Genomic DNA, 57,671 nt, shown 5'->3' on the forward strand with positions numbered 1-57,671 from the left:
ATCGATATTTCCCGCCTGCAAAAAGGGGAATATGACGTGATGATCCGCAATGGTACCGACATTCAGAACATGGTCAGTCTTTATAAGGAATAGCAGGCTGACCGGTTATCCGGCTCGGGGTACATGACGCCCGCTGGCAGAAGCCTGTCGGGTCAATATTCGCAGAATTTAAAAAATTTTCGCATCCAGGGAACGATGCGCGCCTCCGCTTGTTTAAAGGGTATGGAATATCGCAAAGCCGTCCAAGACATTGCGCACTGCTTCCTTTATCCTAGATAAAGGCCGAGGATTAAGACCACGAGGTTTTCCATCATGCCCGTTTCCGAACCCGCCAAAAGACAGTGATCATCCATAGCAACAAGTTTTCCAACAGGTTGCATGGGATTTTCACTTTTACGGCAGGTGGTAATGGGGATATGTTGCGGAAGCCCTGTGCTGACCGCACAAACCAATAACGAAAGTCGAGGATCTGTATCATGGCTCTTGAACTCCCTGCACTCCCTTATGCCTATGACGCGCTTGCACCGGTCATGTCGGCTGAAACCCTTGAGTTTCACCATGACAAACACCACAACGCCTATGTTGTGAACGGCAACAAGCTGCTCGAAGGTTCCGGCCTTGAAGGCAAGTCGCTCGAAGAAATCGTTGTTGCATCCTATGGCGATGCATCCAAAGCCGGCCTGTTCAACAACGCTGCCCAGCACTGGAACCATATCGAGTTCTGGCAGATGATGAAGAAAAATGGCGGCGGCAACATTCCGGGCGAACTGGAAAAGAAAATCGTTGAAGATTTCGGCTCGGTCGATGCCTTCAAGGAAGCCTTCATTCAGGCTGGCGTAACCCAGTTCGGTTCGGGCTGGTGCTGGCTGGCCCTCGACAAATCCGGCAAGCTGGTCGTGACCAAAACCCCGAACGCGGAAAACCCGCTGGTCCACGGTCAGACCCCGCTGCTCGGTTGCGATGTCTGGGAACACTCCTATTACATCGATTACCGCAATGCGCGCCCGGACTATGTCAAAGCGTTCATCAACGACCTGGTGAACTGGGAATATGTTGCAGAACGTTTCTCCAAAGCTGGCTAATCAAGCCTGGCTTTGACCATGAATTTAAAAAGCGGCTCCTTCGGGGGCCGCTTTTTTTGTTCAGAACTCATCGGGCCATCGCCGCGCAGTATGCAAGACAGCGATTATCGTGACCGTATTTTCATCCAGGCCATAAGCAACAAGGTAAGGCGTACCATTGACGATCATTTCGCGTGCTTGCTCCACACGTCCGACACGACCTATGAACGGATGGGTAACGAGTTGCGACACTGACCCTGATATCAATTGATAGGTTTTGCGGGCCGCCACCGGATTACGTCCGTCAATGTAATCAAGAATGTCACGCAGATCATCGACAGCCCGACTATCCCATTGAATACGCATCCGGATTATTTGTCAGCGAAGCGTTGTTCAAACCCGGCAAGCACATCGTCATGCCCGATCAGTTTCGCACGGCCTTCGGCAATACTGCGTGCACGCTCGGCAATCAGGTTCACCTGCCACTCCTGATGATCGGCATATTGCCGCAAGGCATCATTAATGATGCTTGAGCGCGTCTGACCAAAGGCATCTGCGAGCTTGTCGAGCCGTTGGCGCAAATCGGAATCGACACGAATGGCCACTGTATCCTTGCTCATAACCGGCTTCCTGTTTGCATTGTCATACAACGTATTCTATCGCATTTTCATCCAAACAAAAACACCGCCGGTTTCCCGACGGTGTTTCATGATCAAAACCGATCAAATGCGTGATCAGATATCGAACTTAATCCCCTGTGCGAGGGGCAGCTCGCGGGAATAGTTGATCGTGTTGGTCGCACGGCGCATATAGCCTTTCCATGCGTCCGAACCCGATTCACGACCGCCACCGGTTTCTTTTTCACCGCCAAATGCACCACCGATTTCCGCACCCGACGGGCCGATATTGACGTTGGCGATACCGCAATCCGAACCAACGGCTGACAGGAACAGTTCGGTTTCACGCAGATCGGTCGAGAAGATGCAGGATGACAGGCCCTGTGGCACACCATTCTGAAGCGCAATGGCTTCTTCAAGCGTTTCATAGGTCATGACATACAGGATCGGCGCAAAGGTCTCGTGGCGCACGGTTTCGGTCTGCGACGGCATTTCGACAACCGCCGGGGTGACATAGTAGGCATTCGGATATTGATCGGCCAACACGCGTTCACCGCCATGCACCTTACCGCCATCTTTTCTGGCACTGGCCAAGGCCGTTTGCATGTTGTTGAAGCTGTCCTCGTCAATCAGCGGACCGACAAGCGTGCCATCGGCAAGCGGATCACCAATCTTGACCGATTTATAGGCGGCAACGATTTTCGGCAGCAATTCGTCTTTGACGTCCTTATGGACAATCACGCGACGCAGGGATGTGCAACGCTGACCACAGGTGCCAACCGCCGAAAAGACCACCGCGCGCACGGTCATATCAAGGTCGGCAGACGGGGTCACGATCATGGCGTTGTTGCCACCCAGTTCCAGGATGGTCCGGCCAAAACGTTCCGCCACACGCGGGGCAACTTCGCGGCCCATGCGGGTCGAACCGGTTGCCGAAACAAGTGCCACATCGTGGCTGTCGGTAAGGGCTTCGCCAATGCGGCGATCACCGATCACCACCTGATGCAGGCCTTCCGGCGCATCACCGAATTTCGCCAATGCCTTTTCAAAGATTTTCTGGCAGGCAAGCGCCACCACCGGCGTTTTTTCCGACGGTTTCCAGATCACCGAGTTGCCGCAAACCAGTGCAAGGGCTGTGTTCCATGACCAGACGGCAACCGGGAAGTTAAACGCCGAAATGACGCCGACAACACCCAACGGATGCCAGTTTTCCATCATTTTATGGCCCGGACGTTCGGACGCGATGGTCAGACCGTAAAGCTGACGCGACAGGCCGACGGCGAAATCGCAGATATCGATCATCTCCTGAACTTCACCAAGACCTTCCTGATAGATCTTGCCGCATTCGAGCGACACCAGACGTCCGAGCGGTTCCTTGGCCGCGCGCAGTTCTTCACCCAGAAGACGGGCCAGTTCACCGCGACGCGGGCCGGGCACCTGACGCCACTGGGCAAATGCCTTTTTCGAACGCGCAATGATGTCGTTCATTTCCGACGGATCGGTTTCGGCGACAGCCGCAATTTCAGAACCATCAACCGGGGTCTGAACCTTAAGCGTACCATTGGAAATCTCGGCCTCGGACAGGCCCAGTTCGGTCAGAATGTTTTTGAAACTCACGGTTAAGCTCCCTTCTTTTTGAATTTTACGGCGATCACGACCGGTCATCCGCATTCGACACCGCTGCCAGCTTTGGCAGCAACTTGCCGATGATCGCAAAGGCTTCATCGACCTGTTCGAACGGAATGGTCAGCGGGGCCAGAAGGCGCACCACATTGGCGTGTTCGCCACTTGGCATCAACAATAGCCCGCTCGCACGGGCCAGTTGCAATAATGTTTGCAGTCGTTTCGGCGACGGGGTGCCGTCATCTGCAATCAGTTCAAAGGCGCGCATCGCGCCAATACCACGCATAGCACCGATCACATGCCCACCGGGCAAATCACGCAGCCAGGCAATATGGGTGGCATATTTTTCGCCAAGCTGCTTGGCACGGTTCAAAATACCGTCCTGCTCCAGCACGTCGAACACACCGGTCGCGGCCGCGCACGCCACCGGATTACCGGAATAGGTCCCGCCCAGACCACCGGGCATCAGGGCATTCATCACATCCTCGGCCCCCGTGATCGCAGCCAGCGGGAAGCCACCGCCAATGCCCTTGCCCATCACGATGATGTCGGGGCAGACATTGGCATGCTCGATGGCGAACATCTTACCCGTCCGGCCAAAGCCCGACTGGATTTCATCGGCGATCAGAACCATGCCATTGGCATCACAAAGACGGCGCAGTTCGACAAGAAAGGCCGCGTGGCACGCCCGAAAACCACCTTCGCCCTGCACGGGTTCGATCACCACGGCACCGATGCTTCCGGGGTCAACTGATACGGCAAACAATCTGGCGATGGCATCCATTGCATCGGCCACCGATACACCGGTTTCACGGCAGGGATATGGCAAATGGTAAACCGGCCCCGGAAGCGACCCCAATCCGGTCTTGTAGGGTTTGGTTTTACCCGTCAGCGCAAGGGTCGCAAGCGTTCGGCCATGAAACGCGCCTTCGAAAGCAATAACACCGGTCCGGCCGGTAAAGGCACGGGCAAGTTTCAGGGCATTTTCCATCGCCTCGGCCCCGGAATTGGTCAGCATCGATTTTGCCGGACCTTCAATCGGGCAGTTTTGCGCCAGCCAATCGGTTACCGCGACATAAGGTTCATGAGGCAACGCGTTAAAGCACGAATGGGTAAAGCGTTCGCATTGCTCGGCCACACGGGCCATGACGACCGGATTGCGATGGCCGGTATTCAATACCCCGATCCCGCCGATGAAATCGATATAACGATTGCCGTCGATATCCCAAGCTTCGGCATTAAGCGCCCGGTCGAGATAAATCGGATGCAGAGTACGAATACCATTTGAAACACTGTGTTTCTGGCGTGCCGTGATGGTGGCGGCATCAATCACGGCATCAGGCGTCTGGTTTGTCATATCGTCACGGGGCATGTGGGGTTGCTCCGGCTTTCATCGTTAAGATATTGATTTCGAATATTCGTTTCGAAATCGATTTAAATTACGTTCAGTTCCAGAACGGGGGCGTTGTCGCGGATGCGCTCATACCCGAACACGGACATATCAAGTGTCTGGTAGTGGCCTGCGACAATCAGTTCCGAAAGACCACGGCCAACTGCCGGGCTTTGCTGCAAGCCATGGCCCGAGAAACCGTTGGCAAAGAAGAAGTTCTTTACCTCTGGATGCGGACCGATGATCGCGTTCTGATCAAGCAGGTTATAGGAATAATGACCGGCCCAGGCATTGACCATCTTGATCGCCTCGAACCGTTCGCAACGCTCGTACAGACCCGGCCAGATGATATCGTCAAACAGGCTGTAATCGACTTCGAAGTCCCAGCATTCCGGATCACGATCCGCAGGCGGCGCAATTCCGGTAATGAAAAGATCACCTTCGGGACGGACATAAAGGCCACTTGGATCAATCAGCATCGGGCAGGCCGCGTTAATGTCGGCCGCATCCCGGCAATCAAACACAAAGATGCAACGTTTGCGCGGCTCCACCGGGATTTCAAGCCCCGCCATGCGGGCAACTTTTGATCCACCGGTTCCCGCCGCGTTAATCAGCGCCCCGCAGCCAAACCGCCGTCCGTCTTTCAGGACAACACCGACAACCTGATTGCCATCGCGCAGCACTTCGACGACTTCGCCGTCGATATAATCAGCCCCCTGACGGCGGGCCTGTTTGCGGAAGGATTGCATCAGGGAATAGGCATCAAACCATCCCTCTCCGGTACGGCCCCAGCAGGCCGCCGCCAGATCGGATGTGTTCATCCACGGATATTTGGCCGCCAGTTCATCAGGCTCCATCCAGACGATGTCGGCCCCCAGCTTGGTCTGGGTTGCGTGATTCTGTCGCAGGATATCGCGGCCGGACTCGGTCGCCAGAACCAGATAGCCCTTTTCATGGAAGGAAATATCGACTTCCGGATCAAGGTCCCGTTTCAGGTTGCGCAGGAATTCAATGCCAAAACCCGACATTTCAATATTGATCGGGGTCGAAAACTGCTGGCGGATCGATGCCGCCGACAGGGTTGTCGAACAGAATTCATAATTCGGGTCTTTTTCAATAACCAGAACCCGGCCCTTGAAATCTTCCCGGCCGGTCAAAAACCACGCGGCGGAGCTTCCGATAACCGCCCCGCCAACAATGATGACATCATAATTTTCGTCGACTGAACCCATGATCGCCTGCCACCCGATAGAATGTTTTGAAACCGGAACGGTATAACCCGTTCCGGCATTCCGGTCTTTTTGCTTCCTTATGCCGCCCTGTTTCCGGCGGTCATTTTAAAGATGCCCTGCGCATTGCTGCTGTCAAACCGAAGATCAAGTTTTTGTTCACCGGTCGTCTCGTCACGGACGTGATCACGGCTGATGAATTCATAGAAGGAACCGGGCACATCACGGGTCACCAGATCACCATTGGCATCGCGCATCTGACGCAGGACACGTGTTGCCTTGAATGCGGTCTGACGCACCGATCCGGTGCTGGAAATTTCGACCTTCTCCTTCATCGGGCGGCCTTTGGCGCGCTGTTCGTCGGCGACCGCCTCGATATCGTCAACCCGATCCGTTGCATGGTTGAACGCATTGCCTTCGGTTGAAATCCACGCCATTTCGGCGGATTCAGCCAACAGTATTTCATAATCGGCCTCGGCTACCGGGCCGTGCTGCGCGCCGAAACATTTGACCAGAACCGGCAGAAGCTTTGTGGCATCGGCAAAGCTGATATTGCCGTTAGCGGCCAGTTGATCAAGCAGGACCTTGGCACCGGGCGACAGCGGATCAACCGATTTGCCAACCGTATTGGCAACCGCCTGCTGGAAGGCGGGGCTGAATTCTTCGACGTGAAGCTCGGACACAAAGAACTGCGCGATCAGTTCCGGTTCATCTGCATGACAAAACGCCCGGCCCGTCATTTTCAGACGCGATAGCGGATAAACACCGGCAACATCAAATCCAAGCGGGGCCAAAATACGCGCGATGGCAACATGACCGCGCGGCAAATCCCCGGTCGCCGGGCCATCGACGGTACGAATGGCACCATGATCGAAAATGATCGGCTCGCCCGCGGCCAGTTTATCCTCGGAATAGACTTTGCCTTCGGGGACCGCTGCCAAAAGGCCATCAAACAGGATCATGTTAAGCGCCTGCGCCATCGTCAGGCGGCTGACTTTTCCGGCCTCGTCCGCAGGATCGGCCAGAAGCCGGTCATTCACATCAATCATGCGAAACAGATAATCGGCCTTTGTCTCGCCAATAACGGCCTTAAGCACCGCGCCAAGCTGGCTGTCTAGCGGGGATTTAACTGGCTGGGGCATTTCTGCCTCTCCTTCCGTAATATTATCAATTACCCGATCAATTTTACTGTCCGGAAGGATCATGTGGTGGCACGAGGGGTTCCGAACCATTGAAATGCTAAGACTTGGCAGGAATTCTCACAAACGATATATTCGCACCATATCATTCCATTTGGTAATGAACTTGGGGATCAAAACACATGCGTCGCGTCCTGCCGTCCCTCACTGCCCTGCAATTTTTCGAAAGCTCTGCCCGGCATCTGAGCTTTACCCGTGCGGCCGAGGAACTGAATGTGACGCAAAGCGCGATCAGCCGCCAGATCAGAGCACTCGAGGAATATCTGGGCCGGGATCTATTTCGTCGGGTGAAAAAGCGCCTGAAACTGACGGCGGCGGGCGAAGCCTATGCCGCACAGGTGCGCGACCTTCTCGACCGGGCAGAGGCCGCAACCTTGCAGGTCATGGCTTATTCCGATGCCGGCGGGATGCTGAATGTCGGCACATTGCCGACCTTTGGCGCGCGCTGGCTGGTGCCGCGACTAGGTGATTTCAAAACCACATGGCCCGATATCCAGCTTAACCTGATCACCCAGACCCGCGAATTCAATTTCACCCGCGAAGGCATCGATATCGCCATCCATTTTGGCGAGGACAACATGCCCGGCTGCGTGTTTCACCGCCTGATGGGTGAAACCCTGATTGCGGTTTGCGCGCCCAAAATCCTTAAGGAAAATGACGATCTGCCGATTGCGCGCGAACGGGTCCGCAATTGCACCCTGCTGCAACATTCCACCCGTCCGCGCGCGTGGCAGGACTGGCTGGCCGCAACCGGTGTTGCGGTTGTGGATGAACTGGCCGGTCCCAGGTTCGAACATTTCCACATGGTGATCCAGGCCGCCGTTGCCGGGTTGGGGCTGGCCCTTCTGCCGGAATTCCTGGTGCGCGAAGAACTTGATAACGGGCGACTTGTCGCCCCCTTTGACGTCTCGATCCCCAACCGGCATGCCTATTACGTTGTTTATCCCGAAGAAAAGGAAAACAACTTTGCGGTTCGGGCCTTCCGCGACTGGATCATCGCGACATGCAGGGCGGAATCAGCACAATCAAACGCCGCGTAATGGCATTAATTATATATAGGCCCGGACGATTTAACGTCCGGGCAATCTGATCTGATGAAGTGATACCCTCAAATGCTATCCACCGATTTTTTCAGCCGATCCCGCACGAAGGGCTGCAATCATCTGAATGCACACAATCGCAAACAGGAAGGACAAGGCCGCCTCCCAGTTGCCAAGCAGATCATGCAGGGCCCCGAACAAAACCGGGCCGACCGCCGCCAGCAAGTAACCGACCGACTGACACATCCCCGACAACCGGGCCGAGGTTTGCGGGTCGACCCCGCGCATCCCCACCAGCGTCAATGCAATACTGATCATCGCCCCCTGCCCAAGCCCCATGCAGAACGCCCAAAGATAGGGAAGTTCGGTCGTGGCAAAAACAAACCCCGGAATACCGATCATCAGCGGAACATGCAAAATGACCATCGCCAGTTTCTTGTTGGCGATCTTCGAATAGATCAGGGGGGCTGCAAACGCGGCCGGAATGCCAAACACGTTAAAGATGGTCAGAAGGGTTGCCGCCTCACCCTCGGAAATGCCGCTATCGATGAAGACCTTCGCGACCCAGGCTGTGCCGGTATAAAACATCAGCGACTGGCACCCGAAAAACAGGGCAAGCCACCATGCTTCAACATTTTTCCACAAGGAAACCTGTGTAACAGAAACGGGTGCCGGCCCCTTGTGGCGATAGCGCAACATTGGCAGCCACAATATGAAGGCAAGGGCGGCAAATACCGCCCAGATCCCCAATGAATACCGCCAATCACCATCCGCCGCATTTCGTATCGGTATTGCAACGAATGCCGCAACAGTCGCACCTGTCGACATGGTAAAGGTGTAAAGCGCTGTGATCAGTGCAACACGGGTCGGGAAACTGCGCCGCACCAGCGACGGGGTCAGCACATTTAAAACGGCAATCGCCGACCCAAGAATGATCGTGCCAACAATCATGATGCCATAACTGCCCGTCGCGCGAAGCCCCTGCCCCACCGCAATAAACAGCAACATGGCCAGAAGGGTTGCCTCCAACCCGAACCGCTGCCCAAGACGCGGGGCAAAGATCGATAACACCCCGAAACTGAGAACCGGGATGGTCGTCAGCAGCCCAAGCTGCACGCCCGAAAGCTGCAGATCAACGCCGACAATCTCGGCAAGCGGCCCCATGGCAACGATACTGCCACGCATGTTCGCAGCCAGCAGCAACAAGGCCAGCAAAAAGCCGATATGCGGACCAAGGTGACGAAATCCGCGCGACGCAGGATCGGCGGATCGCGTGTTTCCGTTCTGCTGCGTTGGGGACACAGCGGACGAAGCTTCAGACGGTGCAACACCATCCTGATATTGGGTCATCGGAATACTCCGGCGAATGTGGTGGCGGGGAAAGCCTGAGTAACTTTGTTATTTATGCAGCAGAAAGATCGATCAAACTGGCAGAATGCCAATCAGAACGCGCATCGCAATCACGACAAACAATATCGCGATGATGCGCTCGATCCACCCGGAATGTGCGCGCAACCACGGCAAAACCGCACCATGCGACAAGCCGACAGCAACAAGGCAGTACCAGGCGGCATCAATTCCCGCGGCGGTGAAAGCCAGCAGGAATTTACCACCCCATTCAAATTCCGGGGACACGAACTGGCTGAACAGGGCAAGGAAAAACAGCGCAATCTTCGGGTTTAGAAACGCGATCATGAAACCGTCGCGCGCCGCCTGGGTCATTGTATCGGCGACCTGCCCACTCTGCTGGGCATCGAACCGTGCGCCTGCCCCTGCCGCACGCCAGGCCTTGATCGCCAGATAGATCAGATAAAGCGCGCCAAGGACGCTGACGATATTGCGAAATGCCGGAACCGTTTGGAAAAGTATGCCAAGCCCGGTCATGGTTATGACGGCATAAAATCCGACGCCCAAGCCATGGGCCACCGCACAGGCAAAACCCGCCTGACGTGATTGCCCGACGGAATATCGCAAAACAACGGCCAGACTGGGGCCGGGCGTCATCGCGCCAAGGATGCAGATTGTCGCAACGGACAACCAGGCCGCAAATGTCATGATGTTTCCCTTGGTCTTTCTGGGATTTTGTTATCGCGCCTAAAGCCGCGCCATCAAGCTAGCGGGATGTCTGAACCGTTTCAACGCAAATGATGTTTCAAAATCGCGTCAATCACCGGTGAAAACGCGTTCGGAATCAAGGCATTCCCCGATGCCTTTTTGTTACCTTATCTGCCGCATTCTCCCCTTAAAGCCGCCAAACCCCTTCCTTAATAGCCGATCAAACTGTTTTTATCGGCGGTTTATCCATTTCCCGGAATGCCGCCGCGACAAAACAAAAAGGGAAGGACATGAGAGAGATGCGACACACAGCCATTACATTGGCCGTTGCGAGCACATTGGGATTATCGGCCTGCAGCGGTTTGGGTGACAGAGATCAGAAAATGCTAAGCGGTGCCGCCATTGGTGCCGGTGTGGGCGTTGTCGGAACAGCCGTCACCGGCGGATGTATTTCCTGCGGGGCGGTCATTGGCGGGGTCGTGGGCACCGGTGCCGGTTATATCCTTCACGAGAATGAGGAACGCCGGAAATGACAGCCGCAAAATGGACACGACGGATTATGGCTGTCGCCATTTCAGCCGGAATTATTGCACCGGTTGCAATTCCGACAACCGCCTTTGCCGACCCGCCGCCCTGGGCACCGGCGCACGGTTATCGTGCAAAGCATAATGATAAACACCACCATCACAGGGATTACGACCGAAGGCATCGATCCGACATGTTCGTGTCGGACGGGAATTTCCTGCGATGCAACCGCGATGTGATTGGCGCACTGATCGGTGGCGGTGCGGGAACGGCAATCGGATCAACAATCGGCAAAGGCAGCGGACGTGACGTTGCAATGATTGGCGGTGCGATTCTCGGTCTTCTGGGTGGATACTCTGTCGGGCAAAGCCTTGATCAGGCCGATGCTGCCTGCACGGGATATGCATTGCAACAAATTCCCGACGGGCAGACAGCGCGCTGGATCAACCCGGAGTCGCAACGCCAGTTCGACATGACGCCAACCCGAACATGGCAAAACACGGCCGGTCGCTACTGCCGCGAATATACGGCAACAACTGTCATTGGCGGAAAGCAGCAGCAAAGCTATGGCACGGCCTGCATGCAGCCTGACGGAAGCTGGCAGATTGTATCCTGATATCCCTGTTCCGGATTACGACTTATACGCGTATCCGCATTCTGACATCTCCCAAAAGACCCGGAAATTCCGGGTCTTTTGCCGTTTGCGGAAACAACCCGGCAGTTGATTATTTATCCAAATCAGTGACTTAAACGGATATCAACTATCTATATCGTAATTTGTTTTACGTTAACGTCACTTTGCGCTACAGTGCCGCCATAATCAGAAAAACAACATCAGCTTCAGAGGGAGGCGTTCGTGGAGGATATCCTCGAATCCGTAAAACAGAAACTTCCGCAATTGCGCGGCCTCAATGCCGTGGTTGCCTTTGATTGCGGTGATGACGGACATATTGTCATCGATGCGACCGGCCCCGAGCCGGAAATCAGTGATGACGATATGAGTGACGCGGACTGCATCCTGAAAATCAAGAAAGCCAATCTGGAAAAGCTGATTGCCGGCAAACTTGATCCGATGCTCGCCTTCACAATGGGCAAGCTCAAGATCAAGGGCTCCATGGGAGTCGCGGCAAAACTTTCATCCATGCTGGATTGATTTCTATCGTCAGGGGAACAGGGATGCGGCACGGCTTTATCAAAAGCACCGTTCTTTGCACTTTGGCCGCCGGATTGGCCGGAAGCCTTGGTGCAACTTCATCGGCGCATGCCGACGAAACACTGAATTATCAGGTCTTGAAGGATGGTGAACCGATCGGCTTTGAAACCGTCGAAATCACCGACACGCCGGATGGTTACACAGCCGCCATCACCACACGTACCGATGTAAAAGTCCTTTTTCTTCAATTCCAGTATGGCCATTCACGCCTTGAGAAATGGCGGAACGATCAGCTTGTGTCTGTTGATACCGACACAAATGATGATGGAACCCCCTATGTCTACAAGGCTGAATATGACGGCGACTGCTATGAAGTCGCTGGCAAGAGGATCGCGAAACGCGATGCCTGTGACGGTGCCTGGCCCCTTACGCTTTGGCGCGAGGACGTCACCACGAAAACAAGCCTTTACAGCGTCATCAATGCCGAACCTTACGCTGTAACAACCCGGAAAACCGGGACAGAAACACTTGCCATCAATAACCGGGAAACACCGGCCACACACTATGTCATGTCCGGGGATGTTCAACGCGATCTTTGGTATGGCGATGACGGCAGGCTTCTGAAAACAAGTTTCAAAAGAAAGGGTTACGACATCGACTTTATCCGGGTCGATGCCAAAGACCTGCAAAAATAAAAGCGGGCGCATAAAGCGCATTCTTCAAAACCGTTATGATCCAGGGAGATACCCATGACGTCCAAATTCAAGAAAGGCTGCCTGTGGGGGGCAGCTTCCGGAACAGCACTTATCTGCGCCCTTGCCGCAAGCGGCAGCGCCCATGCATCAGGCTTTCAGGTCCGCGAAACCAGCGGCACGTTACAGGGTTCCAGCTTTGCGGGCATGTCGACTCTCTCCACCGATGCATCGACCATGTTCTATAACCCCGGCACTGTCGGCCAGTATGATGAGACCAGCTATAGTGTTGGCGGCACACTGATTATGCCTGTGGCAAAGGCCAAGAACATTGAAGCATCAGGTGGGGCGGTCACGAACACCCAAACCTTCAATAACGGCAGCTATAAGGATATGGCACAGGACGCGTTTGTGCCTAACGCTCACGCAGTCTGGAAACTGACCGACCAGTTAAACATGGGTGTTTCAATTACGTCACCTTGGGGGCTGGTAACTGACTATGAGCCTGATTTTGCCGGGCGCTTCTATGGCACAACCTCCAAAATCCAGACCATAAATATCAAGCCGGTACTCGCATACAGGTTTGAAAACGGGCTCTCCCTTGGGCTTGGCCCCCAAATTCAGCAGATGGACGCGTCGCTCGCCCGATCAGTTCCAAATCTTGCCGGTGCCGGTGAAGGAAACAGTGAAGTAAGCGGTGACTCGGTCGATGCTGGCTGGGCTGCCGGTATTAACTGGGAAGTGATTGATGGCACAAAACTCGGTCTCTCCTACAACTCTGAAATCAAGCATAAACTTGACGGCAAGATCGACTTTGATACGGCTGCCAACGCTCTTGGCTATACAGACAGGAATGCAGAGGCAGAAGTTATCACACCAGAATCAGTCACCTTCGGCGTCTCCCAGGAGCTGAACAGTCAGTGGACCGTCATGGCTGACGCGCAATGGACCAACTGGAACTCCATCGACACACTCACCTTCAATTATGACGGCGACATTAGTCCGCAGGCCGGAACCCAAAATTCGACATCTGACGAATATAAATGGGGAAGCGCCTGGTTTGCTTCCCTGGGGGCAAGATACCAATATGACGAGAATTGGTCATTTTCCGGCGGTGTGGCGTTCGATGAATCGCCAATAAAAACCGAGTATCGCAATGTCAGACTGCCTGACTCAGACCGGTATTGGGTTTCGCTTGGGGCTGCATACAAGGTTGCAGACTGGGCGGCCGTAAGCCTTGGATATACACACGTCTTCGCAAACTCGGCACGGGTTGACGAAACGGATACATTCCTTGGCAGCTATGCAGCCGACTACGATGCGCACGTAGACATCATCGCTCTACAGGCGAATTTCAAGTTCTGATCGGTTATACTGTTCGATGCGGGATGGCGGTTGACCATTCCGCGTCGGGCGGTTTTTTTTGCCCGCAAAGTGACGTTAACGTAATGGAGTTAACGCGTATGAACCAGATAAACGTCCAAGATGCGCCTGTCCTGCAAAATGGTGTCGATATCAGCTCGCCGGTGCGCATGCGCCCGGTTCACGAGATTTTTGATGATGCCGCAAAACGTTTTGCCAAGCGCCCGTGCCTTGATTTCCTGGGTCGTATTTACGACTACGAGGATATTTCCAGACAAATTGATCGCGTCGCCGAAGGCTTCCATCAGCTTGGCGTGCGCAAAGGTGACAAGGTCGGCCTTTGCCTGCCCAACACGCCTTATTATGTGATCTGCTACTATGCTGTGCTGAAATGCGGCGGTGTCGTTGTCAATTTCAACCCGCTTTATGCCAAGCGCGAGATCGCCTACCAGATCGAGGATTCCGGTTGCCGCCTGATGGTAACGCTTAATCTGAAGCAGATTTATTCCAAGGTTGCCGATTGCCTTGACGCAACCTGTCTGAAACGGATCGTCGTCTGCGAGATGAGCGATATCCTGCCGCCAGTCAAAAGCGTCCTTTTCAGCCTGTTCAAGCGCAGCGAACTTGCCGAAATCCCCAAAGATCTGCGTCATATCCCTTTCTCCCGACTGATCGACTGCAAACCCATCAATTTCGTCGCAGACGTAACAACCGACGATTTGGCCGTGCTGCAATATACCGGTGGCACCACCGGTCGGCCGAAAGGCGCGATGCTGACGCATGGCAATCTCAGCGCCAATGTCGATCAATTGACCCGCTGGATGCCCGATGCAAATCCGGGGCACGAAGTTACGCTTTGCGTACTGCCGTTCTTCCATGTCTTTGCCATGACCGTGGCGCTTAACACGTCGATCAATCTTGGCGCAGAACTGGTCCTGCAGCCACGCTTCGAACTTGATGCCTTGCTTAAGGCACTGGATAAAAAGAACGTCACGATCTTCCCGGGCGTGCCCACAATCTATACCGCAATCAACAACTCGCCCGAGACATTGAAGCATGACCTGTCAACAATTCGGTGCTGCATTTCCGGCGGCGCGCCCCTGCCGGTCGAAGTCAAACACCGGTTCGAGGAAATTACGGGCGCAAAAGTGGTGGAGGGATACGGCCTGACAGAAGCAAGCCCCGTCTGCACATGCAATCCGGTAAAAGGTGCCAACAAGGAAGGATCAATCGGTATCCCGATGCCCGGTACCGAAATCCAGATCAGGTCACTTGACCGGGCGGATCAGGTCATGCCAACCGGCGAAAAGGGCGAGGTTTGCGTGCGCGGTCCGCAAGTGATGCCGGGATATTGGCAAAACGATGCCGCAACCGAGGCGACCTTTGTCGATGGTTGGCTGAAAACCGGTGATGTCGGCTATTCCGATGAGGATGGATATATTTTTCTGGTTGATCGGCTTAAAGACGTCATCCTGTGCAGCGGTTACAATGTTTATCCGCGTGCCATCGAGGAAGCACTTTACCTGCACGAACAGATCGCCGAGGTCACCGTGATCGGTGTGCCCGATCAGTATCGCGGCCAGGCACCAAAGGCCTTTGTAAGGCTGAAGGATGACGCAACCAACGTGACCGCCGAAGATTTGCGGGCATTCCTTGATGATAAAATCTCGAGAATCGAGATGCCGCGCGAAATCGAAATACGCGACGAACTTCCCAAGACCATGGTCGGCAAGCTGTCGAAAAAAGAGTTGGTCGAGGAAGAACGCCTGAAACGTGAAGGAAAGCCGCAATAATTCAATACGTTAACGTCACACCACACAGAATGGAAAAAATCCAAGTGACGTTAACGTAAACTAATTGACGTAAAGATAAAAATATATACCATAAGGGCGATCAAATGACGAAAATTGACGACCGGTTTTATACCGTTCCCGAACTGGCTGAAAATCTGGGGATCACACCACGCACCATCCGGTTTTACGAACAAAAAGGTCTCGTAGCACCGCAACGCGCTGGCACGACAAGGGTCTATACCCGGCAGGACAGGGCAAGAATGCTGATCATCCTGCGGGGCAAGAGGCTGGGTTTCACGCTGAAAGAGATTGCAGATTATCTGGATCTATATGGCGCAGACCCCACCCAGGCAGAGCAGATCAAGATGCTGCTGACCCGGGTTCGGGAACGGATAGAAGCCCTGGAAGATCAACGCCAGGCACTGGACGTCACTTTGGACGAATTGCGCGAAATCGAACAACAATCGATTGATGCGCTGAAAGAAAAAGGACTCGATCCGGTAGCGTAACAATTGCTTTCCGGAATCGCTGACAGCTCAGGAAGGAATACTTCGCCATGACCAATGCCGTTATTGCCGGATATGTCCGGTCGCCTTTCACCCCGGCACGCAAAGGTGCCCTTGCCAAGGTCCGTCCTGACGATCTTGCTGCACAGGTTGTCAAAGGTCTGGTGGATAAAACCGGGATCGATCCCAACACGATCGAGGATCTCGTTCTGGGCTGTGCCTTCCCCGAAGGCGAACAGGGGCTTAACGTCGCCCGTCTGGTCACTTTCCTTGCCGGTCTGCCCCGTTCGGTCGGCGGTGTCACGGTCAACCGTTTCTGCGGATCATCCATGCAATCAATCCATCAGGCAGCAGGTGCAATCGCGATTGGTGCCGGTGATGCCTTCATCTGTGCCGGTATCGAAAGTATGTCGCGCGTGCCGATGATGGGCTTCAACCCGATGCCAAATCCGGCCCTGTATAAGGAAATGCCCGAGGCATATATGGGCATGGGCGACACGGCGGAAAATGTCGCAACCAAATACAATCTTTCGCGCGCCGATCAGGAAGCCTTTGCCGTGGAAAGCCACAAAAAGGCCGCTGCGGCACAATCCGCCGGTAAATTCGTTGACGAAATCATTCCGATAGAAGGCCCCGATGGCACGATTGCCGAAGATGGCTGCATTCGCGGCGACACCACAGCCGAAGGTCTGGCCGATCTGAAACCGGCCTTCAAGGCAGATGGCGTTGTGACCGCCGGAACATCTTCGCCGCTGACCGATGGCGCATCGGCCGTTCTGGTCTGCTCCGAGGAATATGCCAGGAAACACGGCCTGACCCCGCTGGCACGGATCAAATCCGTCGCGGTTGACGGGTGCCTGCCGGAAATTATGGGAATCGGGCCGGTTGGCGCATCGAAAAAGGCGCTGGCACGTGCTGGTATCAAGGCTTCCGACCTGAATGTCGTTGAACTGAACGAAGCCTTTTCATCACAGGCAATCGCCAGCATTTCCGACCTTGGTCTGGATATCAAAACCGTCAATATCGATGGCGGCGCACTGGCTATCGGGCATCCGCTGGGGGCAACGGGGGCGCGTATCGTTGGTAAAGCCGCCGCCCTTCTGAAACGCGAAGGCGGCAAATACGCGCTTGCCTCGCAATGTATTGGCGGGGGTCAGGGGATCGCGACCATTCTGGAGGCGATGTAATGACCCAAGACATCAAACAGGTCGCCGTTATCGGCGCCGGTGTTATGGGCGCTGGGATTGCCGCCCATATCGCCAACTCGGGCACGCCCGTTCTGTTGCTTGATATCGTTCCCGAAGGATCAAAAAACCGCAACGCGATTGCCGAAGGCGCGGTTGCCAAGATGCTGAAAACCGATCCGGCCCCGTTCATGTCCAAACGTGTGGCAAAGCTGATCACGTGTGGCAATATCGAGGACGACCTTGATAAGCTGGCCAAATGTGACTGGATCATCGAGGCCGTCATCGAACGCCTTGATATCAAGCAGGATCTGTACCGCAAAATTGATGCGATTCGCGCCAAGGGCTCCGTTGTCTCGTCAAACACCTCGACCATTCCGCTTGCCACACTGATCAATGGCATGGGTGACGGATTTGCGCAGGATTTCATCATCACGCATTTCTTCAACCCGCCGCGCTATATGCGTTTGCTGGAACTGGTTGGCTCGGACGTCACCCGAAACGGTGTCATCGATATGGTCGCGAAATTCGCCGATCATAAACTGGGCAAGACCTGTGTCATCTGCCATGACAAGCCGGGCTTTATCGCCAACCGCCTTGGTGTCTACTGGATTCAGGCCGCCATGGTCGAAGCCATGGATCGGGGACTTACCGTTGAAGAAGCCGACAGCGTCATCGGTCGCCCGTTCGGTATTCCCAAAACCGGTGTCTTTGGCCTGATGGATCTGGTGGGTCTGGATTTGATGCCCCATGTGCAATCCAGCATGGCCGGTAGCCTTGATAAATCCGATCCGTTCCACGCAATTTACCGCGAAAGCGATCTGGTCGGAAAACTGATCGCGGATGGCTATACCGGTCGCAAGGGCAAGGGCGGCTTTTACCGTCTGAACCGCGAAGGGGGCGAAAAGGTCAAGGAATCCGTCAATCTTCAGACCGGCGAATTCGCCAGATCGGAAAAAGCCCGCCTTGAAAGCGTTCGTTCTGCCGGCAAAGACCCGCGCAAAATGATGGAAGCAAATGACAAGGGTGGCCTTTATGGCCGTGCCGTGATGGCCAAAACCCTTGCCTATGCCGCCTTCATCGCCGAAGAAGCCGCCAATTCGATTGTCGATGTCGATGACGCGATGAAACTTGGCTATGCGTGGAAAACCGGTCCGTTCGAACTGATGGATGCCATCGGGGTTGATACCCTGATTTCAATGCTTGAAACGGATGGTATCGAGGTCCCGGCATTACTCAAAAAGGCCGCCGGGAAATCATTCTACAAGGTCGAAGACGGCACGCTGTTCTTCCTTGGTTTTGATGGCACATACACCAAGGTCGTCCGCCCGGACGGTGTTCTTCTGCTCGAAGACATCAAACGCAAAGCTGAACCGGTCGTCGGCAACCGCGCCGCATCGCTTTGGGATATCGGTGACGGCGTTGCCTGCCTTGAATTCCATACCAAAATGAATGCCCTTGATGCCGACGTTCTTGGCATGATCAAGACATCCATCCGGACTGTGAAAAAGCAGTTCAAGGCAATGGTGATCTATAACGAAGGCAGCAATTTCTCCGCCGGGGCCAACCTTGGTCTGGCGCTGTTTGCCGCCAATATCGCCGCGTGGCCGGAAATTGAAAACCTCGTTGAAACCGGACAGGAAACCTACAAGGCCCTCAAATATTCGCCCTTCCCGGTTGTCGGCGCACCCAGCGGCATGGCATTGGGCGGGGGCTGCGAGGTCCTTCTGCATTGTGATGCCGTGCAGGCCCACGGGGAAACCTATATCGGTCTGGTCGAACCCGGTGTTGGTCTGATCCCGGCCTGGGGCGGGTGCAAGGAAATGATCCGTCGCTGGTCCGAAAACCCGAAATTCCCCAAGGGCCCGATGGCACCCAGTGCCAAGGCGTTTGAGATCATCTCGGTCGCAACCGTTGCCAAATCGGCGATGGAAGCCAAGGAAAACCTGTTCTTCCGCGAGGCTGACGGCATCACCATGAACCGCAACCGCCTGCTGGCCGATGCCAAGGCGCGCGCGCTTTCAATGGTCGAGGATTACGAAGCCCCCGAAGAATTCACCTATCGCCTGCCCGGCGAAAGTGCGCGGGTTGCCTTCGAGATGGCGGTTGATGGTTTCTATCGCCTGGGCAAAGCCACCGATTACGACCGTGTCGTCGCAGGTGAACTTGCCAGGGTTCTCGCCGGTGGTGACACCGATATAACCGAAGAACTTTCCGAAGACGATATTCTGGAACTGGAGCGCGAAGGCTTCATGCGTCTGGTCCGCAACCAAGGCACCATGGCCCGGGTCGAACATATGCTTCTGACCGGCAAGCCGTTGCGAAACTAGGACGAGGAGGACAGAAAAATGGCCCAATATAAAGCACCCCTGCGCGACATGCGCTTCGTCCTGACCGAACTGTTTGACTATAACGACATCAACCAGATGCCCGGATGCGAGGATTTCACCCCGGACGTCGTCGATGCCGTTCTCGAAGAAGCTGCAAAAGTCTGCGAGGAAGTCCTGTTCCCGATCAACCGTTCGGGTGACGAGGAAGGCTGTCATTGGGATGATGGTGTCGTCACCACACCCAAGGGCTTCAGAGAAGCCTATCAGACCTTTGCCGAAGGCGGATGGACCGGTATTGCCTGCGACCCCGTCTATGGGGGTCAGGGCGCACCGAAAACGATCAATGCCCTGGTCGAGGAAATGATCTGTTCGACCAACCTGTCCTTCGGGATGTATCCGGGCCTGTCCTTTGGTGCCTATGCCGCCCTCCACAGCCACGCCTCGGACGAACTGAAGGATAAATATCTTCCGAAAATGGTCGACGGCACGTGGGCTGGCACCATGTGCCTGACCGAACCGCATTGCGGTACCGATCTTGGCATCATCAAAACCAGGGCCGAACCGCGTGAAGACGGGTCCTATGCCATTTCCGGCACCAAGATTTTCATTTCCGCCGGGGAACATGATCTGACGGAAAACATCATCCATCTGGTTCTGGCAAAACTGCCCGATGCGCCAAAGGGGACCAAGGGTATTTCCCTGTTCCTTGTGCCGAAATTCATGGTTGGCGACGACGGAACCCTTGGGGATCGCAACGCGGTTAAATGCGGGTCGATCGAACACAAGATGGGCATCAAGGCATCCGCCACCTGTGTCATGAATTTTGACGGCGCAATCGGCTATCTGGTCGGTGAACCGCATCAGGGCATGCCCGCCATGTTCACCATGATGAACCAGGAACGCCTTTCGGTCGGCATTCAGGGTCTTGGACTGGGCGAAGCCGCCTATCAGGGGGCGGCGGCCTATGCCCGTGACCGCCTGCAAGGCCGGGCATTGACCGGCCCCAAAAGCCCGGACAAACCCGCCGACTCCCTGCTGGTGCATCCCGATGTGCGCCGGATGCTGCTGACCGCACGCGCGACCAACGAAGGATGCCGGGCGATGGGCATATGGGTGGCGCGCGCGCTTGATACCGCCAAACACCACGCCGATCCGGTCAAACGCGAAGAAGCCGACGAATTCGTGCAGCTCATGACGCCAATCGTCAAGGCCCTGTTCACCGACTGGGGCTTTGATAACACCAATCTTGGCGTTCAGGTCTTTGGCGGCCACGGTTACATCCGGGAATGGGGCATGGAACAATATGTTCGTGACGCCCGCATCGCCCAGATTTACGAAGGCACCAACGGCATTCAGGCGCTTGACCTTGTCGGGCGTAAAATGCCGGCAAAGGCAGGACGTTACCTTCGGCGCTTTTTCCACCCGGTGCAGGAATATATCGAAGCCAACGTCGCCAAGGACGGGCTTGGCGATTTTGTTCAGCCACTGGCAAAGGCCTTTATGCGTCTTCAGCAGGCAACCGGTGAACTGGCCCAACGCGGCATGAAAAACCCGAACGAAGCCGGGGCCGCGGCCACCGAATTCCTGCGCCTGTTTGGCCTTGTCGCGGTTGGCTATATGTGGGCCCGCATGGCCGAAGTCGCCCTTGCCAAAAAGGACGACGATCCGGACGGTTTCTATAAGGCGAAACTGATCACCGCCAAATTCTATATGGAACGCATCCTGCCGCAGTCCGGCGCACTTTTCAGCGCGATGATGGCAGGGTCCGGCACCATGATGGAACTGGACGAGGATCTGTTCTGATCATGCAATCGGGCCGCATCCATCACCTGGCAAACATTGGCACAAGGAGCCTGTCGTGAATCTGATTTTCCGACTGATCCGTGTGCTGGTCTTGTCCTGGTTGCGGCCCGGCCTGCATCCGCTTGATTCGTCTGTCTTGTCATTCCGCGCATGGCCACTGGATCTGGATATCAATGTCCATATGACCAATTCGCGGTACTTCGCATTGATGGATCTGGGACGAACCGAACTGATCCTGCGCAACGGCATTGCCAGACAGATGTTCAAACGCAAATGGCAGCCGGTCGTGTCCGGCTCAACCATGCGGTTCAAGCGCGCAATCAAACCGTTTCAGCGCTTCAAACTCGAAACCCGGGCCCTTTATTGGGATGAAAAGGGTTTCTATCTGGAGCAGCGTTTTATCGCGGAAAACAAGACATTGGCGCTTGGCATCGTAAAGGCCGTGTTTGTCGGCCCCAATGGCATTGTCCCGCCCAAACAGATTTGCCGTCTGATTGGTGCAGATGAAACGTCACCGATAATGCCGGAATGGCTTTCGGGTTGGCCGGACATGGAAACAGCCATCGAGGCAAGGCTTGCCGCCTGACAAAACAACCGGGTGCAAACCCGCGGGAGAATTCACATGACTTCAAATGATGCCGTCCTGCTGTCGATCACCGATCAGATCGCGACGATCACCCTGAACCGGCCGGACCGGATGAACGCGCTTGATCAATCCATGATCGAAGGCCTTGGCGACGCGCTTGACCGGATAGAGGCCGACATTGCCCATATCGGTGCGATCATTATCGAAGGATCAGGCGGCACTTTCATGGCCGGCGGCGATGTGAAGTTCTTTTACGGTCTGTCACAAAACCCGGTGGAAGAATCCCGGCCCCAGATCGAAACCATGATCAACCGTGTCCATGACATCATCATCCGCATCACCGCCCTGCCCCGTCCGGTTATTGCAAAGCTTGACGGGGCGGTTGCCGGGTTTGGCATCAGCCTGATGAATGCATGCGACCTTGCGGTTGCCGCCGAAGAAACCGTTTTCACACTGGCCTATATCCATATCGGCACGTCGCCGGACGGCGGATCGACCCATTCGCTGCCCCGTCTTGTCGGCATGAAGAAAGCCAAGGAAATTGCCCTGCTCGGTGACCGGTTCACCGCGACCGATGCCCACGAATGCGGCCTGGTCAACAAGGTCGTGCCCACCGATCAGCTGGCATCAGAGACGGCCAAATATGCCGCCCGCCTTGCCGCGGGCCCGCGCGATGCACTTGCCCGAACCAAGGCATTGCTCAATACCGCGCTTGAACATGATCTGACCGAACAATTGGAACTGGAAGCCAGGGCTTTCACAAATTGCGCCGGAAGCCACGACTTCCGCGAAGGTGTCAGCGCCTTTGTCGAAAAGCGCAGCCCGCAATTTGGCAAATCATAAATAAGAAAATTCAGGGAAGAAAATCATGGCAAGTCTTGCAGGCAAAACACTGTTCATTACCGGCGCATCGCGCGGCATCGGCAAGGCAATCGCATTGCGTGCGGCACGCGACGGGGCAAATGTCGCGATCATCGCCAAAACCGATGAACCCCATCCCAAACTGCCCGGCACCATTCATACTGCCGCCGCCGAAATCGAGGAAGCGGGTGGCAGGGCATTGGCCCTTAAAACCGATATTCGCGAAGAAGACCAGATCGCCGATGCCGTCGCCAGAACCGTTGATGCCTTTGGCGGGATCGACATCCTGATCAACAATGCCAGTGCGATCAATCTGACCCCGACCCTGCAAACACCGATGAAACGGTTTGACCTGATGTATCAGGTCAACACGCGGGCCAGTTTCGCCTGTGCGCAAGCCTGCCTTCCGCACCTGATGAAATCCGATAACCCGCATATCCTGACCATGTCACCCCCGCCCAACCTGTCGGCACAATGGTTTGCCAATCACACGGCCTATACGATTTCAAAATACGGCATGAGCCTTGTGACGCTGGGCCTTGCTGCGGAGTTCGAAGACGAAGGTGTCGCTGTCAACGCGCTTTGGCCCGTCACCGTGATCGAAACCGCCGCCCTTAACATGATCCCCGGCCTTGAACAGGGGCGTGCGCGTTCCCCCGAAATCCTTGCCGATGCCGCGCACGCCATCCTGACATCGCCTGCGCGCGAGGTTACGGGGGGATTCTTCACCGATGAAAGCGTGCTCGAAGCCATCGGGATCACGGGTTTCGAACAATATAACCTGACACCGGGCAAGGCCCCCTATCCGGATTTCTTCCTTGAACTGGACCGGAACGGCAAAAACGACCCAAAGGTCGCCCGGCTTCTTGAAAAACTGTCTGCGGCCCACAAAGCCGCCTGAACCCTTTTTCGTCGGCGTTGGGGAGTGTGTGCCCTGACGTCATCGGGATCTGATTTCAATCGGGATCAGGTCCCACTCGCCCGCTGAACTCGACCCGCCCTTTGGGCGGGTTCTTTTTTGGCCAGATGCACAAACAACAAAGCACCGCCTTTATGGTGGTGCTTTATCGGGAATGCGCGCATGACGTTGAGTGTAAGACAAGTCAGCGCAAATCTTTAAATTCTCAGGATGCGGCGCGGCGATCCAGCGACTGGCGCGGCATCACGCAACTTTTAAGCGCAGGGGTCGGGCACATCATCTGTACCGACAGGGCAAGCGCCAAATCATTGTTGCTGTGCTCGCGATCCAGAAACCTTTCAGACCACGATTTGTCATAGTTTGCAGACAGGAAAGCACAACGCATCATGGCAAAACCCGACGACCCGAAACAATTGTTCTGGCCACTCAGATCGGCAAACCAGCTTGCGATGGCATCGTGGGCCGCCTGATCAAGAATGTCCTGCATGCTTTCTTTTTCCGTTGTCGCAACGGAGTCCTGCTGCAACGCAGTACGCAGCTCGTTCACCAGACGCTGATGGGCCTGCGGATTATCAACGCTAAACGAGCGCAACCATGCACGCGCGGTCTCGTCGATCAGACGAGTCACAGCGGCAGATTCAAAAGCAGCGTAAGAGAACCCCTTGGAGGCGATGGTCAGGTCAGTCATGTTTATGGCCCCTTCGGGCTAAATGGCGACAATCGATGATTAACTCTTTGGTAAGGATTATGATCACCGAAAAACCGCAGCATATTTTGATCAAATCGGGGCGTTTTTGTGGCGCGACCCATGCAAGAAAATCAATGCACTATGACGAATTAGCAGGCACCTTTGCATTTTCGTCCTTTTTCCCCGCCATGATCTGGTCAAGCGGTTTGACCGGCCACGACAGGATCTTGAGCTTCTCGTCGCGTGTCAGGCTTTCGACCCCCAAACGGGCCAGCTTTTCATAGATGATCCCGATCTCGATCTGGGTACGACGATCAGGTTTACGCGCGGGCAAAAGGGCCGAATGCAATGCGTTGGCAAACGGATCCTCGATCAGGCGCAGCAACCCGTCCTTGACATCTTCATCCGGCGCTTCCGCCGTCAGGCGCGCCAATGTCGCAAGTTCTTCCGGTGATTCGGTTTCTTCGGGTGTGACAAAAAGCTTCATCCGACGCGCGGCACGTCCGATGGCAAGGCTGCTTGACCAGTGCGTCAGCCACGGTGCCAGAACAAGACCGGCCAGAATTGGCGACAGCCACCAGAAGAACGCCGTATCAACAAACAGCGCCACCGCCCCCCAGATAAGGCCAATCACGATGATCGTCCGATGGGTTTTAAGTGCCGCCTTAAACGGCACCCCCGTATCATCGCGTTCCTGTGCGTCCCAGCCAACCTGATTGCCGGTCAGCACCGAAAACACGAACTGTGCGTGCAACATCATCATGATCGGTGCCTGCAATGCAGAATACAGCGTTTCAAGAACACCACTCGCCAGCACCATGACCCCACCGTATTTCTTCCGATCACGGCCGAAACAAACCATCAGGATCGAGATGATTTTGGGCACCACCAGCATACCGATGGTAAAGACCAGCAACACCAGCATCTCGAACGACCGGTCAACCGGCCATTGCGGGAACATCGTGAACTGGCTGGGAAAGAAGCTATAGGTCAGTTGCGTGTTCTGCAGGGTTGCAATCGTCGAAGACAGCAACAGCAAAAGCCACAGCGGCGATGAGCCAAAGCTCATGACCCCCATAAAGAAATGCAAACGGCTAAGCGGCTTGAACCCCGGCGCAAACAGAAGCCGCAAATGCTGCATATTGCCCTGGCACCAGCGGCGATCACGGATCGCATAATCAATCAGGTTCGGCGGCAATTCTTCCCAACTGCCTTCAAGCTGCGGGATCAGCCAGCAACGCCATCCTGCCTTGCGCATAAAGGCAGCCTCGACAAAATCGTGGCTCAGGATATGCCCGCCCATCGGCGGCTTGCCCGACAGAACAGGCAACCCGCAGCAATCAATAAAGGCCTGCACGCGAATGATCGCGTTATGCCCCCAATAGTTCGAACTGCCCATGCACCAGAATGACAAACCGGCCGACATGGTCGGGCCATGAACGCGCGAAATGAATTGCAGGATACGGGCAAACAGGGTCTGACGGCCGGTCGGCTGCGGCGGGCTCTGAATGATCCCGGCATCGGGATTGTTTTCCATCAGATAGGCCATATTCACCATGGCCTCGCCCGACATCACACTGTCGGCGTCAAAAACGATCATATGATCGTAATGCGTCGCATAGGTTTCGCAGAATTCCTTAAGGTTCCCCGATTTGCGTTCGGTATTTTCCGCACGACGGCGGAAGAAGATCTTGCCGCGCGCCTTCAAATCCGCACAGGCCTTGGCCCATGCGACTTCCTCGGCGATCCAGATATCGGGATCACGGGTATCGGACAGAACAAAGAAATCAAACGCATCGATTTCGCCGGTCGCGGCCAGACTTTCATAACTGGCCCGAAGGCCCGCAAAAACACGGTCCGGATCTTCGTTATAAACCGGGATGACAACAACATTCCTGGATCTGAGCGACCCTTTGCGCACAATCGGCTTCAACCGTTTCAGCGTAATCGCATCCAGCCCGAACCCACGCAGGAAAATGCCGACAATCCCGGTAAAGAAGGACACTGAAATCCAGGCAAAGTTGATCGTAAAGAATGCAATCACCACCATTTCCATGATGGTCAACTGATCCGCACCAAGAACGTCCGCCATCAGCCACGCCGCATAGGCCGTCGCAAAAATAGACGCACCAAACAGGAAAAATCGTCGCGATCCGACACCGGGACCATACAGCTTTACGGTTGGATCAAGATGATCCTCATTAACACCATTCTGGGCTGCACTATCGGCCATGGGATCAGAAATCCGGTTCATATGGTTTTACTTTTACCTGAATTCAGTTTGCGATTTTGGGCCAAAACGCGGCATTAAAAAACCCAGGGCATGGTCCAGGTCTCACTAAGGACCCGGTCATCATATTGCAGGAAAGCACGCAAATTCGAACTGGCAGCCTCACCGGTACCGACCAGATCGAACACCACCCGAACCCCGCCATTTTCCGGGTCCTTCATAACCCTGATATTGCGTATTTCGGCATTCGAAGCACTGATATCCGCCTTCAGATTATCAAGATCGGCAAGATAATATTCAAGTTCTTCACCCGCGAAATTCAGGATGAAACGGGTCGCTGTCTGGGCATCATCCCCGTCTGAGGAAACCTGCATGATACGTGTATCTGTCGCCTGCGACAGCTTGTGCAGATCGCCACCATCCTGTGTTGCGGCAATCTGGTATTCGAAGCTCAGCTCAGCCCCGGCTTCCGGCTTGTCCTGAGGCACCCAGAAAGCAACGATATTGTCGTTGCTTTCGCTTGGACTTGGAATTTCGACCAATTCGACATGCCCCTTGCCCCAGTCGCCCTTTGGCGCCACCCAATAGCCAGGCTGCTGATCGAAACGGGTATCCAGATCCTGATAATGATCAAAATTCCGGTCCCGCTGCAAAAGCCCGAAACCGCGCGGATTTTCGTCAATGAATGAACTGATTTGCAAATTGTCGGGGTTATCAAGCGGCCGCCACAACCATTCGCCCTTGCCATTATTGATCAGAAGCCCGTCACTGGAATGCACTTCACCGCGATAATCATCAAAATTGCGACGCTTCTGTTCCCCATACAGGAACATGCTGTTTAAAGGTGCCAAACCTATTTTTTCAACACGATCCCGGAAGAACAATGTACTGCTGACATCGACCTTACTGTTTCTGCCGGGGCGGATATCAAACCGATAGGCACCGGTGACCCTGACACTGTCAAGCAACGCAAAGACCGTGATTTTGCGCTCGCCCTCTTTGGGGGCAACGATCCAGAATTCGCGAAATACCGGGATTTCCTCGCCTGACGGACCGGCAAGGTCCAAAGTCAAACCGCGCGCAATTTGCCCGTTAACCTGGTTTCGCCCCATAATCCGAAAATACGAGGCCCCAAGAAAGGTCGCCAGTTCGTCACTGCCCGCAGCACCGCCAAGCGAATAACGCAGCCGGAAACCGGCATAGCCCTGGGTCGAAAAATCATTGCCCGACAACCCGGTTTCGCCGAAATCGAACAACCCCGCAGAATAAGGAACAGCTTGTACCTGACCTTCACGAACAAGGTTGATCGCCACGGGCACATCATACATGTTGCCCGGATGATAAAGGTCCAGCGCAAAACCCGAATTTGCCTGACTGAAAAATGCCTTCTCGGCCTTGAAACGGATTTTCGCGTAATTCTCCGGGCTCAGACCGGCCAAGGCTTCGGGCAGATCGCGATGCGGGTTCTCAAACGGCTGTTTTGCAAGATTGCGCGCACGCTCGATCACCTGTTCCGACTCAAACGCTACCGGTATTGAAATCGCGGTCTTTTCCTGTGTGTTTGGCACCAGAACGGGAACATCGATGATCGGTTCAAGCGGCTTATTGGTGATCGGTTCACCATTTTCTTCGGGTATAACGGTCTCTTCGGGCATATCGGTGCCCGATTGTCCGGAATCTGGTGATGATGCGTCTGACGAGGCTTCTTCCGCGTTTTCATCCCCCGTCTCCGCACGATCCGCAGGCGCATCGACATCGGACTGTTTACTTGACGGGGTTTCGTTTGCAGAAGAGTCCTGCGCATGAGCAAATCCACCCGCCCCTAACGTTAAAAACCCTGCAAGCACAACCGCAAGCAGAGCATGAACCGGGGCATTGGTGACACGCTTTTGAAATCTGTACATATTTCCCGTCTGAGTTTCCCGACCGATCGGCGAATTTCCCGCCAAAGATGTTTTGCGTAAAGAACGGGGCAGCAATGTGACAGCATCTTGATAAGAATCCGATGCTGCCAACATTTCAAATTCCGCATCTTGCGTCTTTACGCCTGTCCGGCCCAGACTCAAAGCAGCATTTTTGCATGGGGTATCCCCCTGAAATGCGGTGATTTCCATCTTGACGAACAGAAAAACATTAGCAGATCAAAATACCGGATTTGCATAAGAAAAGGCCGGTCAAATAAATGACCGGCCTTTTCGTCAGATGAATTAAGAGGAGCTCATCTGAATCAGGATAGGAAGATTAATATCCGACCGCACAGCCATCCTTGCGCGGATCAGAGCCTGCGACATAACCGGCATCGGTTTTCGCAATAAGCTGCGCACCACCAAAACCGAAATTGGTGCTGTCCGGGGCCTCAACCTTGATCGCATGCCCCTTGGCTTTCAGGGCATCGATCACATCAGCCCCGACCGAGGCCTCAACAGCAACCTCAAGCCCGGAAAGCGCCTGCCAGCGCGGTGCATCCACCGCCGTTTGCGGGTCCTGCCCCCAAAGCTGGGTCCGAAGCGTCATCTGCAAATGGCCCTGTGACTGCATGGGCCCGCCCATGACGCCAAAGCTCATCACCGGGTTGCCGTCTTCGCCCATCAAAAAGCCCGGAATGATTGTCTGGAACGGGCGTTTTCCGCCTGCCACCTGATTGGGATGACCGTCTTTCAAGGTGAAACCGAAACCACGGTTCTGCATGCTGATTGATGTGCCCGGCACAACAACACCGGACCCGAAACCCATATAGTTCGACTGGATGAACGACACCATCATGCCGCTTTCATCCGCCGCCGTGACATAGACCGTGCCGCCATGCTTCGGCGCACCGGCCTTGAAATCCTGCGCCTTGTTGGCATCAATCAATGCCGCACGGGATTTCAGATAATCATCGGACAGCAGATGTTCGACCGTCACATCACGCATATGATCCAGATCGGCAACATATTCATGCATATCCGCAAAGGCGAGCTTCATCGCCTCGATCTCAAGATGCAGGGCCTCGACCGAGTCCGGGGCATAATCGGCAATGTTGGTATGGCGCAAAATACCCAGCGCAATCAGGGCTGAAATCCCCTGCCCGTTTGGCGGGATTTCATGCAGCTTCACCTTGCCAAAGCTTTGCGAAATCGTTCCGACCCAATCGGTTTTATGATTTCCAAGGTCCTCTTCGGTAAGCACCGCGCCATTTTCCTTGGCAAAAGCCGCAATTTTTGCCGCCAGCCGACCGCGATAGAAACTCTCGCCACCGGTCTCTGCGATATCCGTCAGGCTTTCTGCAATCGCGCGATTGACAAACAATTCACCTGCTTTAGGTGCCTTGCCACCGGGCAGGAATGCCTCGGCAAAGCCGGGCTGCTTGCCCAAAAGATCACCGCCCTTTTCCCAAAGGGTTGCGATGATCGGCGACACGGCAAAACCACGGCTGGCATATTCGATGGCTGGCTCGAACAGTTTTTCAAACGGCAATTTGCCGAACTTGTCGGAAATCTCGCGCCAGGCCGAAACCGCCCCCGGTACGGTAACCGATTCCCAGCCGCGCTGCGGCATGGCATCCGCCCCGGCAAAGCGTTCCGGCGACCATGCCGCAGGCGCACGACCCGATGAATTAAGCCCATGCAGTTCCTTGCCATCCCAGATGATCGCATAGGCATCCGAACCAAGCCCGTTGCCCGTCGGTTCGACCACCGTCAATGCAATGGCAGACGCCAATGCGGCATCGGCCGCATTCCCCCCCGCCAGCAACATGCGCAAACCGGCCTGTGCGGCCAACGGCTGGGATGTCGATACAACATTGCGCGCAAGCACCGGCGAGCGGCGTGAGGCATAAAGCGCGTCATGACGAAGTTTCATTGGAGTCTCCTAACTCGCTTGATCGCCGTCCTGTTCATCGGTGGCGGGACGGTTCTTTTTGCGCATTTTAAGGATGGAACGGACACTGAAGATAACCGACAGCAACGCCGCCGCCAAAAGAACGGCTGAAATCGGTCGGGTAAAGAAGGTTGTCCAATCCGGATCACTCATCAATGCGCGGCGCAAATTGGTTTCGGCAATCGGCCCCAGGATCACGCCCAGCACCAGCGGTGCCAGCGGATAATCAAGGCTTTTGAGGCCATAGCCAGCCAGACCGATCATCCCCAGAAGATACAGGTCCGTCACACGGTTATTAAGCGCGAACGCCCCAATAACGCAGCAAATGATGACGGTCGGCACGATGAACTGTTTGGGAATGTCGGTCACCCGCAGGAACAGGCGCATGGAAGCCACACACACCACCAGCATCATCAGGCTTGAAACAATCATGGCAATGAACATGCCATAGGCCAGATCGGCATGATCCATGATCAGACGCGGACCGACCGAAATGCCATGCACCATAAGCGACGCCATCAGAATGGCATCCACCGCAGACCCCGGAATGCCCAACGCAATCATCGGGATCAGACCACCACCCGCCGTGGCAGAATTCCCTGCCTCTGACGCGACGACACCATCGGCACAGCCTTCGCCAAATTTTTCCGGGTTTTTCGAACTGCGTTTGGCCTGATCATAGGCCAGCAGATTGGCGATGGATCCACCCGCACCCGGCAGGGCACCAATCAAAACCCCGATCATCGAAGACCGCACCAGATTGACCGGTGCCATCAGCACTTCGCGCATGACTTTCCATGTCTTGAAGTCAATGACATCGGGGATCAGCGCCTGATTGGCCTTCTTGCCATGAATTTCCACTTCGCTCAGAAGCTGGCTGATCGCGAAAATACCAATCAGCACCACAAGGAAGGGCAAGCCCGGCATCAAAAGATCGGTGTCAAAGGTCAGGCGCGATTTGCCCATCATCGGGTCCGGGCCGATGGTCGCAATGCCAAGGCCAATGACGCCCGCGATCAAACCACGGATTAACGAATTCCCGACAAGGCTGGCAACAATCGTCAGCGCAAAGACGATCAGCGCAAAATATTCCCACGGACCCAGCTTGACCGCAATCAGGGCTAGCGGCGGGGCGGCAACGATCAGAACGATGGTCGAAATCACGGTCCCGAAGAACGACGCCCATATCCCAAGTGACAGCGCCCGGCCCGGCTCCCCCTTGCGTGCCATCGGAAAGGCATCAAAGGTCGTGGCAACCGAACTTGGTGTTCCGGGAATCCCCAAAAGGGCCGCACTGATCAGGCCGCCGGTGTACCCACCGACATAAACCGACAGCATCACCGACACCCCCTGCAACGGCTCCATCGCAAAGGTCAGCGGCAGGGTCAGAATGATTGCCATTGTCACGGTAAAACCGGGGATGGCCGCGGCAATAATCCCGGCAACCGACCCGATCAGCATGTATGTCAGGGTATCAAAGGCAAATACCTGATGGGCCCCGGCAAGAAACGCATCCAGCATAATTTAAACTTTCCCGCCTAACCCGCGAACAAAACGCCGCGCGGTAAGAACACATTGAAAACTTCTGCAAACAGCAGGTTCAACCCGACCGAAAAAATCAGGGCGGCGATGATGGACTGAATGACGGTTCGTCGGGAAACACCCGCGATCATCAACTGCGCAATCAGCAGAAAGACAAAACTCGCAAGCGAGAACCCGGTCCACGGCATGACACCAAGATAAACCGCAAACAGCACAAACAGACCGATGGATACCCGACGCACATAAAGCCACTGGCTAAAGGCGGCACCCACACCCGCAAGCCCACCCGCCCGCACGATTTCGATAATCGAACGAATCGCCGCGATCAGGCAAAGCCCGGCCAGCAGGGCAAAAACAAGCTTGGGAAACGTGCCTGCCCCGAGCGGTTCCCAGCGTGACGTTGGCAAACTTGCCGCCATCAAGGACAGAACAACAGAAACGCCACCAAAAACGATATAGGAGATCAGCCGCGCCAATTCGGTGCGGGCGCGCGAAGCAGCGGATACACCTGTATCCGCTGCTGCTGCCTCCGTCACCTTGACGGTCATCCTTCGAGCTTGCCTACAAGCTTCGCGATGGTCGCGTTAAGCTTATCAAGATAGGCGCTGTATTTTTCCTGACCATAAAACACCGGATCGGCACCGGCATTTTTCATCAGCTTGATCACGTCTTCGCGCTGCATGACTTTTTCGATATGGGCTTCAAGCGCATCAACGGTTTCCTGCGGCGTCCCTTTCGGCAGGACCACACCGCGCGTGATCACCAGTTCGGCATCCATACCCAGTTCCTTGAGCGTCGGAACATCAGGTGCATCATCGGTACGTTCCGCGGTGCCAACAGCGGCATAAATCAGATCACCATTATCGACGAACTGCTTGGCCGACGAAATGTCGCCAATCGCGATATCGATGTTGCCACCCATCAGGGCACGGATACGCTCACCGGTATCGGTGTAACCGACATAGGAAAACTGAAGGCCCATGGCTTCTTCGATCATTGCGATATGAACATGCGGAATCCCGCCCAGTGTCACACCGGCGCGAACGGCACCCGGATGCGCCTTGGCATAGGCAACCAGTTCTTCAAAGTTCGAAAAATTGTCGTTCTTCGACAGCGTCAGATATTGCGGCGATGACGCCACCAGGGCGACCGGAATGAAGCTGTCCCAGTTAAGCTCGGTAATCCCGGTCTGGTTCGATACCAGAAGACCTTCGTGAATCTGCGAAATGGTATAGCCATCTGCCGGGCGCTTGGCGAATTCGGCAAGGCCGACATTGCCGCCCACGCCGGGCATGTTGATAACCGGTACGGCCTGTCCGGTTTCTTCGGTAAGGCCCTGGGCAACGATACGCATCAGCGTATCACTGCCGCCACCCGGTCCCCACGGCACGATGAATTCAATCGGTTTCTCGGGATAGCTCTGCGCCTGCGCGGGTGCGGCAAAGGCAGCGGCCATCAAACCGGCGGCTACGGCAATCTTGCGGAACATCTGTTCTGCCTCCTGATGAGATTTGATACCTGAGTCTGAACCAATTAATATTTGGTTTGTTCATTTTGTCGTCATATTGTTGGCATTCTTGCATTTGGTTCGCAACCATTAAATCTGGTTAATCCTGATTAATTGCCAGATTAAGCTGATTAACAGCGCAAAACATTTGCCAAATACGACCGATCAGGGTTAGTACCAATACACCTAGATAGTCATTATTGGTTTGGATTGGTTCATTATGATTGAAATCGAAGGCACCATGAGCCTGTACCTGCTGTGGGGTGCAGCAATGCTGTTTGCCGGCATCCTTGGCGGCATCATGGCCGGGCTTCTGGGCGTCGGCGGCGGCATCGTTATTGTCCCGGTGCTGTATCATTTCCTGACCACCATGGGTGTTGATGAAAGCCTGCGCATGCAGGTCGCCGTCGCCACCTCGCTCACAACCATTATCGCCACCGCGATTTCATCCACCCGCAGCCACTATAAAAAGGGATCGGTCGATATCGCCCTGCTGAAGCATTGGGGACCGGCAATTGTCGTCGGTGTCCTGATTGGCACCGCGATTGGCGGTTTTGCCGATGGTCGCGTTCTGACCATTGTTTTTGCCGTCGTTGCCCTGCTGGTGGCCGCCAATATGATGCTGGCGCGCGATCGCGAAACCGATACCCAGAAAAACCCGCCCAAATCCGTCTGGGCCGTTCTTGGCGTCATCGCAGGCAGCCTGTCGGCCATGATGGGCATCGGTGGCGGCACGATCTGCGTGCCGGTGCTCAGCTTCCTTGGATATGACATCCGCCGCGCGGTGGGCACGTCGGCCGCAATCGGCCTGATCATCGCCCTGCCCGGCACCATCGGCTATGCGATGTCCGGCATTGGTGTTGACGGGCGTCCGCCCTTTTCACTCGGATATGTCAACGTCTTGGCCGCGGCCCTGCTGATCCCGATGACGGTTCTTTTCGCACCGGTTGGCGCGCGCATCGCGCATTCCATCCCGCGGCGGACGCTGCGCATCTGTTTTGGCCTGTTTCTGGCCATAACCTCATTGCGCATGTTCTATGATCTGATTTCCTGATATCTGATTGGGATTGATGCTGTTCCGGGCTGATGAAACCGCAAGGGTGCAACACGCGGGCAACGGTTTGGAACAGACGATTAGCTTTAAACGTCCAGATAACGATAAAAAACGCCATGAATGACATAGCAACCCAGGGGCTGGCAGAAAAGCTGAGAACAAGCTTTGCCGCGGGAGAATTCGTCAAGGACGGGCGCGTCATCGCCGAACGCGAACTGGCCGAACAGCTTGATGTCGGGCGCCGCGCGCTGCGCAAGGCATTGGATCAGCTCGAAGCCGACGGCCTGATCTGGCGTCGTCAGGGTCAGGGCACCTTTGTCGGAACCCCGCCCACACCCCGCCTGCGCAAGCTTGAAGGACTGGCCACCCGAACAAGCCCCTTTGAAATCATGGAAGTCCGGCAGGAGATCGAGCCCTCGATGGCCCGGTTTGCCGCCCTGCGCGCCTCACAGGCCGATATCGACACCATGCGCATCATGATCGAAAACGCCGCCAAGGCCCAGAATCAGGGCGAATATGAAAAATGGGATGCAGCATTTCATCAGAAACTGGCCGAAAGTGTCCGCAACACCCTGTTTCTGGCAGTGTTCGAGGCCGTAAGTGCCGTCAGGCGCGAAGCCGCATGGGCCCGCATGCGCGAAAGCAGCCATTCGGATCGCCTGATCAATGATCTGAGCGCCCAGCATCGCGAGATCGTCGACGCCATAGAACAGCGCGATCCCAAACGCGCAGAAGACGCCATGCGCCGTCATCTGGTTCAGGTCGAACAGGCCTTGAAACAAATCTGACCGGAAATCCGGCGACCGATCACGCCACCGGGGCAAATGCGGCAAATATCCCGTCATAGGATTTGGCTGGCGGGCTGGCATACGCCCCCGCCTTGCTGGTCTGAAGCCCAAGCCCCCCCATCGCCTCAATCAGCTTGACCGCCGCACTGACCCCGTCAATCACCGGCACACCAAGTTCGGCCTGCAAACGATCAGCAATATCCGTCATCCCGGCACAGCCCAGCACAATCGCCTCGGCACCATCTTCGGCAAGGCAGTTTTCCGCCGCTGTTTTCAGCGCCAGATACGCCATACCCGCATTTTCCCCCTCGAAATCCAGTGTCCGGACACCCGCCGCCCGCACCACACATTGCGATGATGCCCCATATTTCGACACCAGATGTTCAAGCGGGCGCACCGATACCGCCATCGGGGTGACGATGGCAAAGCGCGATGCGACAATGGCCGCAAACCGAAGGGCCGCCTCGCACAAGCCCATCACTGGTGCCCTGGTCAGGCAGCGCGCCGCATCAACACCGGTATCATCAAAACACGCCACGACATATCCGCTGACCTTCCCGCCCGAAGCCCCGTCTGCCTCAAGCCCGCGCATCGCGGCAAGCAACCCGACGCTGGCGAATGCCTCGTCATAATAGCCCTCGATACTGGCCGGGCCGAATTGCGGATTAAGGGCCACAACCTCGGTACCGGGTGCGACAATACGGCGCGCCTGGGCACCAACCTTTTCGGTAAATCCGACCGACATATTGGGATTGATAACCGCGATCCGGGTCATACCTGCTGCCCCCTGCGACGACGCAGGATCAGGACCGAACCAAGCGCAATGGCGATCACCACAAACGAGAAACCGGTCGTCACCGTCCCCAGCGCATAAAGTACTGGCGTCGTCACGTTGGTTGTCATCCCGTAAATCTCAAGCGGCAGCGTATTATGTGCCCCCGCCGTCATCAGGGTCCGGGCAAACTCGTCATAGGACAGGGTAAAGGAAAACATCGCCACACCGATCAGGCTGGGTGCCACCATCGGCAGGACAATATGCCAGATGGTCTGCCAACTGCTTGCGCCCAGATCACGCGCCGCTTCCTCAAAGGACGGATCAAACCGGTTGAACACCGCAAACATGATCAGAAGCCCGAACGGGAAGGTCCATGTCAGATGCGCCCCAAGGGCCGATGTAAACCATTGCGGTTGCCAGCTCACGATATTGAACAGCAATCCGATGCCAAGCGAAATCAGGATCGACGGCACGATCAGACTGGCAATCGCCAGATAGAAAATCACGCTGTCACCCTTGAACCGCTTGCGAAACGCAAGCCCCGCCATGAAGGACACCAGAACCGTCACCACCATGACAATCAGGCCAAGCTTGAGCGACCGCAGGAACGAACCGCCAAAATCCCCGACCGCCTGCTGTTCAAACAGATTGCCGAACCAATGAACCGAAAACCCATTCATCGGGAAGGTCAAACCGCCATTCTCACCCTGAAACGACAGGATAAAGATCGTCAGCATCGGCCCATACAGGAACAGCACAAACAGCGTAAAGAAGGCCGCCAGAAAATAGAAGCTTGTCGGGCGTTTTTCGCGGGTCTTCGCCATCTCAAAGCTCCTTCCTGATATCGACCATGCGAAGCAAGGCCGTCACAATCAAAAGCACGGTCACCAGAAGAACCACCGCACTGGCCGCCGCCGCCGGATATTGCAGCAACCCGATTTCATTGGAAATCTGAAGCCCGACCGACGCACTCTGCCCGCCGCTCATCAAGCGCACCGTGATGAAATCGCCCATCACGACCGTGATGACAAAGATCGACCCGATTGCAATGCCGGGCTTCGATAGCGGCACAATGACGTGGCGCAGGGTTTCAAACCCCGATGCCCCGGCATCACGGGCCGCCTCGATCAGGGACCGGTCAATGCGCATCATCGAATTGAAAATCGGCACGACCATGAACAGGGTGTAAAGATGCACATCCGCCAGAACGACCGCAAAATCCGAAAACAGCAGGAATTCAAGCGGTTCATCCACAATACCCAGCCCCATCAGGGCCGAATTCAAAAGCCCGTTGCGCCCCAGAAACGGAATCCACGAAATCATGCGAATGATGTTCGACGTCCAGAACGGGATCGTGCACAACATGAACAGGACAATCTGCCATGTCAGGCTGCGCACATGAAACGCCAGGAAATAGGCGACCGTAAACCCGATCAGAAGCGTAAAGCCCCAGGTAAGTGCGGCATATTTGAATGTATTAAGGTAAATCTGCCAGGTCACCGATGACCCCAGCAGATATTTGTAATTCTCAAAAATGAAGTCGGGCAGAATGCGGTATTCGTCATAATCCCAGAAACTGACGACAATAATCGTCAGCAACGGCACGACCAGAAAGATCGCAAAGATCAGCGCCATCGGCGAGATCAGGAAATAGGACGATCGTTTGGACATATCAAACGCCATTGTCTGCCCTTTGAACCGGAAAAATTATCAAACACATCAGGCTAGGTATCGGGCGCAACCAAAGCTGCGCCCGATCAAATTCAGATGCCTTTAGGCGGCGATGAATTCGTTCCACTTGCGGACCATGTGCCTGTTCTCGTCCATGACAGAGTTCCAGCACGCAACCGATCCCATGCGTTCCTCGTAGGAACCGCCATCGCGAACCGCGCCGGCCTTTTCCATGACCTTGCCATCCGGGCTAAGGATATCGCCCTTGGCTTCCTTGCCTTCCATCCAGAAGCCCCATTCGTCTTCGGACATGAACTTCTTGGCCGTTTCCGGGGCGGCGCTGTAATAACCCTGACGGTTAAGATATGCCCCGACCCAGCCCGACAGATACCAGTCGATATATTCATACGCCGCCTCAAGTTCGAGACCGGTCAGGTGCTTGGCCAAACCAATGCCGCCACCCCACGCACGATACCCTTCCTTAAGCGGCTGGTATTTACACGCGATGCCTTTGGACCGAACAGCCGCAACCGCCGGCGACCACATGGACTGAATGACAACCTCGCCCGATGCCATCAGGTTGACCGACTCATCAAAGCTCTTCCAGAAGGCACGGAACTGACCGGCATTCTTGGCATCGATCATGATCGCAATCGTCTTGTCGATTTCTTCCTGGGTCATGTTGCCCTTGTCACCATAGGTGACTTCGCCCATGGCTTCGCAAACCATGGCCGCATCCATGATCCCGATGGACGGAATGTTCAGGATCGACGCCTTGCCCTTGAAGGCCGGGTCAAGCAGATCGGCCCAGCTATTGATCGGACGCTCGATCAGGTCGGGGCGAATACCCAGCGTATCCGCATTGTAAATGGTCGGGATCAGGGTCATCCACTGGGTCGGGGCGGATGCAAATTCAACGCTGTCGGCACCTTCAACGAAGCCAACCGTGTGCGGCGCGGTGCCTTGGGCAATTTCTGAATCCGGGGTCAGTTTGCCGTCGATGAACAGCTTCGAGATATACTGATAGTTTTTAAGCTTGGTGGTATCCATCGGCTGCATGGTGCCCGCCGGGAAGACCTTTTTACAGATCCAGTATTCGATATCGGCAATATCGAACGAGTTCGGCTGGGTGACTGCACGCTGCGCAACCGCATCGGAATCAAGCGCGGTCATCTGAAGCGTGAAACCAAGGTCCTCTTTGACCTTGTCGGCAACCGCGTTGATGTTTGAAACACCCGTGCCGAACTGGCGCAATGTCACATCCTTGATGTTCTGCGCCCAGATGGTCGGAAAACCGGTGATCGCACCTGAACCAATCGCGACACCGGTTGTCACTGCGGCACCTTTAACAAAACCGCGGCGGGTGACTTCCTTGGTCGAAAGCAGATTTTTCGTCGGTTTGGAATTGTCGGTCGTCATGTGAAGCTCCTGATAAATGATGTTTTTTAGGCCAGAACATGCGCGTGTTCGGGTTTCCAGTAGGCGATGAACTTTTCCTTCCGGCGCACAGGCGCCTGCCGAAATTCACTTTCGGTCTTCATCAGGGTGATTTCCTTGCCGTCATTGGTCGTCGCCACAATCCGCACCCAAAGGCCGAGATATTCGACCGTTGTGATTTCGACGGGAATCTGACCGTTTTCGGCATCACCGGGTGCCGTTTCACCCAGCCCGATCAGGTCGGTACGAATTGTGAATTCAAGATCCTCGCCCGCGGCACCACCGCCATAACCGGGCAGGAAGAAACTGTCGGGACCACGGGTCAGAAGCGTACCCGCCGGGCTGCTTTCCGAAACCGTTCCCTTGAAGATATTCTGACCGCCCATGAAATTGGCGATGAAGCGCGAACGCGGCTTGTTAAAGATTTCCTCAGGCGTGCCTTTCTGGCGAATGACACCGTCTTCCATGACAACAACCATATCCGAAAGCGCAAGCGCCTCGTCCTGGGCATGGGTGACATGGACAAACGTGATGCCAAGCTCCTGCTGAAGGCGACGCAATTCATCACGCATCCGCGCCCGCAGGAATGGATCAAGGGCCGAAAGCGGCTCGTCAAGCAACAGGACCGAGGGCTGCGTGATCAAGGCACGTGCAAGCGCGATGCGCTGCTGCTGGCCGCCTGAAAGCTGATCGGGCTTGCGATCCGCAAACTTTTCCATGTGAACGCGGGCCAGCATTTCCTTGGCCCGTTCGTTGCGCTCTGCCGGGGAAACGCCCTGCATCCGCAGACCAAATGCGACATTTTCCATGCAGGTCATATGCGGGAACAACGCATAATTCTGGAACATCATGGCCGTGCCGCGCCTGACCGGCGGAAGCTCGGTCACATTGCGATCCCCGATCAGAAGATCACCTTCGCTGATCACCTCATGCCCGGCGATCATCCGCAATGTCGTGGTCTTGCCGCAGCCGGATGGACCAATCAGGCAACAATAGGCCCCTGCCGGTATCTTGAGGTCGATCGATTTGACTGCGATGGTACTGCCGTAATGCTTACTGACAGCGATCAACTCAATGGCCCCGTTACCCTTCATGCGCCCACCCGTTACTGCATGCAAAATTGTTAACAATCCATATTTTCAATTGTAGGCAAATTACATGCCACTTTCAGGATCGGCAGTTTTTCGAGGGGTTCACCCGAAACCACAAGGCGATGAAACCAGCCAATGCCCGATTCATACGCAACTTGTGCGCAATTTTTGCGCAGCAGCATTCTTTTGATTAAACCTGATGCAACACCGCTTCGACTCATCAGAAAGAACTGCCGCATTTTTTTGTTTTGCAGATCGTCAACAATTTTGTAGAAAAGAATTAACCCCTCGAATGAACAACCGGAAAGATGTGCCGCGATGGCCAACCCCGCACAGCCCACCTCCTATAAAGGCAGCGGTAAACTTCGCCCGGAAGAATTGATCTATCAGGAAATGCTCGACGCCATTCTTGACCGGCGGCTGGAACCGGGCATGAAACTGATCGAAGAAGATCTCGCCAAAACATTTTCGGTTAGCCGTGCGCGCATCCGGGCAACCTTTTTACAGCTCGCACATGACAAGCTGATCAACCTGGTCCCAAATCGCGGTGCCTTTATCGCCGAACCGACCATAGACGAGGCGATCGAGGTCTTTTCAGCCCGCCGCATGATCGAGGACGGCGTGGTTCGCAAAATTGCTGCCAACATGACGCCCGACCGCGCAAACCAGATCCGCGAACATCTGGAACGCGAACATCAGGCCCATCACGCGGGCGACCACCGCGCCGCCATCATTCTTTCGGGGGAATTCCACCTGTTGCTGGCGCGTCTCGCCGGCAATCTGGTGATCGAGGAATTTCTGGAACGGCTGATCCTGCGAAGCTCGCTGATCATTGCGATGTATGAAAGCCCGCAACCGGTTGATTGCTCTCACTCGGAACATGAAAGCCTTTTGAACGCCCTTCTGGGCGGCGATCCGGACGTGGCCGCCGCCGAAATGGCCAAACACCTTGATGCCATTCGCGACCGGTTACAGCTTCAACGCCCCAAACCGGCCAAAACCGATTTCGCCAGCATCTTTGGCCGAAATCCCAAATCGGTTGCCAGCTAATCCGGCGTCATCCGCCGGGGTTTTTCAAATATCAGCACCCGCCATCAGCTTCCATAAACCGAACCGCGCAGCTTCCGCCCGGACAGGCTGGCAATCCTTGGCTACTGTAAATTGACTCATAAAACCGGAAACGCGACACATCAGTCAGGATAACCTGTCCCTCCGGTCAAAATTCTGGTGTGCCTTGTCTTGAAATAAAAGCCGCATCTCGGGAAGAGATACGGCTTTTGTATTGCTACAGGCATCTTTGGAACATTCAGTCACAAAACCCTGTTCCGAAAGATGCCTCGGCAACAGAGATACCCTAACGCATTATCCTGCGGGCATCGCGTAGGGTTCGTCACCTGAACCGACTGGTAAACCGCCATCGTCATTGACCGGTTCCGGGACACGGAACCACGCCGCATAAGCTGCGGGCAAAAACAACAGGGTAAGCAATGTCGCCACCAGAAGGCCACCCATAATCGCCATGGCCATCGGCCGCCAGAACGAGTCCGAGGCAATCGGAATCATCGCAAGAATCGCTGCGGCTGCCGTCAGCAGGATCGGCCGGAACCGATGGCAGGTTGCCTCGACAATGGCGCTCCAACGGTCATGACCGGCGGCAATATCGGTTTCGATCTGGTCTATCAGGATGACCGAGTTGCGAATGATCATCCCGATCAGAGCGACACAGCCGAGGATCGCAATAAAGCCCATCGGGGTGCCGGTCGGCAGCATGATCCCCACCACACCGATCAGACCGAGTGGTGCGACACTAACCACCAGAATCAGACGCTGGAAGCTTTGCAATTGGACCATCAGCACGGTGAGCATAAGCAGGATCATAACCGGGACAACCGCCATGACCGATTGCATGCCCTTGGCACTTTCTTCGACCGAGCCACCGATTTCGATCTTGTAGTCGGTCGGCAGCTTTTCCATGATATTCTGGATCGCTAGGTCAAGCTGTCCGACGGCGGTTGCGGGCTGGATGCCGGGAATGACATCGGCCTGAACGGTCAGGGTGTTCAGGCGGTCACGCCGCCAAAGGATCGGCGCCTCGAAACCGTATTCGACGGTTGCGACTTCCATCAGCGGTACGCTACGACCGTCTCCGAGCGGGATTTGCAACATTCGCAGGGTATCGAGATCGTTGCGTTCAATCCCGGCCGCACGCAGGCGCACATCCACCAGATAAATGGCATCGCGCAGTCGGGTTACGGTCGTGCCGCTAAAGGTGGTGTTGAGTACCTGTGCGAGTTCTTCGGACGACAGGCCGAGCAACCGTACCTTGTCCTGATCGACGCGCAGACGAACAGTGCGGATCGGTTCGTTCCAGTCGAAATTCACCGAACGAATATTCGGATTGGCATGGACCGCACCCGCCACATCATAGGCGATCTGGCGTACTTTTTCTGGATCAGTGCCACTGATGCGGTATTTGACCGGCCATCCGACCGGTGGTCCCATTTCGAGCGGCGACGCCCGCAAAACGGCTTCGGGCATTTCATCGGCGACGAAAGCGCGCAGACGGTCGGCTACGGCTGCACGGGTTTCCATATCCTTTGCCACGACCACGGCCTCGGCAAAGTAGGGATGTTCAAGCTGAACATCCATCGGCAGATAAAAGCGAACTGCCCCGCTGCCGACATTGATCGCATAGCTTGCGACATCCGGGTCGGCCGCCAGATGCGCTTCAAGGTGATGAACCGCGCGTTCGGCATTGCGGATGGAGTTATCGTTCGGAAGGGTCAGTTGCACAAGAAGTTCGGGGCGTTCCGACGTGGGAAAGAATTGCTGTTCAAGCTGTGTTGCGCCAGCCAGCGACAAAAGAAACAGCCCGACGGTTCCTGCAATTACCTTGAAGCGATGGCGCAGACAAATGACCAGCAGGTGGTGAAAACCGTCTGACATACGCCCTGAAAGTCCGCCTTCCTTGTGTGGTTTGGGGGTTGGCGACAGGATCGCGACGCCGATCAGCGGGGAAAACAGAACCGCAACAACCCACGAAATCAGTAAGGCCAAAGTGACAACGGCAAAGATTGCAAAGGAATATTCGCCAGCGCCGCTTTTGGCAAAGCCGACCGGCACAAAGCCAAAGGCGGTTACCAGAGTGCCGGTTAGCATCGGAAACGCGGTCGAGGTATAGGCGAAGGTTGCCGCCTTAACGAGCGAAAAACCCTCTTCGAGTTTTTTGATCATCATTTCGACGGTGATCATGGCGTCGTCGACCAGCAGGCCAAGCGCAATGATCAATGCGCCCAGTGAAATACGATGCAGGCCGATCCCCCAGATTTCCATGCCGACAAAGGTGGCACCGAGTACGAGCGGGATCGACAGGGCAACGACAGTTCCGGCCCTCATTCCAAGACTGACGAAGCTGACCACCAGAACGATGACCACGGCCTCCACCAAAGCCTTGATGAAGTGATGAACCGACGTTTCGACGACAGTGGGCTGGTCGGTAACCTGTATGACCTCGATCCCCAGTGGGCGGTCGCGTTCCAGTTTGGTCATTTCAACGTGAATGCGTTCACCCAGCGTCAGGATATCGCCACCCTTGGCCATTGAAATTGCCAGACCGATGGCCGGTTTTCCGTTGACCCGGTACAAGGGGGATGGGGGATCGGCATAACCGCGGGTGATTTCAGCGATATCGGCCAGTCTGAAAAAGCGCCCGGCGATGCGCAGGTTGATGTTTGCAAGATCGGCCTCGGATTCAAAGCCGCCGCTGACCCGCATCAGAATACGTTGTCCACCAGCATCAATCACGCCTGCAGGCATGACAGAATTCTGTTCGTGCAGGCTTTCGACGAGTTGTGCCTGAGTGAGGCCAAGGCTTGCCAGCTTGCGGGTGGAAAATTCGACGGTAACCGTTTCATCCTGTGCACCGATAAGCGTGATCTTGCCCATATCGGGCAGGTTGACCAGGTTGCTTCTTACCGATTCAACGTAATCGCGCAATTCGCGCTGGCTAAAACCTTCTGCGGTAAAGGCATAGATAATGCCAAATGTATCGCCGAATTCGTCATTGAAAAACGGGCCCTGAATGTCAGACGGCAGGGTATGGCGGATGTCGGTGGTTTTCTTGCGCACCTGATACCAGATATCGGATACCTGTGATGGCGATGTCGTGTCCTTGAGATTGACGAAAATAACGGTCTCGCCCGCACGGGTATAGCTTTTGAGGTAATCCAGTGAGGGCGTTTCCTCCAGCTTCTTTTCGATGCGATCGGTGATCTGGTTGGTGGTTTCCTCAAGACTTGCGCCCGGCCACAGAACCTTTACCACCATGGTTTTGATGGTAAAAGGCGGGTCTTCGTCACGCCCGAGCGCGCCGAAAGACAGGACACCAGCAATCGCCGTCACAAGCATCATGTAAAGAACAAGGGATCGGTGGCGTAGCGCCCATTCTGAAAGATTGAACCCCATTATCGTGCTCCTGCCTGTGCACTCGCGGGTAAACGTACTTCAAGCCCCGGCCAAAGACGCTGAATGCCTGCTGTTACGACTTGCGTGCCTTCGTTCAGGCCGCTTGCCACCAGAATCCGGTCAGGGTCGTTCAGGGCCAGTTCGACATTGACGAGATCGACTGTCGAATTGTTCGGGTCCACCACCCATACAGCGGGTTTGCCTTCTTTTTCGAACAATGCCGATGCCGGAAGCGGGATGACTTCTTGTCCGCTAAGGCGCACGCGACCAACAATACTCATGCCCAGACGCATGGCTTCAGGCGGGTTCACCAAGCCGACCTTGATCGTATAGGTACGGGTCAGAGGATCGGCATCAGGGGCGATATGTTCGATCTTGCCAGTGGCCGTAATTTCGGGGGCATCAAGCAGATGTACTTCGATATCTGCATCGGGCGGCAGGCGCAGGACGGCACTTTCTGCCAGTGCGAATACCGCATCCTTGCGGTTCTGATCCGAGAGGCGAACAACCATCTGTCCGGCAGAGACGACCTGCCCAACTTCTGCGGAAACGGCAGAAATCGCGCCGTCTTCCGGCGCGCGCAGTACAGTATAGTCCAGTTGATCCTCTGCCTGACGCAGCTTTGCCTCGGCCGCATGTACGGCCGCCCGTGCGGCATCGCGTGCCTTCAGGGCAGAATCGTATTTCGACTGGGTGGACCAGCCGCTTGACAGAAGTTGGAACTGCCGGTGTTCATCGGCCTCGGCCTGAACGAGGGTGGCCTTGGCCGATGCAAGGTCGGCGGCAACGGCGGCTTTCTGGTTGCGTTCGTCCTGTTCATCAAGACGTGCCAGAATATCGCCCTTGTGGACGACGGTGCCAAGATCGACCGAACGTTCGATCAGCTTGCCCGCGATCTTGAAGCCAAGATCGGTTTCGGCATGCGAACGTATTTCACCGACCTGGGAGGGAAAATCGTTCCAAGCCTCGGTCTGTGTGACGACGGTGCGAACCGGGCGTATTTCAACCTCGGCGACAGTATCATCCTTGCAGCCGGTCAATAGAATACCGCCAGCTATAACCAAGATGGGGGCGAATAAAAAGTGACTAGATTTTTTCATGACTCATTCCTGTGAGGTATGGGGAGAATGCCGCCCATCAATGTTTCCAGCATGCTTGAAAACAGCTGCGCCTGTGGCTTGAATGGAAAGTCGTTCCATGAACCGGCGAGGCTAAAAACACCGTGGATTGCGGCCCATAATGTTTGTGCAATCAGTTCGGGATCGTCACGACGCAGCAGCCCCAGTTCCACTCCTTCTGTCACCCATTCAAGAAGCATCCGGTATGTGTTCTCGCGCGACAGGTCAGCGTTCAGTTCTGTGGCCAGGCGTCCGCTATCGAGCAGAAAGAGATCACGGAATCTGGCCGGTTTTTCGATGGCGAAGCGGGCATAGGCTTCGCCCAGTGCCCGGATCGCCTCAATCGGGTTTGTCCGGCGGCGCGAAAGTTCGCGTGCCTGCCGGTCAAATTCTTCCATGGCCGTTAGCCACAACACCTGATTTAGCGCGGCTTTGTCGGAGGCATAGGCGTAAATGCCGATACCTGCGGTCCGGGTGGTATGTGCATTTGGCGCGGTATTACGGTTTGTCGGGTTGTCCTGTGTGATCTGACCGAGCAGGTACTGCGCAAATGCAGGCAGGTCGTCCTGCCGGTGGATTTCAGACATGATGATGTTTCCGCTTACGGTCGCTTGCTGCCAGACCATCAATCAGTGCGTTAATGGTGGTTTCGGCAAGGAGGATGGGTGACACGAAAGGGAAACTTGCCGACGAGTTTATCAGGTTGACGGCTCCATGCGTGCCTGCCCAGATGACCTGTGCACAGAGATCGGGATCGTTGTCACGGAAATGACCCTGCGTGATGGCCTCTGACACCCGGTCCCGAAACACGCGATAGGCATCGTGAAATATTCCGGCGGATTTGAGTTCTTCTGCAAAGTCCCCCTGATCGGTCATGAACAGCACACGGAAACGAGACGGGTTCTCGAGTCCGAAATCGATATAAGTCCGAGAAATTTTCCGGATTGCTACAATCGGATCGGGCTCGTCGTTTGAAAGTGAAGCCATTCGAAGTTGCAGTTCGTCCAGAGTTTCCCACCAAAGAGCGCGCAACAGATCGATCTTGGCCGGGAAATAGGCATAGAGTGCGGACGCAGTCAGTCCAACACGACTTCCCAGTGCGCGCATCGACACCGCATCGATCCCAGACGAATCGAATAATTCCTGTGCCGCCGACAGAATGCGGCGCCTTGTTTCGTTGCGCTGTTCTTCGGTTTGAGCAGGCCTTGGCATGATGATCTCCGGAAAAAATAAAAAGAACGCGTTTAATGAACGCGTTCTTTTAACGTAATCTGTTCGATTGGATCAACCAAATTTTTGCAAGGTTCAATTTCTGAACCTGATCGACGGGATCCTCAAAAGAGAAGCATCCGTCAAATATTTGACATTAAAAGGCATTTTCGGTGTGGCAAAAAATTGTGCTTTAACGCGTCATCTGCGCGGAATTTTATGAGTCATAAAACGACTGATTTCGAATCTAGTTTTATGCGCCAGTTCACAGCTGCCACGCGAGATTTGGGCATACACGCCTGCGGCTTTCTCTGATCAATCATGATTGTATAAATTATCCAAAAATGATTAATTGGCTTGGATTTCCGCTGGCGGCTGCCGATGTCGATTTTGTCATATAATATGATATTTACATCGCCGCCCCGATTTCCTAAGCTGCGCCGAAGAAAACCGCGCAAATCGGGCGTTTGCGGATTACTGCAATCCACGGCCCAACCCTTTGCGCGGTATCACCATACAAACACGCCAACCCCACAGGAGGCTCCATGCTGAATGGACAGCACTATATTGCAGGCGAATGGCTGAACGGTCCGGATGTGTTTCAGGCCGATAACCCGTCGACCGGCGGAAAACTGCCAACAAAGTTCCAGCACGGCACCGAGGAACTGGTGGATCAGGCGGTTCAGGCGGCAAATGCCTGTGCCGAAGAATTTGCGGCGATGCTGCCGGCCAAACGCGCGGCCTTCCTGCGCGCGATTGCCGATGAAATCGATGCGCGCGGCGATGAAATCACCGAAATCGGCAATCTTGAATCTGCCCTGCCCGCTGCACGCCTGACCGGCGAGCGCGGCCGCACCGTTGGCCAGTTGCGCTTCTTTGCCGACTGGATCGAAGAAGGATCATGGTTCGAAGCCCGCATCGAAACCGCCCAGCCAGATCGTCAGCCCCTGCCCAAGCCCGACATCCGCGTGATGCACAAGGCACTTGGCCCGGTGGGTGTTTTCGGCGCGTCAAACTTCCCGCTGGCATTCTCGACTGCGGGCGGTGACACCGCATCGGCACTGGCTGCCGGTTGCCCGGTTGTGTTCAAGGGCCACGCGGCCCACCCCGGCACGTCCGAAGTCGTTGCCAAGGCCATCGAAGCCGCAATTAAAAAAACCGGCATGCCAAAGGGCGTGTTCAGCCTGATCCACGGCGGCACCCGCAAGGTCGGTCAGGCGCTGGTCGCCCATCCGCTGATCAAGGCGGTTGGCTTTACCGGGTCAACCGGTGGCGGTCGTGCGCTGTTTGATATTGCCGTCTCCCGCCCGGAACCGATCCCGTTCTATGGCGAACTCGGCAGCAACAACCCGGTCTTCCTGATGCCAAAAGCCATGGGTGCCAAGGCCGTTGAAATCGCCAAGGGCTGGGTCGGGTCGCTGACCATGGGTGTTGGTCAGTTCTGCACCAATCCGGGTCTTCTGATCGCCCTTAAGGGTTCCGACCTTGATGCCTTTGTCGAAACCGCTGCCGCCGAACTCGGTCAGGTTGGCGGTGCCGCCATGCTGACGGATCGTGTATCAAGCGCCTATCATCATGTAACCGATGCCATGGCCGGTCACGCCAAGGTAACCTGCGCGCTTAAACGCCGCGACAGCGACGGCCCGTTCGAAGGCAGCCCGGCAATCTTCCGCACCACCGCTGCCGACTGGCAGGCCAACCCGGAACTGGCCGAAGAAATGTTCGGCCCGGCTGGCATCATTGTCGAATGCGACACGCCCGAAGAAATGGTTGCCCTGTCCGCAACCCTCATCGGGCAGTTGACCGCGACCATCCACATGATTGACGACGATGCCGAACTGGCCGGGAAACTGCGCCCCGCCCTTGAAAAATGTGCCGGCCGCATCCTGATCAATGGCTGGCCCACCGGGGTAGAGGTCTGCCATTCCATGGTTCACGGCGGACCCTATCCGGCAAGCACGGATTCCCGTGCAACCTCGGTTGGGTCGCTCGCGATCAAGCGTTTCATCCGCCCGGTCTCCTACCAGGCCTTCCCGGATGCCTTGCTGCCCGAAGCCCTCAAGGACGCAAACCCGCTCAACATCCCGCGCCTTGTAAACGGCAAATGGCAGATGCCAAACTAATCCCGACCCTATCCTACAACCAGCCAAGGGCGCGCCATAAAGGCGCGCCCTTTTGCGTTGAGAGGCAGAAGGATCAGGCAAGTCCCCCTGCCTCATAATCGGTCAGGAAACGGCTAAGGACGCCCCGGCGACCCCGAAGGCAATGGCAGGACAGGCACGCCAGCCTCATAAAGCTCGGCAACAGGGGTGACTTTCCCGCAAACAGACCTAATGCCCTGCCCGAACAAAAACGGGCCTCCAACAGCCCCACCAACAAGCGGCTCATAGACGGCCCGATGCCGTCCCTGCTACCTCTTCCAGCAAATCCTCGACAGCGACTTCCGGCGATGCAGAACTTCCGGCAATACTGGACAAATCTCGGACCTCCACCAGCCCCGCCAACAGTCGGACCACTGACCGCCCACGGCCTCGCTGCCTGCTCCGGCTCTTCCGGCAACGCCATGACCACGGAGCCCGGACAAACCTCGGGCTTCCGCCAGCCGCACCACCAGACGACCCAATGACAACCCACAACCTCGCTGCCCGCTCCGGCCCCTTCCAGCAACGCCACGACCACCGAGTCCGGACAAACCTCGGGCACCCACCAGCCCCGCCGACAGACAGTCCAATGGCTGCCCACAACCTCGCTGCCCGCTACAGCCACTTCCGGCAATGGCATGACCACAGAGCCCGGACAAACTTCGGGCCTCCAGCAACCTCGCCAACTGACGCCCCACGCACCGCTCGGCGGTTCGTTGCCTGCTCCGACCACGGTGGCAACCTGCCACCCCGGCGTCCAGACAAACCTCGGGCGTTCGCCATTTTCACCGACAGACGGATTTCGGGCATACTGCCCCCAACCTGTCCACCACCGACGGGCCGCAATCCGATGCCGCCACTGCTGCCATTGCTGCCTCTTTCGGCAAATCCGGGGTCCTTTCCCCGATAAGACGCACCTCTCCCGTCATGACAAATAAGCGTGTTAAAAGCGTATTAGAACCAGCGCGGAATACCGCCGTAATGGCTCCGCCATCCGCCGACCCATATCCTGCGGACTGCCCCGCAACCCTGCCTGAATCTTTGTCCCTGCATCCTGACCCCCTCTTTGATCCGGTCCCAAACGCAAAAACCCGCGAGGCTCAAGGCCTTGCGGGTTTTGGTCCGGGTGCATTTCTCCCGTTGACTTTACTTTTATGCCACAGTTAAAAGAACAAATCAAGAACTTTTTGAAAAAACTTTTTATCCCGTCAGAAAAGCGGGAGCACGCTACCCATCAGGGACCGTCCTGTATTTTCATAAACCCTATGCGTCGCGCGGCACGCCACTCGGGTCCTCGCTGCCGCGATGGTATTTGAAGGTGCCGGTCGCGGTTGCGATCACCTCGCCTGCCGCGTTATAGGCCGTGGCTTCGGTAAAGACGATCTTGCGCCCACCGCCCTGTTTGCGTCCTTCAACCCGCACCGTGCCGCCGGTTGCCATCCCGATGAAATTGGTCGTCAGTGACAGGGTCAGCGATTTGCGGACATTCCCCGGAACGGCGCAGTAACAGACGGCACAGCCCGACGCCGTATCCATCAGGGTCGCAATCACGCCCCCATGCAGGATACCCGCACGATTGCGGTGATGATCCCTGATTTCAAGCTCCACCACCGCACGGTCTTCTTCCCATTCAACAACCTGATAGCCCAGATAAGCCTGAAGCCCGCTACCATGCGCCTGTTCCCAGGCAAGATTGTCATTCACTTCACTCATGTCACCGACCTTTGCATTCATCCTGTCTGCCAAGCTATAGCAGATAAATCCAACATTTTGGACCATGCGAGATTGGCAATATATTGTGCGTTGCGATATAAATTAGTCAATTAATATCAATTACTTATATCTATCGTTCTCCAAACAAGAAGGGGATAGCGGTGAAACGAGAATAGTGGGTTCAAACGGCGTCTGGTACATCTGAAATCACCCCAGACGCAAAGGAACCTAACCATGGCAACGCTTGCACTTAAAGACACCACCACCATCGAACGCGAAGTTCGCGTCAACTGGTTTACCAACCTTGTTCATGCTCTTCAGGTCGCCGTGATCATGAAAGCGTCGAAAGCACGCACCCATGATGAACTGATGACCGAATGGAACAATGCATGGCGTCAGGTCGAGGGCTAATTCGCCCTCTCTGCCCCTGCGGGTTTGAGGGTTGGCATCAAAAGATGCTGACAATTCATCGCCCTTGACGGTTTCAACCAAACAACCGAAAACGGTTGAATGCAAAAGTTTGATATCGTCACGATCCGGTTGTTTGTCGCCATTGTGCGCGCCGGAAGCATCAATGAGGCCGCCCGGCGCGAACATATCGCGACATCGGCTGTAAGTCGCCGCATCGGCGAACTTGAAGCCATGCTTGGCGTCAAGCTGCTGCGCCGCCTGCCCCGCGGTGTCGAACCGACGGAAGAAGGGGCTATTTTCGCGCGCTACGGCGAAAAGCTTCTGGGTGATCTTAATCACCTGTCAAACGAGTTGCGCGATTTCAATACCGGCGAAAAGGGCAAGATCTATCTTGCTGCCGTAACCTCGGCAATCCTCACCGGACTGCCTGCTTTTCTGGCCGATTTTCAACGTGATTTCCCCGATGTGACCGTCGATGTCCGTGAACTGACATCGCGCGAGTCATCTGATGCGGTGCGCGAAGGCCGTGCCGATCTGGCGATCATGGCCGATAACGGCCCGTGTCAGGGGTTGTCGAACCACGTCTTTTGCGACGATCCGATCTGGGTCGTGACCCCCAAGGGCCATCCGCTGATCCCCGATCCATCCAACCCGGCCCCGGTTACCTTTGCCGAAGCCGCAAAATACGACATCATTTCACTGCATGAAGGCGGTGTTATCGATGACCTGATCAGCGAGGCCGCGGGCAAACTCCATCACGACATGCATCCGCATATCAAGGTCATGCGTTTTGGATCCTTGCGCCAGATGATCGCCGCCGGACTTGGCATCGGCTTTCTGCGGCAAAGCTCGGTCGCGGGGTATATTGACCACATGAATATTTCCGGCGCACCGATTGCCGATAGCTGGGCCAAACGCCAGTTGCTGATCGTGCATGATGGTGAGGATACCCTGACCAGTTCCGCCAAAATCTTCCGTGACTATCTTCTTAAAAAGGCATCCGGGACCAAGGTCAAACCGGGTCTTGGCTGAACGGGTCGCGTGACCTTAAATCAGGCCTGCGCCACTTTCGACCCGGCTCTTGGCAATCGGGCGATGCAGCCCCTTTGATCGATCAGGCCTCTGGCGCACAAACCTTGCCGCCTCCGCCAGGATCAGGTCAGGCAATTCGGGCCATTCGCCAATCGGGTCGAGTATTTCAATGGCCTCGCCCGGTTGTGCCGCAATCATTTCCGGTAAATCCGTGCAGGCATGCATGCCACCACCTGCGAGCATCGGCACAATCAGCGCATGCTCGCGCGACCCGATTGTTCGCCAGTCTTTCAGCGACGGATCGCCTTCGATATTGCCGATGCAAATCTCGCTTCCGGCACAGAAACCGCCAAGTTCCCTGGCAAATCTGACGGTTTCCGGCAGCGGCTCGGTCAGGGTTTTCAGACCATGCGGCACCAGAAATACCGATGTTTCCGAAGCATCCCAGCCACGCCGCGCCATGGCGGCCTGCACATGGCGGGCAACCGTGGCCGTAAAACCCGGCAGGTTGATTGCAGGCGGCAGGATAACGGCACGATCAAGTCCGGCATCCCGCAAATTGCGCGGCAGTTCCTCAAAAACCAGATAACCTTCGCTGAAAAACAACGGAAACACGATCAGCTCGTCTGCTTCGTGATCGCGCTTCAGCTTTGCCAGTTGATCGGGAACCGATGGTGTGCTGCGCATATAGCCATGGCGTACCGGCCCGGCCCAATGATCCCGCACGGCGTCCGCCAGTGCCGCCGCAGGGTCACCGCCATTGCCGCTGTTACCATGTGACACCATCATCAGGGTCGGCATGCCAAAACTCGTCATATCCATGTACCACCAGGGCCTGATCAAAACCTAATAACTGGTACGTGGACTGCAAGGGTTCGGATTTCCCACCCCTTCTTATTGCACCAGATCCCAGTGCGGCTGACCACCAAAACGGTCATAAATAAAATCGACCAAAAGCCGGATACGCGCCGACAATTGCCGGCTGGGCGGATAAAGCAGATACAGAAACAGTTCCGGCGGACTGTAATCACACAAAACACTGACCAGATTGCCGGTTTGCAAATCCGGCCCGGCAATGAAGGTGGGCAATAAAGCCAAGCCAAGATCAGCAAGTGCCGCATCGCGCAGAACTTCGGCATTGTTGCAGCAAAAAACGCCATTCACCGGCACGGAAACCGGCCCGTCCGGACCATTCATCTTCCAGCTGGAGCCGGCAGGCAGGCTGCCGTAATGCAGACATGGCAAAGTCGCAAGATCACGCGGAGACTTCGGCTCGCCATGTTTGCGAATAAACTCCGGTGAAGCACACAAAACCCGGTTCATCGGAATGATTTCATGATCAATCAGCGCCAGTGTTTCACTCGGCTGGCTGATCCGCACCGTCATGTCATAACCGTCCGCAACCGGGTCGATAAAGCGGTCCGATAGGGCAAGTTCGACCCGGATATCGGGATATTGCCGGGCAAAATCCACCAGTGCAGGCCCCAGATGCAGCGTGCCAAATGACATCGGCGCATTGATGCGCATATCGCCCGACGGCGTTTCGCGGTTTTCGCGAATGGCTTCTTCTGCTTCATGCAAATCGGCAAGAACCGCCTTGGCCCGGTCATAGAAAGCCCGACCGCTTGGCGTGACGGCAACCTGGCGCGTCGTGCGGTTCAAAAGCTGCACCCCCAAATCTTCCTCAAGCGCAATGACCGCCCGATTGACCTGGGACCGCGATTGGCCAATCGCACGCGCCGCTGCGGCAAAACTGCCTTCATCGACAACTTTTACAAAGGTTTGCAAGCTTCCAAGCTTGTCCATCCGAGGGCTCCGCTATGCCTGTATCTGCTTTATTGTCGCTTATTATGCGACAGTATGCACATTATTACGATAATTGTCACTTTTTGCGAAAAGCGTATTCTGGCTCCAACGAACGACATTCAACCGATGGAGACCAACATGATTATCAAGATCGAATCTGCCGACCGTGGCCGCGCCCAGTTTGGCTGGCTTGACTCCCATCACACTTTTTCCTTCGGTCACTATTACGATCCGAAACGGATGGGTTGGGGCCCGCTGCGTGTGATTAACGAAGACCGGGTTATCCCCGGTGCAGGTTTTGATACTCACGGCCACAAGGATATGGAAATCATTTCCTACGTGCTTGATGGCGCGCTTGAACATAAAGACAGCCTTGGTACCGGTTCTGTTATCCGTCCGGGCCGCCTGCAGCGCATGACGGCCGGTACCGGTATCCGCCATTCGGAATACAACCATTCCAAGGAGAAGCCGGTTCATTTCCTGCAGATTTGGGTAATTCCCGAAGCAGCGAACCTCGAACCGGGTTACGAGGAAAAGGAAATCGCACGTTCCGATACAGGTTCGGGCCTGTCACTGATTGGCAGCCGCACCGGCCGGGATGGCTCGATCACCATTCATCAGGATGTTGACCTGTATGTGGCTCATCTGGGTGAAGGGGAAACAGCATCCCATAAAATCGAACCGGGCCGGATTGCGTGGATTCAAGTAGCGCGCGGCATGCTGAGCGTTAATGGCGAAACCCTGAAGGCTGGCGATGGTGCCGCCATCCGGGACGAAGACGAACTGATTTTCAGTGACGCAACCGAAGCTGAAGCTCTTGTTTTTGACATGGTCGCCTGAACCGGTTTGCCGGTCCGATCCTCCGATGGAGAATGAATATGTCGTCCCTTGCAACCGATAAACCACGCCCGATCATCCCGGCCCTTGGCAATTTTTGGGCTGCTTTTGAACCTCTTTCACCCGTGATCGTCCGCGTCGCCACCGGTCTCCTTCTGGTGCCGCACGGTGCCCAGAAACTGTTTGGTGCATTTGGCGGATATGGCCTTGAAGGCACGGCAGGCTGGCTTGAAAGCATCGGCTTTGCCCCGGGCTTCCTGTTTGCCCTTCTGATCGGGCTTCTGGAATTCGCGGGCGGTCTGATGCTGACTGTGGGCCTTCTGACCCGTCCGGTTGCTGCAGTTGTCATTGCCTTCATGGCGGTGGCTACCACCATCCATCTGCCGAACGGATATGCGTGGAACAATGCCGGGTTTGAAATGCCGGTCTTCTGGGGGCTGATGGCGCTTTCAGTGCTGATCCGCGGCGGTGGAAAGTTCTCGGTTGATCGCAAGATCGGTATCGAATTCTGATCGCGGATTTTTTCTTCCCTCTCATCTTTTCTTGCAACTACGGGCTGCCCAACCGGCAGCCCGTTTTTTTGACGAGGAGAGCCTATCCTCAGGAAATCCTGGTCTGCAACCTCTATGGATTTCACATACCAGTTTTCATAATCCCGGCATCAGCACCCCGGGGCTAAAACCTGTCCCCCTAGTCATTCACCAACCGAAACCGCACAGAAAAGATCGCCCCGCTGTGACCGTCCGGTTCATCCAGACGAATCCGTGTATCGTGACGCAAGGCAATTTCGCGCACAATCGAAAGGCCAAGACCACATCCGTCCTCGCCACCGCCCGCAACACGGTAGAACCGATCAAAGACATGTTTGCGATGTTCAAGGGGAATCCCCGGCCCATCGTCCTCGACCGTCAGTTTGACGAACGGTACATCGTTCGCCTCGGGCATTAACCGCACCGTAACCGAACTGTCTCTCGGACAATAGCTCAGAGCATTATCAATGAGGTTTTTCAGCAGTTCCTCGATCAGAGTGGCATCGCCCATGATCGGCACCTTCCCGTCGATGCCCTCATATCCCAGATCAATGCCACGTTCGATGGCTATCGGCACCTTGGCACCAGTAACCGAACGTGTAATTTCACCAAGATCAATCCGCACAAAGGGTCGCCCTGCCAATCCTTCGGGTGCCGCACGGGCGGATGCCAGCAACTGGTTGGCCAGATGCGATGTCTGGCGCGTCGAAGCTGCCAGCTTTTCCATCACATCATGCAGTTTTCCCGGATCCTTTTCGCGCAGACCCAACTCTGCCTGCGTCCGCAATGCTGCCAACGGTGTCCGTAACTGGTGGGCTGCATCTGCCGTAAAACGCTGCATGGTCGAAAGCGTATTTTCGAGCCGTTTCAGCAAATGGTTGATCGCACCGACAAGATGACGCACTTCTGTCGGGACATCATGCTGGATCGGTCGCAAATCCGAGGGTGATCGCCGATTAAGCGCTTCTTCAAGACGCGCAAGCGGTTTAAGCCCCTGCCCGATCCCGAACCATACGATCAGGGCCGCAATCAGAATCAAACCGAACTGCCGAACCGCAGCACGGGCCAGAATATCCTCGCTCAGACTTTCACGCGTTCCGGTCGTTTCAGCCACCAGCACATGAAAACGCGTCGCCATCCGTGCACTGGCAACATAACGTGACAAAGCTCCGATACGCACCGGTTCACCATTATACTCCGCGTCGTAAAACACCGGTTCTTCCAGAAGCGGCATCAGTTTTTCGGGCACCGGCGGCAATTCTTCGTAGCCGGTGATGAATTCGCCCTGTGCAGTACTGACCTGATAAAAAACGCGGTCCTGCGATGCACTTGTCAGCATTTCAAGCGCGACATAGGGCACATCGACCTCAATCTGTCCGCCGATCAGAACGACACGATCAGCAATCGCCAGCGCCGAACTTAATAATGCACGATCAAATGCCTGATTGGCCGAATGCACCGCATTGCTGCGCACTTCAAACAGCATCAACGAACTGATCAGAAGCAACGGGATGAGAAGCCAGATCAGCAAACGCCGACGAAGGGATGCGTTGCGCCATTTCATGTTTTTTTCAACAAATAGCCAAGACCACGAACCGTCTGGATTTTGACATCCGCCGTTTCAACACGTTTGCGCAACCGACTGATGTAAAGTTCGACTGCATTGGCACTGATATCATCCTCGAACCCGGCCAATTGATCGGTGATCTGCTCCTTGGACAATACATGCCCAAGCCGCAATAGCAGAATTTCAAGAATGTTCAGTTCGCGGCGCGGAATTTCAATATCCTGACCATCGATCATGGCACGGCGCGCAACCGTGTCATATGTCAAACGGCCAC

Annotated in this window: 54 protein-coding genes (2 of these 54 cut by a window edge); 24 read left to right on the forward strand and 30 right to left on the reverse strand. The window is 55.5% G+C overall.

The window, feature by feature from the left end:
* Together LG297_RS19375 and LG297_RS19380 are read left to right on the forward strand one after the other, a co-directional pair.
* On the forward strand, positions 1-93 hold the final stretch of the coding sequence (locus LG297_RS19375; protein ID WP_062950398.1) for a hypothetical protein. The gene continues 213 nt to the left of window position 1, outside the view; 93 of the gene's 306 nt are visible here — the last part of the coding sequence; the start codon falls outside the window, past its left edge; the stop codon is at positions 91-93.
* Positions 94-476: 383 nt separating this feature from the next.
* Positions 477-1,082: a superoxide dismutase gene (locus tag LG297_RS19380; RefSeq protein WP_007088675.1), complete on the forward strand. Its 606-nt coding sequence runs from the start codon at positions 477-479 to the stop codon at positions 1,080-1,082.
* Between the two features lie 60 nt (positions 1,083-1,142).
* Here LG297_RS19380 and LG297_RS19385 read toward each other — a convergent pair whose 3' ends face one another.
* The 6 genes from LG297_RS19385 to LG297_RS19410 all read right to left on the reverse strand — a co-directional run bounded on the left by LG297_RS19385 (position 1,143) and on the right by LG297_RS19410 (position 7,062).
* Entirely contained in the window at positions 1,143-1,427 is a 285-nt protein-coding gene (locus LG297_RS19385) for a type II toxin-antitoxin system RelE/ParE family toxin (RefSeq protein ID WP_404423207.1), read from the reverse strand.
* 5 nt (positions 1,428-1,432) lie between these two features.
* Positions 1,433-1,681, reverse strand: a complete 249-nt coding sequence (locus LG297_RS19390) for a CopG family ribbon-helix-helix protein (protein WP_404423209.1) — start codon at positions 1,679-1,681, stop codon at positions 1,433-1,435.
* Positions 1,682-1,795: 114 nt separating this feature from the next.
* Entirely contained in the window at positions 1,796-3,295 is a 1,500-nt protein-coding gene (locus LG297_RS19395; RefSeq protein WP_404423211.1) for an aldehyde dehydrogenase family protein, read from the reverse strand.
* Positions 3,296-3,329: 34 nt separating this feature from the next.
* Positions 3,330-4,673, reverse strand: coding sequence for an aspartate aminotransferase family protein (locus LG297_RS19400; protein WP_404423213.1), 1,344 nt, complete (start codon positions 4,671-4,673; stop codon positions 3,330-3,332).
* A gap of 62 nt (positions 4,674-4,735) precedes the next feature.
* On the reverse strand, positions 4,736-5,923 hold the full coding sequence (locus LG297_RS19405; RefSeq protein WP_404423215.1) for an NAD(P)/FAD-dependent oxidoreductase: 1,188 nt from the start codon (positions 5,921-5,923) through the stop codon (positions 4,736-4,738).
* Positions 5,924-6,000: 77 nt separating this feature from the next.
* Positions 6,001-7,062 carry a DUF1338 domain-containing protein gene (locus LG297_RS19410; RefSeq protein ID WP_404423217.1) on the reverse strand — a complete coding sequence of 354 codons (1,062 nt, stop codon included), beginning with the start codon at positions 7,060-7,062 and terminating at the stop codon, positions 6,001-6,003.
* A gap of 179 nt (positions 7,063-7,241) precedes the next feature.
* Here LG297_RS19410 and gcvA point away from each other — a divergent pair, with 179 nt between their 5' ends.
* Entirely contained in the window at positions 7,242-8,159 is a 918-nt protein-coding gene (gene gcvA, locus LG297_RS19415) for a transcriptional regulator GcvA (protein ID WP_114094701.1), read from the forward strand.
* Between the two features lie 75 nt (positions 8,160-8,234).
* Here gcvA and LG297_RS19420 read toward each other — a convergent pair whose 3' ends face one another.
* Both LG297_RS19420 and LG297_RS19425 read right to left on the reverse strand, forming a co-directional pair.
* Positions 8,235-9,509: a CynX/NimT family MFS transporter gene (locus LG297_RS19420; RefSeq protein WP_404423219.1), complete on the reverse strand. Its 1,275-nt coding sequence runs from the start codon at positions 9,507-9,509 to the stop codon at positions 8,235-8,237.
* Positions 9,510-9,581: 72 nt separating this feature from the next.
* On the reverse strand, positions 9,582-10,214 hold the full coding sequence (locus tag LG297_RS19425; RefSeq protein WP_404423221.1) for a LysE family translocator: 633 nt from the start codon (positions 10,212-10,214) through the stop codon (positions 9,582-9,584).
* A 290-nt stretch (positions 10,215-10,504) separates the two neighbouring features.
* Between LG297_RS19425 and LG297_RS19430 the strand changes: the two genes are divergently transcribed.
* The 13 genes from LG297_RS19430 (at position 10,505) to LG297_RS19490 (ending at position 23,910) form a co-directional block, all read left to right on the forward strand.
* Positions 10,505-10,747, forward strand: a complete 243-nt coding sequence (locus tag LG297_RS19430; protein ID WP_404423223.1) for a hypothetical protein — start codon at positions 10,505-10,507, stop codon at positions 10,745-10,747.
* Complete coding sequence (locus tag LG297_RS19435; protein ID WP_404423225.1) at positions 10,744-11,355, forward strand: RT0821/Lpp0805 family surface protein; 612 nt, start codon at positions 10,744-10,746, stop codon at positions 11,353-11,355. Before LG297_RS19430 ends, LG297_RS19435 begins: the two co-directional genes overlap by 4 nt.
* Before the next feature lie 240 nt (positions 11,356-11,595).
* Positions 11,596-11,892 (forward strand): SCP2 sterol-binding domain-containing protein, encoded by a 297-nt coding sequence (locus LG297_RS19440; protein ID WP_354376876.1) that lies wholly within the window; start codon positions 11,596-11,598, stop codon positions 11,890-11,892.
* Between the two features lie 23 nt (positions 11,893-11,915).
* Positions 11,916-12,587, forward strand: coding sequence for a DUF6134 family protein (locus LG297_RS19445; RefSeq protein ID WP_404423227.1), 672 nt, complete (start codon positions 11,916-11,918; stop codon positions 12,585-12,587).
* Positions 12,588-12,641: 54 nt separating this feature from the next.
* Entirely contained in the window at positions 12,642-13,949 is a 1,308-nt protein-coding gene (locus tag LG297_RS19450) for an OmpP1/FadL family transporter (protein ID WP_404423229.1), read from the forward strand.
* Positions 13,950-14,047: 98 nt separating this feature from the next.
* Entirely contained in the window at positions 14,048-15,739 is a 1,692-nt protein-coding gene (locus tag LG297_RS19455; protein WP_404423231.1) for a long-chain fatty acid--CoA ligase, read from the forward strand.
* 104 nt (positions 15,740-15,843) lie between these two features.
* Positions 15,844-16,248, forward strand: a complete 405-nt coding sequence (locus tag LG297_RS19460) for a MerR family DNA-binding transcriptional regulator (RefSeq protein WP_404423233.1) — start codon at positions 15,844-15,846, stop codon at positions 16,246-16,248.
* Positions 16,249-16,295: 47 nt separating this feature from the next.
* Positions 16,296-17,432, forward strand: a complete 1,137-nt coding sequence (locus tag LG297_RS19465; RefSeq protein ID WP_404423235.1) for a thiolase family protein — start codon at positions 16,296-16,298, stop codon at positions 17,430-17,432.
* Positions 17,432-19,759 (forward strand): 3-hydroxyacyl-CoA dehydrogenase NAD-binding domain-containing protein, encoded by a 2,328-nt coding sequence (locus LG297_RS19470; protein ID WP_404423237.1) that lies wholly within the window; start codon positions 17,432-17,434, stop codon positions 19,757-19,759. The genes LG297_RS19465 and LG297_RS19470 overlap by 1 nt, the downstream gene beginning before the upstream one ends.
* A gap of 18 nt (positions 19,760-19,777) precedes the next feature.
* Positions 19,778-21,562 (forward strand): acyl-CoA dehydrogenase C-terminal domain-containing protein, encoded by a 1,785-nt coding sequence (locus LG297_RS19475; RefSeq protein WP_404423239.1) that lies wholly within the window; start codon positions 19,778-19,780, stop codon positions 21,560-21,562.
* 55 nt (positions 21,563-21,617) lie between these two features.
* On the forward strand, positions 21,618-22,148 hold the full coding sequence (locus LG297_RS19480; protein ID WP_404423241.1) for an acyl-CoA thioesterase: 531 nt from the start codon (positions 21,618-21,620) through the stop codon (positions 22,146-22,148).
* A 36-nt stretch (positions 22,149-22,184) separates the two neighbouring features.
* Positions 22,185-22,991, forward strand: a complete 807-nt coding sequence (locus tag LG297_RS19485) for an enoyl-CoA hydratase (RefSeq protein WP_404423243.1) — start codon at positions 22,185-22,187, stop codon at positions 22,989-22,991.
* Between the two features lie 25 nt (positions 22,992-23,016).
* Positions 23,017-23,910, forward strand: a complete 894-nt coding sequence (locus LG297_RS19490) for an SDR family oxidoreductase (RefSeq protein ID WP_404423245.1) — start codon at positions 23,017-23,019, stop codon at positions 23,908-23,910.
* A 223-nt stretch (positions 23,911-24,133) separates the two neighbouring features.
* On the opposite strand, the gene LG297_RS19495 is transcribed toward LG297_RS19490, so the two are convergent.
* The 7 genes from LG297_RS19495 to LG297_RS19525 all read right to left on the reverse strand — a co-directional run bounded on the left by LG297_RS19495 (position 24,134) and on the right by LG297_RS19525 (position 33,735).
* Positions 24,134-24,616 carry a hypothetical protein gene (locus LG297_RS19495; RefSeq protein WP_404423247.1) on the reverse strand — a complete coding sequence of 161 codons (483 nt, stop codon included), beginning with the start codon at positions 24,614-24,616 and terminating at the stop codon, positions 24,134-24,136.
* 139 nt (positions 24,617-24,755) lie between these two features.
* Entirely contained in the window at positions 24,756-26,849 is a 2,094-nt protein-coding gene (gene mdoH, locus LG297_RS19500; protein WP_404423249.1) for a glucans biosynthesis glucosyltransferase MdoH, read from the reverse strand.
* 74 nt (positions 26,850-26,923) lie between these two features.
* Positions 26,924-28,750 carry a glucan biosynthesis protein gene (locus LG297_RS19505; RefSeq protein WP_404423251.1) on the reverse strand — a complete coding sequence of 609 codons (1,827 nt, stop codon included), beginning with the start codon at positions 28,748-28,750 and terminating at the stop codon, positions 26,924-26,926.
* A 337-nt stretch (positions 28,751-29,087) separates the two neighbouring features.
* Positions 29,088-30,686 carry a gamma-glutamyltransferase family protein gene (locus LG297_RS19510; protein ID WP_404423253.1) on the reverse strand — a complete coding sequence of 533 codons (1,599 nt, stop codon included), beginning with the start codon at positions 30,684-30,686 and terminating at the stop codon, positions 29,088-29,090.
* Positions 30,687-30,695: 9 nt separating this feature from the next.
* Entirely contained in the window at positions 30,696-32,225 is a 1,530-nt protein-coding gene (locus tag LG297_RS19515; protein WP_404423255.1) for a tripartite tricarboxylate transporter permease, read from the reverse strand.
* A gap of 17 nt (positions 32,226-32,242) precedes the next feature.
* Positions 32,243-32,794 (reverse strand): tripartite tricarboxylate transporter TctB family protein, encoded by a 552-nt coding sequence (locus LG297_RS19520; RefSeq protein WP_404423257.1) that lies wholly within the window; start codon positions 32,792-32,794, stop codon positions 32,243-32,245.
* Positions 32,791-33,735 (reverse strand): tripartite tricarboxylate transporter substrate binding protein, encoded by a 945-nt coding sequence (locus LG297_RS19525; protein WP_404423259.1) that lies wholly within the window; start codon positions 33,733-33,735, stop codon positions 32,791-32,793. The genes LG297_RS19520 and LG297_RS19525 overlap by 4 nt, the downstream gene beginning before the upstream one ends.
* Positions 33,736-33,973: 238 nt before the next feature.
* Between LG297_RS19525 and LG297_RS19530 the strand changes: the two genes are divergently transcribed.
* Together LG297_RS19530 and LG297_RS19535 are read left to right on the forward strand one after the other, a co-directional pair.
* Positions 33,974-34,807, forward strand: a complete 834-nt coding sequence (locus tag LG297_RS19530; protein ID WP_404423261.1) for a sulfite exporter TauE/SafE family protein — start codon at positions 33,974-33,976, stop codon at positions 34,805-34,807.
* A gap of 116 nt (positions 34,808-34,923) precedes the next feature.
* Positions 34,924-35,595 (forward strand): FadR/GntR family transcriptional regulator, encoded by a 672-nt coding sequence (locus LG297_RS19535; RefSeq protein WP_404423263.1) that lies wholly within the window; start codon positions 34,924-34,926, stop codon positions 35,593-35,595.
* Between the two features lie 19 nt (positions 35,596-35,614).
* Here LG297_RS19535 and LG297_RS19540 read toward each other — a convergent pair whose 3' ends face one another.
* The 6 genes from LG297_RS19540 to LG297_RS19565 all read right to left on the reverse strand — a co-directional run bounded on the left by LG297_RS19540 (position 35,615) and on the right by LG297_RS19565 (position 40,895).
* Entirely contained in the window at positions 35,615-36,370 is a 756-nt protein-coding gene (locus LG297_RS19540) for an aspartate/glutamate racemase family protein (RefSeq protein ID WP_404423265.1), read from the reverse strand.
* Positions 36,367-37,194: an ABC transporter permease gene (locus LG297_RS19545; protein ID WP_404423267.1), complete on the reverse strand. Its 828-nt coding sequence runs from the start codon at positions 37,192-37,194 to the stop codon at positions 36,367-36,369. The genes LG297_RS19540 and LG297_RS19545 overlap by 4 nt, the downstream gene beginning before the upstream one ends.
* Position 37,195: 1 nt before the next feature.
* On the reverse strand, positions 37,196-38,041 hold the full coding sequence (locus LG297_RS19550; protein ID WP_223304904.1) for an ABC transporter permease: 846 nt from the start codon (positions 38,039-38,041) through the stop codon (positions 37,196-37,198).
* A gap of 102 nt (positions 38,042-38,143) precedes the next feature.
* Positions 38,144-39,460, reverse strand: a complete 1,317-nt coding sequence (locus tag LG297_RS19555) for a PotD/PotF family extracellular solute-binding protein (protein ID WP_404423270.1) — start codon at positions 39,458-39,460, stop codon at positions 38,144-38,146.
* A 26-nt stretch (positions 39,461-39,486) separates the two neighbouring features.
* Positions 39,487-40,572 carry an ABC transporter ATP-binding protein gene (locus LG297_RS19560; protein ID WP_404423272.1) on the reverse strand — a complete coding sequence of 362 codons (1,086 nt, stop codon included), beginning with the start codon at positions 40,570-40,572 and terminating at the stop codon, positions 39,487-39,489.
* 29 nt (positions 40,573-40,601) lie between these two features.
* Entirely contained in the window at positions 40,602-40,895 is a 294-nt protein-coding gene (locus tag LG297_RS19565; RefSeq protein WP_404423274.1) for a hypothetical protein, read from the reverse strand.
* On the opposite strand from LG297_RS19565, the gene LG297_RS19570 reads away from it, so the two are divergent.
* The gene (locus LG297_RS19570; protein ID WP_404423276.1) at positions 40,888-41,619 is read left to right on the forward strand and encodes a GntR family transcriptional regulator; all 732 of its coding nucleotides are present in this window, start codon (positions 40,888-40,890) and stop codon (positions 41,617-41,619) included. The genes LG297_RS19565 and LG297_RS19570 overlap by 8 nt on opposite strands.
* A 312-nt stretch (positions 41,620-41,931) precedes the next feature.
* Here the strand turns inward: LG297_RS19570 and LG297_RS19575 are convergent, their stop codons facing one another.
* Genes LG297_RS19575 through LG297_RS19590 form a run of 4 tightly spaced genes read right to left on the reverse strand, consistent with a single transcriptional unit; the run spans position 41,932 to position 47,363 of the window.
* Positions 41,932-45,033, reverse strand: coding sequence for an efflux RND transporter permease subunit (locus LG297_RS19575; protein ID WP_404423278.1), 3,102 nt, complete (start codon positions 45,031-45,033; stop codon positions 41,932-41,934).
* Complete coding sequence (locus LG297_RS19580) at positions 45,033-46,073, reverse strand: efflux RND transporter periplasmic adaptor subunit (protein WP_404423280.1); 1,041 nt, start codon at positions 46,071-46,073, stop codon at positions 45,033-45,035. Before LG297_RS19580 ends, LG297_RS19575 begins: the two co-directional genes overlap by 1 nt.
* Before the next feature lie 56 nt (positions 46,074-46,129).
* Positions 46,130-46,738, reverse strand: a complete 609-nt coding sequence (locus tag LG297_RS19585) for a TetR/AcrR family transcriptional regulator (protein ID WP_404423282.1) — start codon at positions 46,736-46,738, stop codon at positions 46,130-46,132.
* Entirely contained in the window at positions 46,731-47,363 is a 633-nt protein-coding gene (locus LG297_RS19590) for a TetR/AcrR family transcriptional regulator (RefSeq protein ID WP_404423284.1), read from the reverse strand. Before LG297_RS19590 ends, LG297_RS19585 begins: the two co-directional genes overlap by 8 nt.
* A gap of 542 nt (positions 47,364-47,905) precedes the next feature.
* Here LG297_RS19590 and LG297_RS19595 point away from each other — a divergent pair.
* A complete protein-coding gene (locus LG297_RS19595; protein WP_404423286.1) occupies positions 47,906-49,483 on the forward strand; it encodes an aldehyde dehydrogenase (NADP(+)) in 1,578 nt (525 codons plus the stop codon).
* Between the two features lie 1,281 nt (positions 49,484-50,764).
* Here the strand turns inward: LG297_RS19595 and LG297_RS19600 are convergent.
* Positions 50,765-51,214, reverse strand: a complete 450-nt coding sequence (locus LG297_RS19600; RefSeq protein ID WP_404423288.1) for a PaaI family thioesterase — start codon at positions 51,212-51,214, stop codon at positions 50,765-50,767.
* A gap of 234 nt (positions 51,215-51,448) precedes the next feature.
* On the opposite strand from LG297_RS19600, the gene LG297_RS19605 reads away from it, so the two are divergent.
* Positions 51,449-51,625, forward strand: coding sequence for a hypothetical protein (locus tag LG297_RS19605; RefSeq protein ID WP_156484574.1), 177 nt, complete (start codon positions 51,449-51,451; stop codon positions 51,623-51,625).
* 99 nt (positions 51,626-51,724) lie between these two features.
* A complete protein-coding gene (locus LG297_RS19610) occupies positions 51,725-52,657 on the forward strand; it encodes a LysR family transcriptional regulator (RefSeq protein WP_404423291.1) in 933 nt (310 codons plus the stop codon).
* Between the two features lie 15 nt (positions 52,658-52,672).
* Here the strand turns inward: LG297_RS19610 and LG297_RS19615 are convergent, their stop codons facing one another.
* Together LG297_RS19615 and LG297_RS19620 are read right to left on the reverse strand one after the other, a co-directional pair.
* Positions 52,673-53,473 carry a sirohydrochlorin chelatase gene (locus tag LG297_RS19615; RefSeq protein ID WP_404423293.1) on the reverse strand — a complete coding sequence of 267 codons (801 nt, stop codon included), beginning with the start codon at positions 53,471-53,473 and terminating at the stop codon, positions 52,673-52,675.
* Between the two features lie 78 nt (positions 53,474-53,551).
* The gene (locus tag LG297_RS19620; RefSeq protein WP_404423295.1) at positions 53,552-54,463 is read right to left on the reverse strand and encodes a LysR substrate-binding domain-containing protein; all 912 of its coding nucleotides are present in this window, start codon (positions 54,461-54,463) and stop codon (positions 53,552-53,554) included.
* A gap of 138 nt (positions 54,464-54,601) precedes the next feature.
* On the opposite strand from LG297_RS19620, the gene LG297_RS19625 reads away from it, so the two are divergent.
* Together LG297_RS19625 and LG297_RS19630 are read left to right on the forward strand one after the other, a co-directional pair.
* Complete coding sequence (locus LG297_RS19625; RefSeq protein WP_404423297.1) at positions 54,602-55,303, forward strand: pirin family protein; 702 nt, start codon at positions 54,602-54,604, stop codon at positions 55,301-55,303.
* Between the two features lie 38 nt (positions 55,304-55,341).
* The gene (locus LG297_RS19630) at positions 55,342-55,812 is read left to right on the forward strand and encodes a DoxX family protein (RefSeq protein WP_404423299.1); all 471 of its coding nucleotides are present in this window, start codon (positions 55,342-55,344) and stop codon (positions 55,810-55,812) included.
* A 178-nt stretch (positions 55,813-55,990) separates the two neighbouring features.
* Here the strand turns inward: LG297_RS19630 and LG297_RS19635 are convergent, their stop codons facing one another.
* A complete protein-coding gene (locus LG297_RS19635) occupies positions 55,991-57,394 on the reverse strand; it encodes a sensor histidine kinase (protein ID WP_404423301.1) in 1,404 nt (467 codons plus the stop codon).
* A protein-coding gene (locus tag LG297_RS19640) for a response regulator (protein ID WP_404423303.1) crosses the window boundary here: on the reverse strand, positions 57,391-57,671 show its end. It continues 385 nt past the right edge of the window; the window shows 281 of its 666 coding nt (coding positions 386-666); its start codon lies beyond the right edge, outside the window — the gene reads right to left on this strand; its stop codon occupies positions 57,391-57,393. The genes LG297_RS19635 and LG297_RS19640 overlap by 4 nt, the downstream gene beginning before the upstream one ends.

Source organism: Thalassospira australica (genome assembly GCF_044790785.1).
Lineage (GTDB): Bacteria > Pseudomonadota > Alphaproteobacteria > Rhodospirillales > Thalassospiraceae > Thalassospira > Thalassospira australica_A.

Excerpts from the sequence above, each read along its gene's own strand:
- LG297_RS19380 (WP_007088675.1), top strand. The coding sequence starts at position 477 with ATGGCTCTTGAACTCCCTGCACTCCCTTATGCCTATGACGCGCTTGCA.
- LG297_RS19385 (WP_404423207.1), bottom strand. The coding sequence starts at position 1,427 with ATGCGTATTCAATGGGATAGTCGGGCTGTCGATGATCTGCGTGACATT.
- LG297_RS19390 (WP_404423209.1), bottom strand. The coding sequence starts at position 1,681 with ATGAGCAAGGATACAGTGGCCATTCGTGTCGATTCCGATTTGCGCCAA.
- LG297_RS19400 (WP_404423213.1), bottom strand. The coding sequence starts at position 4,673 with ATGCCCCGTGACGATATGACAAACCAGACGCCTGATGCCGTGATTGAT.
- LG297_RS19405 (WP_404423215.1), bottom strand. The coding sequence starts at position 5,923 with ATGGGTTCAGTCGACGAAAATTATGATGTCATCATTGTTGGCGGGGCG.
- LG297_RS19410 (WP_404423217.1), bottom strand. The coding sequence starts at position 7,062 with ATGCCCCAGCCAGTTAAATCCCCGCTAGACAGCCAGCTTGGCGCGGTG.
- gcvA (WP_114094701.1), top strand. The coding sequence starts at position 7,242 with ATGCGTCGCGTCCTGCCGTCCCTCACTGCCCTGCAATTTTTCGAAAGC.
- LG297_RS19420 (WP_404423219.1), bottom strand. The coding sequence starts at position 9,509 with ATGACCCAATATCAGGATGGTGTTGCACCGTCTGAAGCTTCGTCCGCT.
- LG297_RS19425 (WP_404423221.1), bottom strand. The coding sequence starts at position 10,214 with ATGACATTTGCGGCCTGGTTGTCCGTTGCGACAATCTGCATCCTTGGC.
- LG297_RS19430 (WP_404423223.1), top strand. The coding sequence starts at position 10,505 with ATGAGAGAGATGCGACACACAGCCATTACATTGGCCGTTGCGAGCACA.
- LG297_RS19435 (WP_404423225.1), top strand. The coding sequence starts at position 10,744 with ATGACAGCCGCAAAATGGACACGACGGATTATGGCTGTCGCCATTTCA.
- LG297_RS19445 (WP_404423227.1), top strand. The coding sequence starts at position 11,916 with ATGCGGCACGGCTTTATCAAAAGCACCGTTCTTTGCACTTTGGCCGCC.
- LG297_RS19450 (WP_404423229.1), top strand. The coding sequence starts at position 12,642 with ATGACGTCCAAATTCAAGAAAGGCTGCCTGTGGGGGGCAGCTTCCGGA.
- LG297_RS19455 (WP_404423231.1), top strand. The coding sequence starts at position 14,048 with ATGAACCAGATAAACGTCCAAGATGCGCCTGTCCTGCAAAATGGTGTC.
- LG297_RS19460 (WP_404423233.1), top strand. The coding sequence starts at position 15,844 with ATGACGAAAATTGACGACCGGTTTTATACCGTTCCCGAACTGGCTGAA.
- LG297_RS19465 (WP_404423235.1), top strand. The coding sequence starts at position 16,296 with ATGACCAATGCCGTTATTGCCGGATATGTCCGGTCGCCTTTCACCCCG.
- LG297_RS19470 (WP_404423237.1), top strand. The coding sequence starts at position 17,432 with ATGACCCAAGACATCAAACAGGTCGCCGTTATCGGCGCCGGTGTTATG.
- LG297_RS19475 (WP_404423239.1), top strand. The coding sequence starts at position 19,778 with ATGGCCCAATATAAAGCACCCCTGCGCGACATGCGCTTCGTCCTGACC.
- LG297_RS19485 (WP_404423243.1), top strand. The coding sequence starts at position 22,185 with ATGACTTCAAATGATGCCGTCCTGCTGTCGATCACCGATCAGATCGCG.
- LG297_RS19490 (WP_404423245.1), top strand. The coding sequence starts at position 23,017 with ATGGCAAGTCTTGCAGGCAAAACACTGTTCATTACCGGCGCATCGCGC.
- LG297_RS19495 (WP_404423247.1), bottom strand. The coding sequence starts at position 24,616 with ATGACTGACCTGACCATCGCCTCCAAGGGGTTCTCTTACGCTGCTTTT.
- mdoH (WP_404423249.1), bottom strand. The coding sequence starts at position 26,849 with ATGGCCGATAGTGCAGCCCAGAATGGTGTTAATGAGGATCATCTTGAT.
- LG297_RS19505 (WP_404423251.1), bottom strand. The coding sequence starts at position 28,750 with ATGTACAGATTTCAAAAGCGTGTCACCAATGCCCCGGTTCATGCTCTG.
- LG297_RS19510 (WP_404423253.1), bottom strand. The coding sequence starts at position 30,686 with ATGAAACTTCGTCATGACGCGCTTTATGCCTCACGCCGCTCGCCGGTG.
- LG297_RS19515 (WP_404423255.1), bottom strand. The coding sequence starts at position 32,225 with ATGCTGGATGCGTTTCTTGCCGGGGCCCATCAGGTATTTGCCTTTGAT.
- LG297_RS19520 (WP_404423257.1), bottom strand. The coding sequence starts at position 32,794 with ATGACCGTCAAGGTGACGGAGGCAGCAGCAGCGGATACAGGTGTATCC.
- LG297_RS19525 (WP_404423259.1), bottom strand. The coding sequence starts at position 33,735 with ATGTTCCGCAAGATTGCCGTAGCCGCCGGTTTGATGGCCGCTGCCTTT.
- LG297_RS19530 (WP_404423261.1), top strand. The coding sequence starts at position 33,974 with ATGATTGAAATCGAAGGCACCATGAGCCTGTACCTGCTGTGGGGTGCA.
- LG297_RS19535 (WP_404423263.1), top strand. The coding sequence starts at position 34,924 with ATGAATGACATAGCAACCCAGGGGCTGGCAGAAAAGCTGAGAACAAGC.
- LG297_RS19540 (WP_404423265.1), bottom strand. The coding sequence starts at position 36,370 with ATGACCCGGATCGCGGTTATCAATCCCAATATGTCGGTCGGATTTACC.
- LG297_RS19545 (WP_404423267.1), bottom strand. The coding sequence starts at position 37,194 with ATGGCGAAGACCCGCGAAAAACGCCCGACAAGCTTCTATTTTCTGGCG.
- LG297_RS19550 (WP_223304904.1), bottom strand. The coding sequence starts at position 38,041 with ATGTCCAAACGATCGTCCTATTTCCTGATCTCGCCGATGGCGCTGATC.
- LG297_RS19555 (WP_404423270.1), bottom strand. The coding sequence starts at position 39,460 with ATGACGACCGACAATTCCAAACCGACGAAAAATCTGCTTTCGACCAAG.
- LG297_RS19560 (WP_404423272.1), bottom strand. The coding sequence starts at position 40,572 with ATGAAGGGTAACGGGGCCATTGAGTTGATCGCTGTCAGTAAGCATTAC.
- LG297_RS19570 (WP_404423276.1), top strand. The coding sequence starts at position 40,888 with ATGGCCAACCCCGCACAGCCCACCTCCTATAAAGGCAGCGGTAAACTT.
- LG297_RS19575 (WP_404423278.1), bottom strand. The coding sequence starts at position 45,033 with ATGGGGTTCAATCTTTCAGAATGGGCGCTACGCCACCGATCCCTTGTT.
- LG297_RS19585 (WP_404423282.1), bottom strand. The coding sequence starts at position 46,738 with ATGTCTGAAATCCACCGGCAGGACGACCTGCCTGCATTTGCGCAGTAC.
- LG297_RS19590 (WP_404423284.1), bottom strand. The coding sequence starts at position 47,363 with ATGCCAAGGCCTGCTCAAACCGAAGAACAGCGCAACGAAACAAGGCGC.
- LG297_RS19595 (WP_404423286.1), top strand. The coding sequence starts at position 47,906 with ATGCTGAATGGACAGCACTATATTGCAGGCGAATGGCTGAACGGTCCG.
- LG297_RS19600 (WP_404423288.1), bottom strand. The coding sequence starts at position 51,214 with ATGAGTGAAGTGAATGACAATCTTGCCTGGGAACAGGCGCATGGTAGC.
- LG297_RS19605 (WP_156484574.1), top strand. The coding sequence starts at position 51,449 with ATGGCAACGCTTGCACTTAAAGACACCACCACCATCGAACGCGAAGTT.
- LG297_RS19610 (WP_404423291.1), top strand. The coding sequence starts at position 51,725 with ATGCAAAAGTTTGATATCGTCACGATCCGGTTGTTTGTCGCCATTGTG.
- LG297_RS19615 (WP_404423293.1), bottom strand. The coding sequence starts at position 53,473 with ATGACGAGTTTTGGCATGCCGACCCTGATGATGGTGTCACATGGTAAC.
- LG297_RS19620 (WP_404423295.1), bottom strand. The coding sequence starts at position 54,463 with ATGGACAAGCTTGGAAGCTTGCAAACCTTTGTAAAAGTTGTCGATGAA.
- LG297_RS19625 (WP_404423297.1), top strand. The coding sequence starts at position 54,602 with ATGATTATCAAGATCGAATCTGCCGACCGTGGCCGCGCCCAGTTTGGC.
- LG297_RS19630 (WP_404423299.1), top strand. The coding sequence starts at position 55,342 with ATGTCGTCCCTTGCAACCGATAAACCACGCCCGATCATCCCGGCCCTT.
- LG297_RS19635 (WP_404423301.1), bottom strand. The coding sequence starts at position 57,394 with ATGAAATGGCGCAACGCATCCCTTCGTCGGCGTTTGCTGATCTGGCTT.